The 43,073-nt window shown below is 30.1% G+C and carries 39 protein-coding genes, 1 tRNA gene and 1 other RNA gene; 35 read left to right on the top strand and 6 right to left on the bottom strand.

Features of this window, described 5'->3' with window-relative positions; genetic code table 11:
- Positions 1-427: 427 nt before the first annotated feature.
- Positions 428-4,246 carry a Rib/alpha-like domain-containing protein gene (locus O3884_RS06450; protein ID WP_371452522.1) on the top strand — a complete coding sequence of 1,273 codons (3,819 nt, stop codon included), beginning with the start codon at positions 428-430 and terminating at the stop codon, positions 4,244-4,246.
- Between the two features lie 48 nt (positions 4,247-4,294).
- Here the strand turns inward: O3884_RS06450 and O3884_RS06445 are convergent, their stop codons facing one another.
- From O3884_RS06445 to glyA, 4 genes are all read right to left on the bottom strand, one after another.
- Positions 4,295-4,765: an S-ribosylhomocysteine lyase gene (locus O3884_RS06445; RefSeq protein ID WP_048802077.1), complete on the bottom strand. Its 471-nt coding sequence runs from the start codon at positions 4,763-4,765 to the stop codon at positions 4,295-4,297.
- 114 nt (positions 4,766-4,879) lie between these two features.
- Positions 4,880-6,193 (bottom strand): uracil-xanthine permease family protein, encoded by a 1,314-nt coding sequence (locus tag O3884_RS06440; RefSeq protein ID WP_371452521.1) that lies wholly within the window; start codon positions 6,191-6,193, stop codon positions 4,880-4,882.
- Between the two features lie 33 nt (positions 6,194-6,226).
- Positions 6,227-7,588 (bottom strand): guanine deaminase, encoded by a 1,362-nt coding sequence (gene guaD, locus O3884_RS06435; protein WP_371452520.1) that lies wholly within the window; start codon positions 7,586-7,588, stop codon positions 6,227-6,229.
- Between the two features lie 186 nt (positions 7,589-7,774).
- On the bottom strand, positions 7,775-8,992 hold the full coding sequence (glyA, locus tag O3884_RS06430) for a serine hydroxymethyltransferase (RefSeq protein ID WP_371452519.1): 1,218 nt from the start codon (positions 8,990-8,992) through the stop codon (positions 7,775-7,777).
- A 508-nt stretch (positions 8,993-9,500) separates the two neighbouring features.
- On the opposite strand from glyA, the gene O3884_RS06425 reads away from it, so the two are divergent.
- The 6 genes from O3884_RS06425 (at position 9,501) to murB (ending at position 16,829) form a co-directional block, all read left to right on the top strand.
- A complete protein-coding gene (locus tag O3884_RS06425; RefSeq protein ID WP_304094048.1) occupies positions 9,501-10,451 on the top strand; it encodes a ribose-phosphate diphosphokinase in 951 nt (316 codons plus the stop codon).
- Between the two features lie 95 nt (positions 10,452-10,546).
- On the top strand, positions 10,547-11,104 hold the full coding sequence (pth, locus tag O3884_RS06420) for an aminoacyl-tRNA hydrolase (RefSeq protein WP_294682507.1): 558 nt from the start codon (positions 10,547-10,549) through the stop codon (positions 11,102-11,104).
- 67 nt (positions 11,105-11,171) lie between these two features.
- Complete coding sequence (mfd, locus tag O3884_RS06415; protein WP_371452518.1) at positions 11,172-14,723, top strand: transcription-repair coupling factor; 3,552 nt, start codon at positions 11,172-11,174, stop codon at positions 14,721-14,723.
- Positions 14,716-15,279: a DNA-3-methyladenine glycosylase I gene (locus tag O3884_RS06410; RefSeq protein ID WP_371452517.1), complete on the top strand. Its 564-nt coding sequence runs from the start codon at positions 14,716-14,718 to the stop codon at positions 15,277-15,279. Before mfd ends, O3884_RS06410 begins: the two co-directional genes overlap by 8 nt.
- Positions 15,280-15,412: 133 nt before the next feature.
- Positions 15,413-15,934, top strand: a complete 522-nt coding sequence (locus tag O3884_RS06405) for a GrpB family protein (protein WP_371452516.1) — start codon at positions 15,413-15,415, stop codon at positions 15,932-15,934.
- Positions 15,927-16,829 (top strand): UDP-N-acetylmuramate dehydrogenase, encoded by a 903-nt coding sequence (murB, locus tag O3884_RS06400; protein ID WP_371452515.1) that lies wholly within the window; start codon positions 15,927-15,929, stop codon positions 16,827-16,829. Before O3884_RS06405 ends, murB begins: the two co-directional genes overlap by 8 nt.
- Before the next feature lie 44 nt (positions 16,830-16,873).
- On the opposite strand, the gene O3884_RS06395 is transcribed toward murB, so the two are convergent.
- The gene (locus O3884_RS06395; RefSeq protein WP_371452514.1) at positions 16,874-18,121 is read right to left on the bottom strand and encodes a replication-associated recombination protein A; all 1,248 of its coding nucleotides are present in this window, start codon (positions 18,119-18,121) and stop codon (positions 16,874-16,876) included.
- 149 nt (positions 18,122-18,270) lie between these two features.
- On the opposite strand from O3884_RS06395, the gene ssrA reads away from it, so the two are divergent.
- From ssrA to O3884_RS06315, 16 genes are all read left to right on the top strand, one after another.
- Positions 18,271-18,627, top strand: a transfer-messenger RNA (tmRNA) gene (gene ssrA / locus O3884_RS06390).
- Positions 18,628-18,775: 148 nt separating this feature from the next.
- Positions 18,776-19,495: an MBL fold metallo-hydrolase gene (locus O3884_RS06385; protein ID WP_294681350.1), complete on the top strand. Its 720-nt coding sequence runs from the start codon at positions 18,776-18,778 to the stop codon at positions 19,493-19,495.
- 6 nt (positions 19,496-19,501) lie between these two features.
- Entirely contained in the window at positions 19,502-20,125 is a 624-nt protein-coding gene (locus tag O3884_RS06380) for an NfeD family protein (protein ID WP_483299436.1), read from the top strand.
- A 21-nt stretch (positions 20,126-20,146) separates the two neighbouring features.
- Entirely contained in the window at positions 20,147-21,136 is a 990-nt protein-coding gene (gene floA / locus O3884_RS06375; protein WP_003145096.1) for a flotillin-like protein FloA, read from the top strand.
- Positions 21,137-21,159: 23 nt separating this feature from the next.
- Positions 21,160-21,639 (top strand): crotonobetainyl-CoA--carnitine CoA-transferase, encoded by a 480-nt coding sequence (locus O3884_RS06370; RefSeq protein ID WP_371452512.1) that lies wholly within the window; start codon positions 21,160-21,162, stop codon positions 21,637-21,639.
- Positions 21,636-21,962 (top strand): hypothetical protein, encoded by a 327-nt coding sequence (locus tag O3884_RS06365; protein WP_371452511.1) that lies wholly within the window; start codon positions 21,636-21,638, stop codon positions 21,960-21,962. Before O3884_RS06370 ends, O3884_RS06365 begins: the two co-directional genes overlap by 4 nt.
- Before the next feature lie 17 nt (positions 21,963-21,979).
- Positions 21,980-22,528, top strand: coding sequence for a hypothetical protein (locus O3884_RS06360; RefSeq protein ID WP_371452510.1), 549 nt, complete (start codon positions 21,980-21,982; stop codon positions 22,526-22,528).
- Positions 22,529-22,579: 51 nt separating this feature from the next.
- On the top strand, positions 22,580-23,884 hold the full coding sequence (locus O3884_RS06355) for a thymidine phosphorylase (RefSeq protein WP_371452509.1): 1,305 nt from the start codon (positions 22,580-22,582) through the stop codon (positions 23,882-23,884).
- A 10-nt stretch (positions 23,885-23,894) separates the two neighbouring features.
- Positions 23,895-24,533 (top strand): deoxyribose-phosphate aldolase, encoded by a 639-nt coding sequence (gene deoC / locus O3884_RS06350; RefSeq protein WP_371452508.1) that lies wholly within the window; start codon positions 23,895-23,897, stop codon positions 24,531-24,533.
- Between the two features lie 265 nt (positions 24,534-24,798).
- Positions 24,799-26,130 (top strand): DEAD/DEAH box helicase, encoded by a 1,332-nt coding sequence (locus tag O3884_RS06345; protein WP_371452507.1) that lies wholly within the window; start codon positions 24,799-24,801, stop codon positions 26,128-26,130.
- On the top strand, positions 26,130-27,005 hold the full coding sequence (locus O3884_RS06340) for a deoxyribonuclease IV (protein ID WP_371452506.1): 876 nt from the start codon (positions 26,130-26,132) through the stop codon (positions 27,003-27,005). Before O3884_RS06345 ends, O3884_RS06340 begins: the two co-directional genes overlap by 1 nt.
- 19 nt (positions 27,006-27,024) lie before the next feature.
- The gene (locus O3884_RS06335) at positions 27,025-27,474 is read left to right on the top strand and encodes a Fur family transcriptional regulator (protein ID WP_294681327.1); all 450 of its coding nucleotides are present in this window, start codon (positions 27,025-27,027) and stop codon (positions 27,472-27,474) included.
- Positions 27,474-28,397 carry a tRNA pseudouridine(55) synthase TruB gene (truB, locus tag O3884_RS06330; RefSeq protein WP_371452504.1) on the top strand — a complete coding sequence of 308 codons (924 nt, stop codon included), beginning with the start codon at positions 27,474-27,476 and terminating at the stop codon, positions 28,395-28,397. Before O3884_RS06335 ends, truB begins: the two co-directional genes overlap by 1 nt.
- Positions 28,398-28,407: 10 nt before the next feature.
- Complete coding sequence (locus O3884_RS06325; protein ID WP_371452502.1) at positions 28,408-29,325, top strand: bifunctional riboflavin kinase/FAD synthetase; 918 nt, start codon at positions 28,408-28,410, stop codon at positions 29,323-29,325.
- A gap of 155 nt (positions 29,326-29,480) precedes the next feature.
- A complete protein-coding gene (gene rpsO, locus O3884_RS06320) occupies positions 29,481-29,753 on the top strand; it encodes a 30S ribosomal protein S15 (protein WP_003146386.1) in 273 nt (90 codons plus the stop codon).
- A gap of 231 nt (positions 29,754-29,984) precedes the next feature.
- Positions 29,985-30,058: transfer RNA gene (locus O3884_RS06315), tRNA-Arg, on the top strand.
- Positions 30,059-30,114: 56 nt separating this feature from the next.
- On the opposite strand, the gene O3884_RS06310 is transcribed toward O3884_RS06315, so the two are convergent.
- The gene (locus O3884_RS06310) at positions 30,115-30,369 is read right to left on the bottom strand and encodes a NifU family protein (protein WP_371452500.1); all 255 of its coding nucleotides are present in this window, start codon (positions 30,367-30,369) and stop codon (positions 30,115-30,117) included.
- Between the two features lie 461 nt (positions 30,370-30,830).
- Here O3884_RS06310 and O3884_RS06305 point away from each other — a divergent pair, with 461 nt between their 5' ends.
- The 12 genes from O3884_RS06305 (at position 30,831) to O3884_RS06250 (ending at position 43,024) form a co-directional block, all read left to right on the top strand.
- Entirely contained in the window at positions 30,831-31,193 is a 363-nt protein-coding gene (locus tag O3884_RS06305; protein WP_060913415.1) for a HesB/IscA family protein, read from the top strand.
- A gap of 36 nt (positions 31,194-31,229) precedes the next feature.
- Positions 31,230-32,420 carry an NAD(P)/FAD-dependent oxidoreductase gene (locus O3884_RS06300; protein ID WP_371452499.1) on the top strand — a complete coding sequence of 397 codons (1,191 nt, stop codon included), beginning with the start codon at positions 31,230-31,232 and terminating at the stop codon, positions 32,418-32,420.
- A gap of 207 nt (positions 32,421-32,627) precedes the next feature.
- Positions 32,628-34,202 carry an aminotransferase class V-fold PLP-dependent enzyme gene (locus tag O3884_RS06295; protein WP_371452497.1) on the top strand — a complete coding sequence of 525 codons (1,575 nt, stop codon included), beginning with the start codon at positions 32,628-32,630 and terminating at the stop codon, positions 34,200-34,202.
- Entirely contained in the window at positions 34,202-34,420 is a 219-nt protein-coding gene (locus tag O3884_RS06290; protein WP_003144942.1) for a DNA-dependent RNA polymerase subunit epsilon, read from the top strand. Before O3884_RS06295 ends, O3884_RS06290 begins: the two co-directional genes overlap by 1 nt.
- Positions 34,413-36,083 carry a ribonuclease J1 gene (gene rnjA / locus O3884_RS06285; protein WP_371452494.1) on the top strand — a complete coding sequence of 557 codons (1,671 nt, stop codon included), beginning with the start codon at positions 34,413-34,415 and terminating at the stop codon, positions 36,081-36,083. The genes O3884_RS06290 and rnjA overlap by 8 nt, the downstream gene beginning before the upstream one ends.
- A gap of 2 nt (positions 36,084-36,085) precedes the next feature.
- Positions 36,086-36,754: an L-serine ammonia-lyase, iron-sulfur-dependent subunit beta gene (sdaAB, locus tag O3884_RS06280; RefSeq protein WP_371452492.1), complete on the top strand. Its 669-nt coding sequence runs from the start codon at positions 36,086-36,088 to the stop codon at positions 36,752-36,754.
- A 10-nt stretch (positions 36,755-36,764) separates the two neighbouring features.
- On the top strand, positions 36,765-37,637 hold the full coding sequence (gene sdaAA, locus O3884_RS06275; protein WP_294683615.1) for an L-serine ammonia-lyase, iron-sulfur-dependent, subunit alpha: 873 nt from the start codon (positions 36,765-36,767) through the stop codon (positions 37,635-37,637).
- The gene (gene recG / locus O3884_RS06270; protein ID WP_371452489.1) at positions 37,630-39,639 is read left to right on the top strand and encodes an ATP-dependent DNA helicase RecG; all 2,010 of its coding nucleotides are present in this window, start codon (positions 37,630-37,632) and stop codon (positions 39,637-39,639) included. Before sdaAA ends, recG begins: the two co-directional genes overlap by 8 nt.
- 9 nt (positions 39,640-39,648) lie before the next feature.
- Positions 39,649-40,284 (top strand): class A sortase, encoded by a 636-nt coding sequence (locus O3884_RS06265; RefSeq protein WP_371452488.1) that lies wholly within the window; start codon positions 39,649-39,651, stop codon positions 40,282-40,284.
- Positions 40,277-41,269, top strand: coding sequence for a phosphate acyltransferase PlsX (gene plsX, locus O3884_RS06260; protein WP_371452487.1), 993 nt, complete (start codon positions 40,277-40,279; stop codon positions 41,267-41,269). Before O3884_RS06265 ends, plsX begins: the two co-directional genes overlap by 8 nt.
- Positions 41,269-41,499 (top strand): acyl carrier protein, encoded by a 231-nt coding sequence (locus O3884_RS06255; RefSeq protein ID WP_294683610.1) that lies wholly within the window; start codon positions 41,269-41,271, stop codon positions 41,497-41,499. Before plsX ends, O3884_RS06255 begins: the two co-directional genes overlap by 1 nt.
- Positions 41,500-41,713: 214 nt before the next feature.
- On the top strand, positions 41,714-43,024 hold the full coding sequence (locus tag O3884_RS06250) for an isochorismatase family protein (protein ID WP_371452484.1): 1,311 nt from the start codon (positions 41,714-41,716) through the stop codon (positions 43,022-43,024).
- The last annotated feature ends 49 nt before the right edge of the window (positions 43,025-43,073 follow it).

The following is a 43,073-nucleotide window of genomic DNA, read 5'->3' as shown; positions in this document are numbered from 1 at the left end:
TGAAAAACGCCCAAAATATCAATATTTACATCGATATTTTGGGCGTTTTGTCAACAATCTGAGCAGATTACAAAGGTAATCTGCTATTTTTTTTTGAAATTTTCAATAATTATTGAGAGTTAAATTAAGTACATAGTATAATAAAAATTTTGAGATATTATAAATATTTTAATTCAAGATTTATATATAGAATAAGGCTATTAAATTGATCAGAGATTATTTAGATAAATATTGTAATAAATTAATTAGATACGTTAGAAATGCATTTATTAAATACAATAGTTTGATGTGAAAATACTACTAAATTTAAGTTTGTTATATTGACTATTTTCGTGTATACTTAATGAGTGTAGAATTATTAGTTAACTAAAAATAATGTTAATTAAATTCTATATACATATATTTAAGTTAAATACTTGGAGGGAATATGTTTAAAGATATTATCAATAAAAAAATCGTAAAATATGGAATAAAAAAATTTAGTTTTGGTATAGCATCAGTTGCTATTGGTTCATTAATATTTTTTGGAGGAGCAGCTAGTGCGCATGAAGAAAATAGTGGAAATAATAATACTGTAATAGCAAGTGGTAATAATAGTAATGAAGAATTAAATATAACTAGACATGCTGATAATGTTGAAAGCACAAATAGTATCACAAGTGATAAAACACTAGACTCTTCTAATGGGAATAATAGTATAAATAAAGATTCTGTTGTAGCTTCGACGTCAACTAATTCATCAAATGTTAAATCTGAAAATGAAACTACTGTAATAAGTTCAGATTCTTTAAATAAAAATTTAAATGTTATCGACAAGAGAGTAGACGATAGTAGTGATATTGCAAGTCTACTAACGAAGGTAATTAACAGAAATTTAGAAGAAAATAAAGTAAAAACTGAAACGGTTGAAAATAAGGAAGAGCCTGTAGAAAAGGGGACAAAAATAATTTCTAGACTAACTAGTAAATATGCTGATGATATAGCAAAGGGATATATTGGTTTAGAAGGCGGAAAATATGATAGTCTAATTTATAAAAAAGCAGTTCTTAATCCTGATGGTGATGATGATGGGGATGGTATTGCAAATAAAGACGAATTATATATTTATAAGAAAGATGGACGTACCTATCTTGGATACGATATACATCCAAGATTAGCGGATACTGATGGAGATGGATTAAATGATAAAGTAGATAAGGATAAATTAATCTGGAACATATCAGCAAGAGACATGGCTATGTTTATCAATTTAGTTTATGAGAATGACAAAAAAATAGATGACATTCTTAGTAAAAAGGCTCCGATAGAAAAACTTTCAAATAATATTCAAAAGATGACTAACAATGAGCTTGGACCATATTGGAGAGTAAAAGAAACATATCACCAAGATAATGGACTTGATGCTGTACTATTTGAAACAGTTAATAATTTCCCATTTTTAAAAGGAGATAAGATTCAAGTTCTTGCATTTGCTGGTACAAATGTTAAACAAGCAGGAGATTTGAAAGCAGATTTAGCGTTGTTTTTTGGTAATGAATCGAATCAGAGTGAAGCAGCTATTCAATTAATGAAAAAAATAAAAAATGATAGCACTATTACGAATTTATACATTACTGGGCACTCGTTAGGTGGTTACTTATCTTTAAGAGCAACAGCAACAGCAGAAAAAGAAAAATTTGGTAAGTATAAACAAACTTATACGTTTAATGCTCCAAAAGTTAAGAGTGGTTGGTTCTGGGGAGTTCCGAAGGATGATGTAAAAATTTCTGAAGAACTTGCAAAATCTGGAAAGATAAAAAATTATTACACTGATAATGATAACATAATCCCAGGGAACCTTCAGCCTAGTAATAAAATAAGCATAGGTAAAAGTGCAGGAGCCCATTCGTCAACATCATACTTTGAAAGTAGAGTTAATTCAAATCCAGATTTTAATTTTGGAAAACGACAAGGAATGGATGGAGTTGGATATCGTGATGAGAATATAAATAAATTAAGTATAATTGATCCAGATAAGGGTACATTGAGTAAGACATTCTTACCGACTTTAGTTGATGATAAACCAGTTTCGATAATGATTGGAGAAAAACTTAAAGATAGAGATGTCCTTAATAAGATAAATCGTGACTTATTACCAGTAAATACGAAATTAGCTATAGTTTCAACAGATGAATTAACAACTTTAGGTTTAAAACATGCTAGGGTTCAAGTTTCTTATTTAGATGATAATACTAGCAATAATATTGATGTTCCAATTTCTGTAACTGAGGCTGATAAAAAAGAACTGATTTCTGTAGTAAATGCTGCTAAGAAATTAGTAGAGTCAGTTGTAGATTTATCTGATAAAACAATAAATTCAGTGGAAAATTATAATCGTGCAAAATATAATTTAACACAAAAATTAGAAGAAGCTGCTACTGCTGTTTCGAATTCACTTGCTCCACAGTCAGTCATTAATAATATAACTAAAGAAGTTGCAAATTTAGGTATGAATGTTATTAATACACGTGCTGCTTTAGAACTTACAGAAGCGGGTAAATATGAACCTAAGATTTTAAATGATGAAAAATTATTATTACGTCAGGGGAATAGTTTGAATGTAAATGATGTACTTAATAGAATTGTTAAAGAAAATCTCCCTAAAAATATAAACTATGAATTATTAAATTCTACAGATTTTGCAGAATTAGGAAATGTCAATGCAAGAATAAAAGTAACATATTCTGATGGATCATATGATATAGTTAATGTACCTATTAAAGTATATACTGACTCTAAAGTTGAGCCACTAGTACAAGAAGAGAATCCCGAACTAGTGATAAGCGAAAAAGGAGAACCGCTGGTACAAGAAGAGAATCCCGAGCTAGTAATAAGTGAAAAAGGAGAACCGCTAGTACAAGAAGAGAACCCCGAGCTAGTGATAAGTGAAAAAGGAGAAGCATTGGTGCAAGAGGAGAACCCAGAACTAGTGATAAGCGAAAAGGGAGAACCGCTAGTACAAGAGAAGAACCCGGAACTAGTGATAAGCGAAAAAGGTGAACCACTGGTGCAAGAAGAGAATCCTTCGTTAGTGATAAGCGAAAAAGGTGAACCACTGGTACAAGAAGAGAACCCTGCGTTAGTGATAAGTGAAAAAGGAGAATCATTGGTACAAGAAGAGAATACAGAGCTAGTAATAAGCGAAAAAGGCGAAGCATTAGTGCAAGAGGAGAACCCAGAACTAGTGATAAGTGAAAAAGGTGAAGCATTGGAGCAAGGGGAGAATCCCGAACTAGTAATAAGCGAAAAAGGCGAAGCATTGGTGCAAGAAGAGAATCCCGAACTAGTGATAAGCGAAAAAGGTGAACCATTGGTTCAAAAAGAGAACCCAGAACTAGCGATAAGCGAAAAAGGAGAATCACTAGTACAAGAAGAGACCCCAGAGCTAGTGATAAGTGAAAAAGGCGAAGCGTTGGTGCAAGAGGAGAATCCCGAACTAGTAATAAGTGGAAAAGGTGAAACTTTAATCCAAGAGGAGAAACCTAGAGCTGATCTTGAATCTTTAAAAACTAAAGGTCTAGGTGTAGAAGTAGAATTATTAAGTAATATTAAAAATATTTCCTTAAATGTTAAGGTTGTAAAAAATAGTAAGCAATTAACGAGTATTAGTAAGGCATTGTCTGTAGAGAAAAATAAAATAAGAGTGTTAGACTTGAAGTTAATAAAAAATGCTAGTGTGTTAAATCTTAATAATAAAAGAATAGTTCGAATCGCTTTACTAGAAAATGAAAGCAACAAGATTAATATCTATCATGTAGAAAAGAATGGAAAGTTAACATTAATACCATCGGAAGTAAAGAATAAGGTAGTTCAGTTTAACATAGATCATTTCAGTTTATTTGCAATTGTAGATTTTAGTAAAACTATTAAAAATAATGAAAAAAATGAACAAAAACAAATTATATTGGAAACTAAAAAACAACAAAAATCTTCAAATGATATAAAAGATAGAATAAATATTACTAATGAAATTCTAAAATCTAAAACAGTTGTGATAAGTAATTCAAATGAGAAAAATGAAGAATTTGATAATAACTTATTAAATAATACTAGAAGTATTAATAAAAATATTGTTGAATCAAATAATAATTTAAAACAGAATTCTATTCTTCCAAAAACTGGAGATAGTCTTTCAAGTGAACTTCCTATAGTAGCTGGAGTAGGATTTCTTATAGTAGCTTTAGGTATTAGAAAATATAATAGATAAAAAATAAAATCAAACTGGTAAGAAAATTTATCAGTTTGATTTTTTAAATTATTTACTAAAAACGTTTTTCCATTCAGAACGTTTTTCTAAGAATTTTTTAGCTTCCATTTGAGCACCTTCTAAAGAGTGAGATGCTGCCCATCCACATTGTACTTCATTACATGCTGGTACTTCAGTAGCAACAAGTACATCTTCTAATGTTTTTGCTAAAGCTTCTTCAACTTCTTCGTAACTATCATTGTTAATTACTGATAAGTAGAAACCTGTTTGGCATCCCATAGGTCCGAAGTCTAGTACATTATCAAGGTGATTTCTGATAAGTTCAGCGATTAAATGCTCTAAAGAGTGAAGGTTAGGCATTTCTAAGTGTTCTTTATTTGGTTGGCAAAATCTAATATCATATTTATAAATTTTATCGCCATTATCCCCAGAGTATACACCAACAAGTCTAATATATGGTGCAACAACTTTAGTGTGATCTAGGTTAAAACTTTCAACATTCATTTTCTTTTCTGTCATCAATATATCTCCATTTCTGTAATTTAATTAGCAGTTATAATTATACTATATTTTTGGAAAATATAAAATTAATAAGAATAAAACTGATGCTCATCTGAACATCAGTTTTAAATATTATTTTTCTAATGGAATAAGTTTATTCATTATTATTGCTACAATTGCACCAACAGCAATAGGAGAACCAATTAAGTATTGAAGTAATTGTGGAGCACTAGCTTTTAATTCTGCTGGAATAAATAATAATCCAATTGTAAACATTAAAGGTACACCGATAATGTATAATTCTCTTTCTGAGAAGTCAAGATTTTTAACAACTCTAAATCCATTTAGCAGGATGATAATACATACTACTGAGAATACTCCACCGATTACTGCAGAAGGAATTGAATTAATAACGGCAGAAAGTTTACCTAAGAATGATAATCCGATAAACCAGAATGAAGCCATAACGAATACTTTTCTACTAGCTACCCCAGTAATAGAGATAATCCCAGCATTTGTAGAGTAACCAGTAACAGGAGTTGCTCCGACTAGAGCGGCAGCTAAACATCCGATACCTTCCCCGATAACACCTTTGTTAACTTGAGTGTCGCTTAAAGGTTGGTCGATAACTGAGCTTACTGCATACCAAGTTCCTGTAGTTTCAGCTAAAAGTACCATGTAAATAATAATCATTGTAATAATAGCAGAGATTTCAAAATGTACACTATAATCTAAGAATAATAGTTTTGGCATTGAGAAAAAGCTAGCATCTTTAATTCCTTGAGTATTAAAACCACCCATTAAGTATGCAGAAAATGTTCCGATAGCTAGGGCGATTATTACTGAAGAAATTTGGAAAATTCTTTTGAACTTGTTAACGTAATTTCCTAAAGTAGAAAATAGAATTAAAGAAGCGGCTGTAATAAATGCTAATAATACATTTTGTTTCATTGTCAGACCATTTCCTTCGATGTAGATATTACTTACAAATGCAGAAGGAAGTAATGTTAATCCTACGATCATAATTATTGTTCCACTAACGATAGAAGGTATGTAATTTTTTACTATATATTTATAAATACCAGAATATCCAAGTAAAATTACTAAGATTGCTCCGACAATACTTGCTCCAAGAACAGTACCAAGATTTTTAGTTCCCATATATATACCGATTATAGCACCAAGAGGAATAAATGATGGACCTTGACAAACCGGTAATCTCAGGTAGAATAATACCTGAATTAATGATGCAATCCCAGCTCCTAAGAAAGTAGATTGAATTAAACCAGTGGCATCGCCAGGTGATAATGCAATAGCTGTTGCTAAGATAAAAGGTGGTACGTAGACATCCATTGCAAGGACGTGTTGTAAACCTAAGATTAGGGATTGTGAAAATGGAATATTTTCTTCAACACCTATAGTTAAATGTTTATTTTGTTTCGTCATAAATAACGTAATCTCCTTTTTATTTTTATGTTATTAATCTTTTTTTAGAATTTGTTTACCTTGAACCCAAACTTCACGTATATTTTCTGAAGTAGAAAGGTATAATATTTTTTGAAGAAGGTGGTTGTCTTCTTCGTTATCTAAATAATTTGGAAGTTTATTTGTCGGTGTATTGATATCGATGACTTGGAAATCACAAATATAACCCTCTTTGAAAAGTCCTAGTGGTAATTTCAAAGCTTCACCACCACCAGTAGTTGCAAGATAAAATGCTTCAAATACACTCACTTTTGAATCATGATTACCACGACAGTTAGCTTCCAGTCTATTGTCAACTCCGTCATTTAACATCCTACTGGCCATGACCGTATGTTTTATATTGTCATATAGGCTAGGGGAGAACCCTCCTGAGATATCAGTACCTAAGCAGATATTTAAACCTTGTTTTTTCAGTTTGTTAACAGGTAAAACTGCATTAGCAAAATATGAGTTAGAAATAGGACAGTGACAAACTGAAGATTTATTCTTTTTGAAAATATCAGCATCTTTAGAATTTATAAAATTGCCGTGAGCCATTATTGATTTATCAGTTAATAGACCAAATTGATCCAAAACCTCGGTATCTTTTTTTCCAAATCGTTCAAGAACGAAGTTATGTTCCCAATCACTTTCACTACAATGACTCTGTATATAGCAGTTGTATTTCTTTGCCAATTTTCCTAACTCTAAAAGAGCATCGTCTGTACAGCTTGGTACAAAACGTGGGGTAATAACTGGATATACACCTTGAGGAACATCTTTTGAAAGCTTCTGCACATCATTAATAAACCTCTCAGTATTTTCGATAGCTTCTTTTGTACTATTATCTCTGTAAAAATCAGGATTCATAGTTTCATCATCCATAACTACTTTTCCGACGAACCCTCTTTGTCCTAAATTAGCACAAATTTTTGCTAATTCGAGAGTAGCATCATTATGAATAGTTCCAAAGTACATTGCAGAAGTAGTACCATTAGCTAATAAGGTTTTTACTAAATCAGTATAAACTTCACGAGAGTAGTTGATATCTTTATATTTTGATTCTAAAGGAAAGGTGAAATTATTTAGCCAGTGGCTTAATTCATCATCCAAAGCAAGTCCTGCTTGTGGCCATTGTGGAGCATGGATGTGCAAATCGATAAAACCAGGTAAAAGAACTTTATCTTTAAAATCAATAAAGTTACTACCATGTGAGTATTGATTTAATATTTGTTGATAATTTCCATCTTCTTTTCTAATGATTTCAGAAATAATTCCATTATCAGAAACTAAAAGTATAGCCTGCTCTAAAAATTCAATTTCACCATACTTTGGACTATGAAAAAAAGATGCTTTAATAATTTTTTCGGTTTTCATATTTTCATTTCTCCTAAAGAATTTTTATAAATATAACATGAAAAACGAACGTTGTCAACATATAAATATAATATTAAAAAATATTTTTTCTAAAAACGAACATTGATGTTGTGAATTAAAGTTTATAGTTCGTAAAAAACGACGAAGAGTATTATCTTCGTCGTTTGAAATTTTATACTGATATTTTTATCTGAATTCTTTTCTTTCTTTTGCTACTAGAGTTGCTACTCTTTCTTGAGCTTTTTCTAGATAGTTTTCACCTTGTTTTAATAAATCGCAAATAATATTTGTAATTTCTACAAAGTCTTCTTCTACATAACCTTTAGAAGTCATAGCAGCAGCTCCTAAACGTAATCCACTAGTTTTCATTGGTGGTAATGTATCGAATGGAATACCATTTTTATTACATGTGATTTTAGCTTTACTTAATAGGTCACTAGCATCATGTCCAGTAACATTATAAGTAGAATATGTGTCGATAAGACATAGGTGGTTATCACTACCATTTGAAACTACAGGAATATTATTAGCTTTAAATGCTTCTACCATTGCTTGCATATTATTAACAACTTGTTGTTGGTATACTTTGAATTCAGGTTTAAGAGCTTCACCAAAACAAATTGCTTTTGCAGCAACAACATGTTCTAATGGTCCTCCTTGTGCACCTGGGAAAATCATTTTATTAATTTTAACTGCAATCTCTTCGTTGTTTGTAAGAATAATACCACCACGTGGACCTCTTAAAGTTTTATGTGTAGTAGATGTAACTACATCAGCATAAGGTACTGGATTTGGATGTAAGCCGGTAGCTACAAGGCCAGCGATGTGAGCCATATCAACTAATAAATAAGCACCTACTTCATCAGCAATTTCTCTAAATTTAGCAAAATCAATTACACGAGAGTATGCACTTGATCCAGCAATAATCATTTTTGGTTTATGTTCTTTAGCAATACGAAGGACTTCATCGTAGTCAATAAGATGAGTGTCTTTTGTCACTCCATATGAAACTGCATTGAATAATTTTCCTGAAAAGTTAACTTTGCTACCGTGAGTTAGGTGACCACCTGCATCCATACTCATACCTAAAACAGTATCACCGGGTGTTAATAGAGATAAGTAAACTGCAATGTTTGCACTTGATCCTGAGTGTGCTTGCACGTTTGCAAATTTTGCATCATAAAGTTCTTTTAATCTATCTATTGCAAGAGATTCTATCTCGTCAATTACTTCACATCCATCATAGTATCTTTTTCCAGGATAACCTTCAGCGTATTTATTTGTTAAAATACTTCCTGTTGCTTTTAGAATGTCTTTAGAAACAAAGTTTTCACTTGCAATAAGTTCAATGTTAGTGTCTTGTCTATGTTGTTCTTTTTCAATAAGTTCAAAAATTTTATCCATAATGGTACTCCTTTAATTGTATATATTTAGAATAGAGAAAAGTAAAGTTCTACAAAAGTATGAACTAATAGGTAAATTTAAAACTATGTTAACTATTAAGAAAAATATGAATTTTTTAATAGTTAAAACTTTATAAAATTTCTTTTATTCTATGTCTTATTATAATAGCATAGTATGAATAATAAATAAACTAAAAAATAATGGAAATATTCAAAATTATTAAAAAATATAGAAAACTAGTTATGAAAACCGAATATTAAAATCTATATTATTAAATATTAATCACAATAAGTTAACGAGATAGAATTTTTAATGTTAATGTGAAAAATATTAATATAATGCTAACTAAGAAGATTTAATAAAATATAAATACAAATAGTAAAAAAATTAATGGATTTTAATTGGTCTATACTTGAATTAGTAGAAATGTTTTAATATTTATGCTATAATAATTAACGGAATACATCTGTATTACTATCGAACCAAATTTTAAGGAGAAAAATTTAATATGCTTGTAGATAAACCATTAAAGCTGTTTTCATTAAATGCTAATATTCCATTAGCACAACAAGTAGCGAAGTCACTAGGAGTAGAGTTAAGTAAATGTAGTGTAAAAAAATTCAGTGACGGAGAGGTTTCAATTAATATAGAGGAAAGTGTACGTGGTAGCGAAGTATTCGTACTACAATCAACTAGTGGCCCTGTAAATGACAACTTAATGACTTTATTAATTATGATAGATGCACTTAAACGTGCTTCAGTGGACACTATTAACGTTGTAATTCCTTATTACGGATATGCACGTCAAGATAGAAAAGCAAGAAGTCGTGAACCAATTACTGCTAAACTAGTAGCTAACTTATTAGAAGTAGCAGGAGCAGATCGTATAATCGCATTAGATCTTCATGCTCTTCAAATTCAAGGATTCTTTGATATTCCAGTTGATCACCTTATGTGTGTACCAATTATTGCGAAATATTTCAAAGAAAAACTTCCAGATATGGAGGAAGTGGTTGTTGTATCACCAGACCACGGTGGTGTAACACGTGCTAGAAAACTAGCAGATGCATTAAATACACCAATCGCAATTATCGATAAGAGAAGACCAAAACCAAATGTTGCTGAAGTTATGAATATCGTAGGTAACATTGAAGGAAAAACATGTATCCTTATAGATGATATTATCGATACAGCAGGAACTATTACTTTAGGAGCACAAGCACTTAAAGATAGAGGAGCAAAAGAAGTTTATGCAAGTTGCTCACACGCTGTATTAAGTGGACAAGCATTAGATAGAATTGAAAATTCTCCAATTAAAGAATTAGTATATGCTAACACAATAGATATACCAGAAGAGAAAAAATTAGATAAAATGGTACCGTTATGTGTAGGTGATTTAATAGCTAAGGCTATTTACAAAATCCACAATAACGAACCTGTAAGTGTTCTTTTTGAATAATAATTAATTAAATCAAGCTTAGAGAAGGCAGCGGTGTCCGTTGCCTTCTTTAAGTCATATTTTCGATAGTAAATAAAATAAAGAGAGGATAATCTATGAAATTAATAGTTGGATTAGGAAATCCAGGAAAGCAATATGAAAATACAAGGCATAATATTGGTTTTATGGTTTTAGACGAACTAGCAAAATCTTGGAATGTAAGTTTTGATAAAACTAAATTCAATGCAGAATATGCTATGACGTATCACAATGGAATTAAATATTTATTAATTAAACCTACAACATATATGAATTTATCTGGTGAAGCAGTAGGGAAGTTTTATGATTATTTTGAAATTGATATAGAAGATATTTTGATAATCTATGATGACTTAGATACAAAAACTGCGAACTTTAAACTTAAAGCTAAAGGAAGTAGCGGTGGACATAATGGTATTAAGAGTATAATAAGTCACCTTGGAACAGAAAAATTTAATAGATTAAAAATTGGTATTGATAGACCAACTCCACCTATGAAGGTAGTTGATTATGTTTTAGGAAGATTTTCAAAAGATGAAATGATTGAAATTGAAAAAATTTATTCGAAGAGTATAAACTGTATTGAAGATTTTTCTAAAATGAATTTTGTAGATTTGATGAATAAATATAATTAAAAGAATAAATGCAGCATTAGAGAAAGATAGTTTCTTTTGCTGCTATTTATCGTGGAAAGGAGCGTACATGATAAAAGAAAGTCTGTTAGAAATAGTTGATTTACAATTTGAAAAAAAACATAAAAATATAGGGGTTTATGGACAAAATCTAACGACACGTGCTTTGGAGATATATAATGAGTATAAACAAAGTGATAAGAGTGTTGTGGTGTTATCACAAAGTAAAGCAGAGGCTGAAGAGTTATTTGCAATTTTAAGTGATTTCGAAGGAGAAACATATATTTATCCAGAAATCGATATATTAAAACGTCATACATCTAAAAGTAACGATCTAGTCCAAAATTCAATAAAAGTACTTGAAAACCTAGTTCATAATATACAAAGTATAATTATTATTCCAATAGAAGCTATATACAGAACGGTAAAAAATCCTAGTGATTTCAAAAATAATAGTTTTGAAATTAATGAGGACACTGTTATAAGTTTTGATGAATTACAAAGAAAACTTGTAAATATGGGGTATCGAAGAGTTGAAAGTGTTGATGTAGTTGGAGAGTTTTCAAAAAGAGGTAGTATTGTTGATATTTTTAGTCCTCTAAGTGAAAAGCCGATACGATTAGATTTCTTTGATGATGAGCTTGATAGTATGAGGATTTTTGATGAAATTACTCAAAGATCTCTAGATAGAATTGATAGTGCAGTTATTTATCCAACAAGTGATTTTTTCCTTACTTCTGAAGAAAAAGATATAGTTGTAGAAAAAATACTTGCTAAATTGGATGATAAAAAGATACAAGAAGACGAAAATTATCAAGAGATTAGCACTTATCTTAAAGAAAAAATAGAAATCTATAGAGCAACAGGAGATTTCAGTGACTTGGAGAGTTTCTCAAATCTAATTTATGAAAATTCATATAGTATTGCTGATTATCTAAATGCTGATACTATAGTCTTCTATGATAATTATCATAAAATTTTAGAAAAAATAGAAGGATTAAGAGAGTATTTTTTAACAAGTTTACAGGAGATGAATAGAAGTTATATTTATCAAGATGTGATAGATAATATAGCATTCGAAAAGATTCAAAATTTAGATACTAGAAAATATTACTTATCTACTTTAAAACTAAATGACAAGATTATAGAAAAAAACTATAACTTAGATATAATCGACTTAGCTTATTATTCTAGTGAAGAGTATTTAGCTAAAGAAATTAGAGAGAAGATTACAGATAATTATAAGGTAATTATTTCGTTAAATACACAAAAACAAAAAGATTATGTTGAGAAAGTGTTATTTGATAATTATTTTTATGATGACATTTATTATGGTGTTAAAGAAGGAAAAATTTTTATTGATGTTAATAAATATCACCTTAAGGGGTTAGAGGATAGAAAAAATAAAATATTCCTATTAACACCACGTGAACTATTTACTGAAGAAGAAAGAAAAAAACGACGTGTAAAATTCAAATATACTAATTCAGAAAAAATAAGAAACTATCAAGAACTAAATATTGGGGATTATATTGTTCATGTTAGTCATGGTATTGGCTTATATGAAGGTATTGAGAATGTAGAAGTAGGGGGAGTATTTAAAGACTTCTTAAAAATTGTTTATGATGGTGGAGATATTATTTATGTAGATATAAATAATATGAACTATATTCAAAAATATACCGCTTCTACAGATAATAGAAAACCTGCATTAAATAAACTTGGTACCAAAAATTGGCAGAAGACTAAGAGTAGAGTTCGTAAAGAAATTGAGGATATATCTGAAGATCTTATTAAGTTATATATTAAACGTGAATTGAGTTCAGGTTATGCGTATAGCATTGATGGTAGTATGCAAGCTGAATTTGAAGCAGATTTTGCATTTACTCCAACTGATGATCAGGTAAAAGCTACCGAAGAGATTAAAAGAGATATGGAAAAAGAACGTCCAATGGACAGACTGCTATGCGGAGATGTTGGATTCGGTAAGACAGAAGTAGCGATGAGGGTTGCATTTAAGGCTGTTACTGATAATAAGCAAGTAGCTGTTTTAGTACCAACAACACTACTTGCTGAACAACACTATGATAACTTTGTTAGTAGATTTGCGAATTTCCCTATTAATATAGAGGTAGTAAGTAGATTTAAATCTGCAAAAGATATTACAGAAATTTGTAAAAAACTTGAAGAAGGTAAGATTGATATTATTGTTGGAACTCATAAGTTATTAAATGATAAGTTTAAATACAGAGATCTAGGGTTATTAATAATAGATGAAGAGCAACGTTTTGGAGTTAAGCATAAGGAAAAAATTAAACATCTTAAAAATACTGTTGATGTATTAACTCTTAGTGCCACACCAATCCCAAGAACACTTCATATGAGTTTAATTGGGATTAGGGACTTATCTGTAATAGAGACACCACCAAGAGAACGTCAACCTATCCAGACATTCGTAACAGCTCAGAATAAAATGGTTATCAAAGAAGCGGTTATGAATGAGGTAAATCGTGGAGGACAGGTTTTCTATGTTTATAATAGAGTAGAGACAATCGATGAAAAGTATTTGGAGCTGAAAAGATTATTACCTGATATTAATATAGCGTATGCACATGGTCGCATGAGTCAAAGAGAACTTGAGAATATTATGACTGATGTTATAGATAGAAAATATGATATGTTAATTTCTACTACTATTATCGAGACTGGTATTGATATTTCAAATGTAAATACTCTAATAGTAGAGGATGCTGATCGTTTTGGATTAAGTCAGTTGTACCAACTTCGTGGACGAGTAGGTCGTAGTAGTAGAGAAGCATATGCTTACTTGATGTATGAACCGTTTAAATCGTTAACTGAAAACTCAGAGAAAAGATTATCAGCAATTAAGAACTTTACGTCTCTAGGAAGTGGATTTAAGATAGCTATGCAGGATTTATCGATTCGTGGAGCAGGGGATGTCTTAGGTGGAAGACAACATGGCTTCATCGATTCAGTAGGTTATACGTTATATTCTCAAATGTTAGAACAAGAAATTCAAGCTAAAAAAGGGATTTTAGAACCTTTATTAGAGCAAGATAGAACTCAAGATGTAAGTTACTATGAAAATATTATTAAAGAAGCGGCTCCTTCAATTAAAAAGGATATTTTTGAAGTTGAGACTGATGATCTTGAAATAAAACTTAATGTAGATGCCTTTATTCCAAAAGAATATATCTCCAGTGATGCAGATAAAATAGATTTCTATAAGAGATTGAACAATGTTATGAGTGATGAAGAAATAGAAAGCATTGTTGAAGATTTAATTGATAGATTCTCTGATTTTGGGGAAGAAGTAAATAATCTAATAGACATTTGTTATTTAAAAGTTATGGCGAAAAATACTATGGTTACTAGCATAAAAGAATTAGCGAATAAAGTAGTTATAACATTTGATAAAGAAATTATGAATAATTTAAAAGGAAAAGAATTGTTTACGGCATTAACCCCTCATAAAGATACTCGTATTATTGCAAAGGATGGATTTTTCTTAGAAATTGATAAAAAAGAAAGATATAGCATTAGACGAATTAGAGAAATGCTTGCTTTAGTAAATAGTAATTTGGAGGCTGAACATGAATAAACATAGATGTCCATGGGCAAGAGATCTCTTAGAAATTGAATATCACGATACTGAGTGGGGAAGAGAAACTCACGACGATCAATTGCTATTCGAGTACTTAGTATTAGAGGGTATGCAAGCTGGTTTAAGCTGGTCTTTAATATTAAAAAAACGCGAAAATTTTAAGCGAGCTTTTGATAATTTTGATTATAATATTTGTGCAGATTATACAGATGAATATTTAGAATCATTAAGGGAAGATGAGGGCATTATAAGAAATAAGTTGAAAATCTATTCAGTTAGAAAAAATGCTCTTGCATTTCTCAAAGTACAAAAAGAGTTTGGAAGTTTTGATAAGTATATCTGGAGTTTTACAAACTATAAAAAAATTAATAATAAATTAACAAGCTATAAAGATGCACCAAGTGAATCTGAGCTTTCTATAAAAATTAGTAAAGATTTGAAAAAAAGAGGATTCAGCTTTGTAGGTGGTACTATTATCTATAGCTATTTGCAAGCGATTGGAATGATAAATGATCATGAAAAAGGATGTTTTTGTTATGAAGAATGCTGTTAGTAAATAAACAATGTAGTTAATATCATAAGTTTATTTACTTAGCTGATAGATGAAATCCAGATATAGCTTTACTTTAAATAAAATAACGTCTATAATAGATTAGGATATTTAATTACAAGATTGGATTTTATAAATGGATAAGAGAATTGTTAAAATTGAAGAAATAAAAGACAATGAGGTCTTTGTTGACATATTTTTAGAAGAAATAAAAAAAATACAAGAAATCCCTAAAATGCCGAAATGTGAGTTTTTACATATTGGAGCAACTAGTACTACACAGGTATTGGGAGAAAAAATTGTAGATATTCTTGTTGTTGTTGAGAATTTACATGAAATAACAACATTTGATGAAAAAAGATTAAATAATATAGGTTATCATAGAATTGCTCATAATGGAATAAAAGGAGTAATTAAGTATGCACGAATAACGGATTACTTAACTATGAGTTATGATGTATTACTAAATGTTGTTCAACGTGATACAGAAGTACATAAAGATTTTATAAAAGCTAGAGCAGTTTTTGGTGATGATAAGCTAAAAGATGACTATAATTTATTCAAAAATATGAACAAAGAACTTTCATTTAAAGATTATTTAGTACAAAAATTAATATTTATAAATGAAATTTTAAAAAGGATTGAAAATAATGATTAAAATAAAAAATATTGAAGATATTCTTCAAAGCAGTGAAGTATTATATAACGAACCTTTAAGAAATTATAGTTTTACAAAAACAGGTGGTAATGCCGAGATTTTAGTGAAAATAAATAACGAAAAAGATTTACAAAATGTAATAGAATACAGCAATGAAAATAATATTACATTAACTATACTAGGTAATGGTTCGAATGTATTAATTTCTGATAATGGGATTCAAGGAATAGTAGCTTTAACTAGTGATATGAATGATATAGAATTACTAGAAGGTGATATTATTTCTTGTTATGCAGGATTAACATTAAAAGAACTTACTGATTTTTGTATCGAAAATAGCCTAACTAATCTTGAATTCTCATGTGGGATTCCAGGTAGTGTAGGTGGAGCAATCTTCATGAATGCTGGAGCATATGGTGGCGAAATGAAAGAAGTTGTTCAAAAGGTTGAAGTTTTCACTAAAAATGGTGAAAAGAAAACATATACTAATGAACAAATGGAATTTTCATATAGACATTCTATAATTCAAGAAACTAAGGAAATCATTTCTAAAGTTTATTTCCAAATGAAAAAAGGAAACAAAGAAGAAATTATCTCTAAAGTGGAAGAATTAAATAAAATGCGTTCAGATAAGCAGCCTTTAGAATACCCTTCATGTGGTTCTGTATTTAAACGACCAGAAGGATACTTCGCAGGAAAATTAATCCAAGATGCAGGACTACAAGGCTTGACAGTAGGAGGAGCTCAAGTGTCTAAAAAACATGCAGGATTTATGGTTAATATAAATTCTGCAACTTGTGAAGATTATAAAAACTTAATTAAAGAAGTTCAGAAAAAAGTACTAGAAGATTCAGGTGTTGAACTTGAGTGTGAAGTTAAAATATTAGGCGAATAAGGAGAAAAGAAGTAACTCAAGGTTATATTGAGCTACTTCTTTTTCTATTTCACATTATCTATAAATTTTTTATATTGTGCTAGATTTTGTTCATTTTTATTATTTGTTTTTGGTGTGTAGAAAGTTCTTCCTACTAAGTTATCTGGAAGATATTGCTGCTTAATATACCCTGTAGGATGACTGTGTGGATATTGATATCCGACTCCACGATTTAGTTTATCAGCTCCGAAATAATGTGCATCTCTCAAATGATCAGGGATTATGAATTTTGGATTTGTTTTAGTTTCGTGTAGTGCATTGTCGATTGCCATATATGCACTATTAGATTTTAAAGAAAGCGCTAGTTGAATGACAGCATTGGCTAATGGAATTCTTGCTTCGGGTAATCCAAGCATCTTCGCACTCTCAATCGCAGCATGAACAAAAGGTCCAATGTTTGGATTAGCAAGTCCTATGTCTTCATAAGCAATAACACTCATTCTACGATAAATAGTGTCTAAATCACCACTGTCGATTAAAAGAGCTAGGTAGTATAACGATGCATCTACATCACTTCCACGTATAGACTTTTGAAAAGCACTAATAATATCATAAAAAGCATCACCATCTTTGTCGAATGCTTTGAATTTTCCTAGAGATAAATTTAATAGCTTATCATTTGTGACAGTTTCACCTTCATTTGATAAATTATATAAAATCTCAAAAGTGTTAAGCGAGAATCTTAAATCGCCAGAAGAGTTTAGAGCGATTGTTTTAAAAACATCATCTTCGATTATTAAATCTTTCGGGAATATTTCTTTATTGTTTGATATTTTTTTCAGATATTCATAAATATCATCATTAGAAACTTGTTGTAATTCGAAAATAATTAATCGTGATCTAATTGCAGGGTTAACAGTATGATAAGGATTATTCGTCGTGCATCCAATAACGTAAATATTGTCAAACTCGATTTCAGGAAGTAGGATATCCTGCATAGGTTTAGTTAGTCTATGAAATTCATCAAGCAGAAGAATAACTTTTTTAAATCTTTTAGATTCTTCAATTACAGTTTGTAAGTCCTTTTTTGTACAATTTACAGCATTTAGTATTTTAAATTTATAGTCTAGTTCATTAGCTAATGCATTTGCAATTGAAGTTTTTCCAGTTCCAGGGGGACCATATAGAATAAACGAGAACATTTTTTTGCTTTCTACTATTTTAGTAAGAACTTTTCCATCACCAATTAAATGATGTTGACCGATAATATCATCGATTTTACTTGGACGTAATTTATTAATAAGTGTTTCCATGGTTCCTCCTTTAATTTTTTATATACAATTTATTATATCATAAGTATGATTAATAATGGTAAGAGTTTAATTTAAATCATAGAATACACTAGAGATGATAAAATTTTACATATTTTGAAATTTATGATAAAATATAATAATCACAATTAGGGGATGTTTAGGATTCGACAGGGATGCTAGTCTTCTTGGTGGCATGTAGGAGGGTTGTCTCCTTTAACAACACATCAGTTAAATATAACTGGCGAAAAAACAAATTACGCTTTAGCAGCTTAATAAGCTAAAGGCTGATTACTTTGTTTGACTGTGACAAAGCTAATCGGTTCATTCTTAGCAGTCTACGATTTTTTTCTTCCGTTTGTAGAAAAAAATAAGAGATTAATCAAACTCGTTTTTCATTGCCTGTTTATCGGCTTAAGTGGAGAATTAAATTTAATAGGTAAACTAAACATGTAGAAGCTAAGGGGAGGCATTTTTGGACGCGGGTTCAAATCCCGCCATCTCCATTTAAAATTTAAAGAAAGTAAACCTTTTTGGTATTGCTTTCTTTCTTTTTATATTAAAGATAATTACACATATAAATGTTCAAATATATTTAATATACTTTACATTTTCAGTGTGGTATAATGTAACTATAATCAAAAGGAAGTAAAAAGGATGCTAATTAAATTTTCAGATAGATTTTATTATACAAAACAACGATATATGTATTTAGAGCCAACGCTTGGTTATGTAAGAGGTGAATACTTCTCAGTAATGTTAGATTCAGGAAATGGACCTGCACAAGTAGAAACATTTCTAAAAGAATTAAAAGAAAATGACTTACCAATGCCGAGTTATGTGATATTAACACATCATCACTGGGATCATAGTTTTGGAGCGGCGTATTTAGATATTCCAGTAATCGCTACTGATAGAGCTAGAGATTCTTTAATAGAATTATCTCAACTAGAATGGGATGATGAGAGTCTATACCAAAGAGTCAAGGATGGAACGGAGATAAAATACAGTGCCGATGTTATAAAGAGAGTTTATGAAAATCATGAGATAAAAATTAGAATTCCAGATATGCCTAAAATGGCTGATTTCAATTTAAATCTTGGAGGAGTTAAAATTAATTGTATATATAATGATAACTCACATTCTAATGATGCATTTTTAATTTATATTCCAGAGGAGAAAGTATTGTTTTTAGGTGATAGTCACGCTAAAAACTATTATACAAAACCGATGGCATATAATAAACAAAAGCTTCGTGATTATATAGATAGAATATCAATTCTTGACTTTGAACATGCTGTTCCCGGCCATGGGAATATTTTCACGAGGGAGGAATTATTAGACTATCTAGAAAAAGAATATGCAAAAATGAGGTGATTACATATGAATTTAATGATGTCTCTCGATTGGATTCTTTTAATTGCGATGTCCTTAACTTTTTGTCAACAATTGTTTTCAAAAAAACTTAATTTTTTGGGAATTTTGTCAGTACTCAGTTTAGCGACATACATAGCTCTACATTCATATTCTACAGGTATAAGTATTTTTGTTCTATTGTTATTTATTGGAGGTCTATCTCTAATAGGACTAGAGATGTTTATTCCTGGTGGAATTGTTGGAACAGTAGGGATCATTACCGTGATTTATGCAATAATCTATATTAATAAGTCAACATATTATATTGCATTTATTTTAGTTATTTCTTTAATACTTGCAGCTATTCAATTTTATGTTAATAGAAATGTTTTCCATAAAAGGTTAACGTTATTAAATAGACTTGTTCTTAACGACTCTATTTCAACAGAAGATGGATATGTGGCTAGTGAAAGTAGATTAGAATTAATAGGAAAAAAACTTCAAGCATATACAGATTTACGTCCAGCAGGAGTTGCTGTCTTAGGAAATGAAAAGTTGGATGTAGTAACTGATGGAGATTTTATAGAAAAGGGTAATGAAATAGAGATTATACGTGTTGAAGGAATGCGTATAGTAGTTAAAAAAATATAAATATAATAAGGAGGTAGTATTATGCCAGAATTAATATTCTCAGGTATTATCGTGGTAGTTGTATTGATTGTGCTATCGATATTCTTTACTTTCTTCCCACTTGGTCTTTGGATTAGTGCCATTGCCGCTGGAGTTAAGGTAAGTATCTTTACACTTGTTGGTATGCGACTAAGACGTGTTATTCCAAGTAGAGTAATTAATCCGATGATTAAAGCACACAAAGCTGGTTTAGCTGTTACTATTAATCAATTGGAAAGTCACTATTTAGCAGGGGGTAATGTCGATAGAGTAATTAATGCTCTTATCGCAGCTCACAGAGCTAACATAGTAAGTTTAACATTTGAACGTTGTGCTGCTATTGATTTAGCAGGACGTGATGTACTTCAAGCAGTTCAAATGAGTGTTAACCCAAAAGTTATTGAAACACCATATATTGCAGGGGTTGCAATTAACGGTATTGAGGTAAAAGCAAAAGCAAGAATTACCGTTCGTGCAAACATTGAACGACTTGTAGGGGGAGCTGGAGAAGAAACTGTTATTGCCCGTGTAGGTGAAGGTATTGTTTCTACAATCGGTTCTTCTGAATCACACACAGTTGTTTTAGAAAATCCAGATAGAATTTCTAAAACAATTTTAGATAAGGGATTAGATGCAGGTACTGCATTTGAAATCTTATCGATTGATATTCTAGATGTAGACATCGGTCAAAACATTGGTGCCAACTTACAAACAGAGCAAGCTATCGCAGATAAAAATATCGCTCAAGCAAAAGCTGAACAACGTCGTGCTATGGCGGTTGCTGCTGAACAAGAGATGAAAGCTAGAATCCAAGAAATGCGTGCGAAAGTTGTAGAAGCTGAAGCTGAATTACCATTAGCTATGGCGAAAGCTTTCCAACAAGGTAATCTAGGTATTATGGATTATATGAATTATAAGAATTTAGAAGCTGATACAGGTATGAGAGATTCAATTAAACGTATGTCACAACCTGAAACAGGAGCAGGTAAATAATTAGATAAAAAGGAGGATGTGAAATGTCATTTTTAATTTTCGCAGCACCAATAACATTTATCATAATTTTTGCTATTTTCGCAATAGTTTTTGCTTCTGACAGTAAAAGATACAGAAAAAATTTAGATAATTCAAAACAAATGGAGCTAGACAATGCTCGAGCTCAAGCGCTGAAGGCAGTTGAAGAGATGAAAAGAATCAAAGAAACTGCAAATAAGGATTCTAATGAATTTAGAAATAGACAAAGTTCTTTATCTAATCAACAAGTTTATGAAGAAGATATATATGAACAACAAGTTGATAACTCTACTATGAACAAATATCAACAGTATTATAGTGAAAATTACAATAAAGGTCGTAATAAGTTTTCGATGCAAAGAAATTTTGACCAGCCAAGTAATTTTAAAAGCAATACTAAAAAATTAGAATTTTCTCAAGAAAATCTTGTTCGAGGATTGATTGCAAATGAGTATCTTAACAGAAACTCTAGGAGGGGAAGATGAGTAGTTTAGCGATTCCTATAATTTTCCTAATAGTTTCACTTATTATTGATAAAGCCAAGAACAATAAAAAAAATAATAAAGAAACTGTTAAGAAAATTAAGCAGAAGAAAATACCTAAACAAGTTTATAAAGAGTATAATCAAAGGGATAATCGTATTCCAAAATATGAATCTTCTCAGCAACAATTTTTTGAAAGAAAACCACGTGTTATATTAGATAAAGAAAAAGAAATATTTTCAAACTCTTTAACTTTTGATAAAGAAAAAATTGTGAATGATATAATTTTTTCGGAGATTTTGTCTAAACCAAAAAGTAAAAGATAATAAATAGGAGGTATGAGATGAAAAAATCATTTAACTATATTAGTTATTGTATTTATTCATTTATGCCTCTTTATTTTGTTTTACTTATTTATACTTTTGTAAAGCAAGATTTAGATGCACTCTTATTAACTACAATACTAACAATAATATCTATTTTTTCTTTAATAATTCACAATGGGAGTAAACCTTCAAATATATTTGTTTGTAGTAAAAAAGAAATTTCTAGACAAAGCGGTATTGATTATTATTACTTAATTTTGATGATAATTATTACATTTTTGATTATAAATCAAAAACTTCAATTTTTATGGAAAATAGTTATACTATTAGTTTTATTCTATATGTTATTTATGATTTTATTTAAATATAAAAACTATATGTTAATATTATTAGGCTACAAAATGTACATAATTCGTGATAAAATAGTATATAGTAAAAAAAGTCAAGAAGAGTTATATAAAATATTAAAAGATAAGAAGAGTTTGCAGATATTAGAAGTATCTAATAATATTTATATAGAGAATGAAAAGTATAGTATGACGAATTTTTATTGTAAAGATTTTTAAGAAGATATATTTGTTTATCTTTCAATGAAAAATATTTAAGGAGATTAACCTATGAGAGTTGTTGATATCATAGATAAAAAGAAAAAAAATAAAGAACTTACAAAGGCTGAAATTGAATTTTTACTAGGGGGCTACCTTAAAGGAACGGTACCTGATTATCAAATGAGCTCATTTTTAATGTCTGTATATTTTAATAATATGACAAAAGATGAACTTACTAACTTCACTTTAACTATGAGGGATTCTGGAGACACAATCTACTTTGACGATTTAGATCATTATCTTGTTGATAAACATTCTACGGGTGGTGTAGGTGATAAGGTTACTGTAGTTTTAGGACCTATCTTATCAGCTGTAGGAATGGCTACAACAAAGTTATCTGGTAAAGGTTTAGGCCATACTGGAGGAACGATTGATAAATTTGAAGCAATTAGAAACTTTAAATTTAGTACTACAAAAGAAGAACTAGTAGAAGTAGCTAGTAAAACTGGAGTGGGGCTAATGGGTTACAGTGACAATATTGTACCATTAGATAAAAAAATATATGCATTACGTGATGTGACTGCAACAGTAGACAGTATTCCTTTAATAGCAAGTAGTATTATGAGTAAGAAACTGGCTATTCAATCTGATTTAATTATTTTAGATGTAAAAGTCGGTGACGGTGCTTTCATGAAAACTATTGAAGATGCGAGAGAATTGTCACGAAGAATGGTTGAAATTGGAAATAGTGTAGGTAGAAAAACCATTGCAGTACTGACTAATATGGAAGAGCCATTAGGGTATAATATTGGTAATGCTAATGAAATTATCGAAGGAATTGAAGCATTAAAAGGTAACTGGTCTGATGATCTTAAGGAAGTAGTTTATGAAATTGTCTATTTAGCTTTAAAACACAAAGGTGAAGTTAAGACATACGAAGAAGCTGCTAAAAAAATAGATGAAGTTATTGATAATGGTCATGCTTTAGAATTATTAAAACAGTTCATTGAATTAAGTGGAGGAGACGGCGAAGTAGTAAACAATTATGAACTGTTACCAACACCTAAATCAGTATTAGAGGTGTTCTCAGAAGAAGACGGTTATGTAACAAAAATCAAAGCGGAAGAAATAGGAAAAGCAGCGATGGTTATTGGTGCTGGGCGTGCTACTAAAGAAGATGAGGTTGATCATGCTGTAGGAATCGAGCTTAAGAAAAAAGTCGGAGATAAAGTGGAAAAAGGTGAAGTTATTGCTGAAATTTACTTTAACGATGAAAAAAATGTTCAATCTAGTAAAGCCATGGTCTTAGATGCCTATGTAATTGGACAAGACAAAATAGAAAATATTAAAAATATATTAGAAGTTATAGAATAGAGGTAAAAAAATGGGATTAAATAAATATATTGATCATACAATTTTAAAGGCAACAGCAAGTAGTTCTGATGTTCAAAAACTATGTGAAGAAGCAATAGAACATGAATTTTATAGTGTTTGTGTTAATGGTTGTTATGTTGCAGATGCTAAACAACTTTTACAAGGAACTGATGTTAAAGTTGCGGCTGTTGTAGGATTTCCATTAGGTGCAATGACTACTGCTGCAAAAGTATTCGAGGCTAAAGAGGCAGTAGAAAATGGAGCAAGCGAAATAGATATGGTCATCAATGTTGCAAAATTAAAAGATGGTGAATTTGATTATGTAGAAAATGAAATTCGTCTTATTAAAGAAGCGATTGGTGATAATGTTCTGAAAGTTATTATCGAAACTTGTTATTTAACTGATGAAGAAAAAGTTAAAGCGTGTGAGTTATCACTAGTAGCTAAAGCAGATTTTGTCAAAACTTCTACTGGTTTTGGAACTGGCGGAGCAACTTATGAAGATGTCAAACTAATGAAATCAGTTGTTGGTGACAATGCAAAAGTTAAAGCAAGTGGTGGAGTTAGAGATAAGGAAACAGCACAAAAATATGTTGATCTTGGAGCAGAAAGATTAGGAACAAGTTCTGGGATTGACATTATAAAATAATAATTAAAAGTAATTTAGAAGATTGTAAAAATATTTTCTGAATTACTTTTTTTTATTTAACTATAAAATAATAGTCATAAAAAACGTATAATAGATAAGAAAACATTGTTTTTTATAGCTAATTCTACCTATTTATAGTATAATAAAGGATGGTTTATTATGGCGTGAAACAAGAATCGTTATTATAAATTAATTCACGCAGGATATTGTGGACTGATAAAAAGTCTATGTAATAAGATTAGAGAAATCGTAAAGGAGATTTTAAATGTTACCAAAGTCATTTGAACAATATAAATTTAATGAATTTGTAAATAAGGCAGTAATAGATTTAGGATTTGATAATCCAACAAAAATACAAGAGAGAGTATTCTCACCAGTATTAAAAGGGAAAAATATTGTAGCAAAATCACAAACAGGAAGTGGGAAAAGTCATTCTTTCTTACTACCAATTTTTAGTAAATTAGATGTAACTAAGAAAAAAACACAAAGTATAATTTTAGCACCAACAAGAGAATTATCTAGACAATTATACGATATGGCGTTACATATAGCTAGTTTTAGCGAAGAAGATATTAAAATTACACTATGTATCGGTGGACAAGATTTAAATAGAGATATTGAAAGAGTATCTAATGCTCCACATATTATTATTGGTACACCAACTCGTGTATTAGAATTAGATAAATCAAGTGCCTTAGCTATTAAAGAAGTTGAGAGTCTTGTTATAGATGAATGTGATATGATGATCGACTTAGGATTCATGGAAGATGTTGATAAAATTTCTAAAAGAGCAGCGGAAAATTGCCAATTTTTAGTATTCTCAGCGACTATACCAACACAAATGAATCACTTCTTAAAAAAATATCTAAAAAATGCACAGTATATCGAAGTTGATAATGCAAAATTTGGAAAAATTGAATATATTTTAATTCCAGAGAAAAGTTCATCTCGTTTAGAAAAATTACACGAAATTACTACAGTTATTAATCCATATTTAGCACTTATCTTTGCTAATAAGAAAACTGAAGTTGAAGAAGTGAGTAGCTATCTTATTTCTAAAGGATTAAATATAGGTGTTCTACACGGTGATTTAACGCCACGTGAGCGTAAACAAATGCAAAGAAGAATTAATAACTTAGATTTCACTTATGTTGTAGCAAGTGATTTAATGAGTCGTGGAATTGACATTGAAGGAGTGAGTCATGTAATTAACTTCAATATTCCTAATGATTTAGATTTCTTTATTCATAGAGCAGGACGTACTGGACGTGCAGGATTAAGCGGAGACTGTATTACAATTTACAACAATAAAGATGAAGAAAAATTACAAGATTTAGAAAAACGTGGAATTGAATTTAATCACCAAGATATTAGAAATGGTGAATTCGTTGAAGCTAAAGATAGAAATAAACGTCAAAGTAGAAAGAAAGTCGTAGCTGATCATAACTTAACTGAAAAATTAAAATCAAAAGTAAAAGTTTCTAAAAAAGTTAAACCAGGTTATAAGAAAAAATATAAATATAAAATGGATAAACTTAAACAAAAAGAAAGAAGAAAATTTGCTAAACGTAGCAATAAGGCAAATAGAGGTAAATAATGAAGAACTTGAAAATTGGATCACATGTGTCAATGTCTGGAAAAGAAATGATGCTTGGTTCTGTAAAAGAAGCGGCTAGTTACAATAGTGATACATTCATGATTTATACTGGAGCTCCTCAAAATACTAGAAGAAAACCAATAGAAGAACTACGTATTGAAGAAGCTCATAAGCTAATGGAAGAAAAAAATATAAGTGATATTGTAGTACATGCTCCTTATATTATTAATTTAGCAAACACTATTAAACCTGATATTTACCAACTTGCAGTTGATTTTCTAAGGCTAGAAATTGAAAGAACTGAAAAAATTGGCGCTAAAAATATCGTTCTACACCCAGGATCACACGTTAAGGCGGGAGCTGATGTAGGTATAGCAAGTATTGTTAAAGGATTAAATGAAGTCCTAACAAAAGATATGAAACCTAATATCGCTCTAGAAGTAATGGCTGGAAAAGGTAGTGAATGTGGAAGGACATTTGATGAAATTGCTCAAATTATTGATGGAGTTACATTAAATGAGAAGTTAACTGTTACCTTTGATACTTGTCACGTTTTTGAAGGTGGATATGATATCGTTAATGATTTAGATGGGGTGCTTACTGAGTTTGATAAGATAGTAGGATTAGATAGAATTCAAGTTCTACATATTAATGACAGTAAAAATACATTAGGTGCACATAAAGATCGTCATGAAAATATCGGATATGGTGGTATTGGATTTGATGCAATTAATAGGATTGTACACTTAGATGAGTTTGCCAATATTCCTAAAATTTTAGAAACACCTTGGTATGGTGAAAAGAAAGATGTTGCACCATATAAAGATGAGATCGCGATGCTAAGAAGTAAGACGTTTGTAGACTTTAAAAAATAGTTAGTACAGGAGGTTACCTATGAAAATATCAGAAGAAAAAGTTGATAAGATAATGAAACTTTTAAAAGAAAAAGGATATAAATATACTGAGAAGAGAAAAGCTATGGTTGAGCTATTAGTAAATGAGGATAGATATATAAATGCAAAATATGTCTCTGAGACTCTTGGTAAGATGTATCCCGGACTAAGTTTTGATACAATCTATAGAAATCTAAGTACTTATGAAGAATTAGGGATTTTAGAAACAACTGAAATAAAAGGTGAAAAATATTTTAAAATAGGATGTTTAGAAACTGATCACCATCATCACCACCATATATGTTTAAGTTGTGGTAAAGCTAAAATAATTCATGTCCATGTATGTGATAATTTAGAAATAGAAGAATTGAAAGGTTATCAAATTGATGGTCATAAATTTGAGGTTTATGGTTTGTGTCCAGATTGTTTGAAAAAAGAGGATAAAAAATAATGTTTGAAGGCATTTTACCAATTTACAAAGAACGTGGAATTACAAGTCACGATGTTGTTTTTAAAGCAAGAAAAATTCTTCAAATGAAAAAAATTGGTCATTCGGGCACACTAGATCCTGAAGTTGATGGAGTATTATTACTCTTACTTGGTGGAGCTACAAAAGTAAGTGATTATGCTATGGATTTAGGGAAAAGCTATAGAGCGGAAGTTTGCTTAGGTCTTAAGACTACTACTGAAGATCTTACTGGTGAAGTAATAGAAGAATGTAAAGTAAGTGATATTAACATTAATGAGATAAAGGAGATTTTATCTTCAATGATTGGTGAAATAGAACAAACTCCACCGATATATTCTGCAATTAAAGTTAATGGTAGAAAACTTTATGAGTATGCTAGAAGAGGTCAATTTGATGTAGAAATTCCAACGAGAAAAGTTAACATTTATGATATTTCATTTATAGAAGACAGTGAGTATTATAAAGATGATAAGTTTTATTTTTCAATTGATATTAGCTGTGGTAAAGGAACGTATGTTCGAACTATAGCTACAAGTATTGGTGAAAAATTAAATTTACCTAGTACGATGAGTAAGTTAACAAGAACTAGAAGCGGTGAGATAACTTTGGAAAAGTGTTTGAAGTTATCAGAAGTTGAACAAAAAGTCCAAGAAGGAAACTTGGAGCACAGCCTTTTAAGAAAAGAATATGCTCTTGAGGAGTTTCAATTTGTTGAAATACCGAAATTTAGAGCGAAGCAAGTAATGAATGGATTAAGATTTAGAAAAAATCAATTTCCAGATTACGATTTTACAGATGGAATAGTTTTTACATATGAGAATGAGGCAATTGCAATTTATCATCTAAAAGATAAAGAAGACGAATTATTATCAGTAAAAACGACATTTCCAAAAATAATAGAGTAGGTAGATGAAGATGGAAATATTTTATATTTCAGATATAAGTGAGATTAAGGAACAAAATAAAAAAAGAATTGCAGCATTAGGTTTTTTTGATGGTATTCACAAAGCTCATCAAAAAATAATAGGGAGTGCTGTAGAGGCTGCAGAAAAAGGATTTATATCTGCAGTAATTACTTTAGATAAGAGTCCGAAAGAATATTTTGGAAAAACTAGTGAGGAATCTCTTACACCAACTAATAAGAAAAACGAACTGTTAGAAAGTCTTGGTGTAAATGAGGTGTACTATCTAGAATTTAATGAAAAATTACAAAATTTATCGCCTGAAGAATTTATAAATAATATTCTGAAAAAATTAAATGTAGACAAGGTTTTTTGTGGATTTGATTATAGATTCGGTTTTAAAGGATTAGGAACACCAAATTTGATAAAAGATAGTGGAATAGAAGTAAAGGTTCTAGAAAAAGAGAAAATAGATGAGGAAAAAATATCTACGACCGTACTAAAAGAATTCGTCAGAAAAAGTGAATTTTCAAAATATAATGAATATACAGGAAGATTCTATTCTATTTCTGGTTTAGTAGTTAAAGGTAGGCAACTAGGAAGAACAATTAATTTCCCAACTGCTAATCTTGAATTAGACGGTAAATATCTATTACCCGAGACGAATGGTGTATATATAACTAAGATTAAAGTTAATAATAAAATTTATAAATCAGTTACAAATATTGGTTATAATCCGACTGTTTCAGATGAAAAAAATAAAAAATTTATAGAAACACATATTTTAGATTTCGATGAGGATATATATGGAGAAAAAATCGAAATTTACTTCTATGAATTTTTACGAAAAGAACAAAAATTTGAGAGTTTCGATCACTTAAAAGAACAACTTAAGCTAGATAAAAAAACTTGCGAAGAGAAAGATTACTAAAATCTTCGTTATTGTACAGATTTTAAATGTTATCTCTTGAATTATATTAAAAAATGTTGTACAATAACTTATGTTCCTTATTCGTGGTATAGAAACCCTCCAGGTTCTACACTAGGATTAAGGTCGCAAAATAAAATTATATGGAGGAAATTGCAATGGCAGCAATTAGTCAAGAAAGAAAACAAGAAATTATCGCTAAATTCCGTACTCACGAATCAGATACTGGTTCTCCAGAAGTACAAATCGCAGTATTAACTGCAGAAATCGATGCTTTAACTGAGCACTTAAACACTCACAAAAAAGATCACGCAGGTCGTCGTGGATTACTTAAAAAAGTTTTCCGTCGTCGTCACTTACTAGACTACTTAATTAAAAAAGATATCCAAAGATACCGTGAATTAATTAAAGCTCTAGGATTAAGAAGATAATTTTTAATAACAATAAAGGGAAGCAACTTGAGAAATCAATGCTTTCCTTTTTTATTTTTGTATAAAATCATGATGATATTTTAACACTGGAAAACTATTTTATATAAGTTAATTATAGTAATAACTGCTTTCCTAAAAAATATTTATAATTCTCTAAAAAAAAGTATTGACATAATATAAAATAATTGATATACTATTAAAGTACTTCAGAGAGAGGTTCTTATTAAATATGTCTCAGTAGCTCAGCAGGATAGAGCAACGGCCTTCTAAGCCGTCGGTCAGGGGTTCGAATCCCTTCTGGGACGTCATCGAGAGTAGACTTTTGTCTACTCTTTTTTTATAAATATAATAAAAAAAGCGTCTAGACGACGCTCATTTTCACCTGTAATACTTTTTTCACTTCGGGTATTTTTTCTTTTAATGTTTTCTCTATTGCATATTTTAATGTAATATGGGATAGTTCGCAATTAGCACATTCTCCAAGGAATCTAACTTTTAGTATGCCATCTTTGAAATTTATATATTCAATATTACCGCCATCCATAATAAGCTTGGGGCGTATTTTTTCTAATTCAAATTTTATTCTATCTACTGTTTCATAATACTCTTTATTCAAAATACAACCACCTTTCTATATGTTATTATACTTGTGGCTATAAAAAAAGTCAATAAACTGAGTAAGCGTTATAGGATTTAATGAATACATAGGACGAAATCTGTATTAAGAATTAAAATATTTAAGTTAGAAGTTATAAACGTGAAGTGTTAATATAGTATTGAATTTGGGATTTTATTTATTTTAAATAGAAAAATAGTATATAAATTCATTAATATTTATCGACTACATTTGTAACTATTAAAATATTATTAGATTGATTATTAGAACTTAAAATTTAGGATTTTATTGAACTTATATAAGTATACTGATAGAATACTGTTTCATGAAATTTTATTATTTTAAAAAATTCATAAAATTTTCACAAATAATTTTATAAAAAGTAAGCAAGATACTATTATTTTATTAAAAAAACGGTTATAATAATAAATAGAAAATAAAAATAAAGAGGGAAACATTTTATGGCTAATACAGAGAATCAATTAATCTTGATAACAGATGTAGCAGTTGGAAAATTCCAAGAGATGTTATTTGATGCTGATAAAAGAGATAGTTATTTAAAAATTTCTATAGAGTTACAAGGTACTCAAATGCAATATGCAATTGATATCAAGGATGAATTAGAAGCAGGAGATAAAGTACTTAACTTCGGCGATTTAAAAGTTATTGTTAATGAAGAAGACGAACTTCTGTTAAAAGGTCTTGAAATTGATTATGTTCAAGATGAATTTGGAAGTGAATTTACATTACACAATCCAAATATGATTGAAATTTATGATGATGAAGACGGTGGCTGCTGTGGAAACGGCTGCTGCTGCGGATAAAATACAAAATAACAGTTAAAAGGAGAAATCAATACTATGAAAAACGTAGTAATTTTAGGTGCTGGATATGCAGGACTAACGACTTTAAAAGGATTAAAAAAAGCTGCTAAAGCTGGAGAGGTAAAAGTTACTCTAGTAAACAAAAACTCTTATCACTATGATACAGTAAACTTACACGAAGTATCAGCAGGTAATATTGCATCAAGAGATATTTGTATTGATATTAAAGATCTTGTAACTCCAGGTGTTGAATTTATTCAAGATGAAGTAATTAAAATTGATACTGAGAAAAAATTAGTATTAACTAAAAAACACGAACTTGATTACGATGTACTTGTAGTTGGATTAGGTTTCCAACCAGAAACATTCGGAATTGAAGGTATGGCTGAAAATGCAATGCCAATCGCTGACATTAATGCTGCAGAAAAAATCTCTGCTACATTAGAAGATAACTTCAGAAAATATGCTACAAGTGAAGAAAAAGATATTAAAGATATCTCAGTAATCGTTGGTGGTACAGGTCTTGCTGGTATGGAATTCTTAGGTGAATTAGTTCACCGTAAAAAAGAATTATGTTCTAAATACGGAATTGATGAAAAATTAGTTAAAATTTACGGATTAGATGCAGCCCCAACATTATTACCAATGTTCACTAAAGAGTATAGTGATTATGCAAGAAAATACTTAGAAGATAATGGTATTGAAATTATTTTAGGAGCTGGAATTAAAGGTGCTACTAAAGATAGCTTCACTATTGAAGTTGATGGAGAAAGAAAAGAACTATTTGCATCTACATTAGTATGGACTGCAGGTGTTCGTGGAAACAAACTTATGGACGAAGCATTCCCAGAACTTTCTAAACGTGGACGTCTAGTAACTACACAACAATTAACAGTACCTGGACACGACGAGATTTATATCGTTGGTGACTGTGCAGCATTCATCGAAACTGGTCAAGAAAGACCATATCCAACAACAGCTCAAATCGCTAACCAAATGGGTGCATACGTTGGAGCTAGAATCAGTGGAAAACAAGTTGGTGACTTTAAATACATTAACCGTGGTGTAGTATGTTCATTAGGTCATAAAGACGGTATTGCTGATGTTATGGGTGGTAAAAAAGCTAAAGGTTTTGCAGCAGCGAAACTTAAAAAAATCATCGAAGCTAAAGCAATTTATGAATTAACTGACTTCGTAACTGCACTTAAAAACCAACGTATTCTTTAAGAATAGTATTAAGTAAATTTATAAAGAAGACTCTATGAATATGAGTCTTCTTTATTTTTTGAAATGTATTTTGAATAGATGTTAAACATAATGCAATAAATTTGTTATTTATTGAGTTTTCAACCATGTTAGTTTGAAAAAAAGTTATAATTATGGTAAGATATAGTGTAGAGAAAATTTAACCAAATAAAGTTATGGGGAAAAATTATGATTTATAAAATAGCAAATACAGCGGAAGAATATGAACAAATTTTCAAATTAAATTATGAAACATTTGTTGAAGAAATTCCTCAACATGAAAAAAATGAAACAAAAAAATTAAAAGATAAATTTCATGATAAAAATATATATATTATAGCGAAAAAGAAAAATGATGTAATTGGGATGATTTCATTATCTGATCAAAGACCGTTTTCGTTAGATCTAAAATTAAATGATATTGATAAATTCTATAAAGGTAGTTACAAAAAACCTGTAGAAATTAGATTGCTTTCAATCAAGGAGCAATATAGAAAAACTAAAGTTTTTACAGAATTATTACAAAGAACGTTTAATTATATAATTCAAAATGCATACGACATTGTTTTTATTTCAGGTACAACACGCCAGGAAAAATTATATAATCACATAGGATTTGTAAAATTCCATGAAAATGTAGGGACAAAAGAAGCAGAGTATATGCCTATGTATCTTAAACTGGATAATGGTAATAAAGTTATTGAAAGATTGGCTAGAGCACAAAGAATAAACTTCTTACCAGGTCCAGTTGATTTATCTGAAGATGTAACAGCAAAATTATCTAAGCAATTATACTCACACAGAAGTAGTGAATTTGTTGCGTTGACTAAGGATACATTAGCGAAGATTGAAGGTATTTTGAATGTCAAACAAGCAACGATATTACATGGATCAGCTACACTAGCTAACGAAGCTATTATGGCTCAATTAAAAGGAAGAAATCTTATAAATGGGCTAGTTTTAGCTAATGGCGAATTTGGTAATAGGCTAGTTCGTGAAACAAAGAGACATGGGCTTGATATAGAGACTTATTCTGTAGGATTTGGAGAAAGCTTTGATCTTGATGTACTATCGGATAAACTTAAATCTGGAAACTATGATTTTGTTTATGTAGTTCACAACGAGACTAGTGTTGGAATATTAAATGATTTAGATGAAATTACTAGAATAGTTAAAGAAAATAACTTAGTCTTAGCAGTGGATGCAGTTTCAGCAGTAGGAGCTATTAAATATAGCTATAAAGATGTTGATTATGTAGCTTGTTCATCTGGAAAGGCATTTTGTTCTGTAGCAGGTTTAGCAATAGTTGGTTCTAACTGTGAGTTAGTTCCTTTAGAAAACACACCATTATATCTAGATTTACACTATGCAAACAAACTTACATCTATACCTTTCACTCAACCATCGATTTTAATGGAAGCTTTAAACACAGCATTAGATGCTTTTAAAACTGATGAAAGATACGAAAAGGTACAAGAAAAATATACATATATGAAGGAAGGATTAAAGCAATTAAATCTTCCAATTATGAAATTTAAAGAAAAAGAAGTATCTCCAGTAATAATTACTGTAGAACTTCCTGAAAGTATAAGTTCACTTAATGTAGGTTCTTCACTTGCGATAAATAATATTTTTATTCATTACAAGAGTTCATACTTACAAGAAAGAAACATTATACAGTTTTCATTTATAAATATTAACACAACAAAAAATGAAATAGATTACACATTAAATATATTAAAACAAATGATAGGAGATTATTAATGGCAGTATTTAAAGTATTTTACCAAGAAAATTCAAAAGAGATTCCAGTAAGGGAGAACACTCAAGTATTATATGTTGAAGCTGATGGAGTACCAGCAGTAAGAAAGTATTTAGATGACAGAAACTACAATGTTGAACTTGTTCAAGAATTAAGCGAAGCATACTTAGAGTTTGAAAAACAATCTGAAGACTTTAAAGTGGAGAAAGTTAATGGATAAGATCATTAAAAAAAATGAAGTAGGTGTAGCTGCCATTGGTGGTCTAGGGGAAATTGGGAAAAACACCTATGCAATCCAATATCGAGATGAAATAGTTATTATCGATGCTGGAGTTAAATTTCCTGGAGATAATATTCTAGGAATTGACTATGTAATCCCAGATTACTCATATATTGAGAAAAATGTGGACAAAATTAAAGCACTAATAATTACTCACGGTCACGAAGATCATATCGGTGGATTACCATTTTTACTTAGAAAAGTAAACTTACCAATCTATGGTGGACCCTTAGCTATTGGTCTTATAAGATCAAAACTAGAGGAACACAATTTATTGGCCAAAGCTGAGTTAAACGTGATAGATGAAGATACAGTGTTGAGCTTTAAATATCTTAAAGTTTCATTCCATAACACTACTCACTCAATTCCTGATTCATTTGGAGTAATTGTTAATACTCCACAAGGAAATATTGTTCATACAGGAGACTTTAAATTTGATTTTACTCCTGTTGGTCAAGGAACTAACTTACATAAAATGGCAGCGATTGGTGAACAAGGTGTATTATGTTTACTTTCTGACTCAACAAACTCAGAAAGAACAGAGTTTACCCAAAGTGAAAAAGAAGTAGGGAAAACAATCTCTAATATACTTCGTAAGGAAAAACATAGAGTTATATTCGCTACGTTTGCATCGAACGTATATCGTGTAAAACAAGTAGTAGAAGCATGTATTGAACATGGTAGAAAGATTGTGGTATTTGGTCGCTCTATGGAAAAAGCTATTAAAATAGGAACGGAGTTAGGTTATATTAAAGCACCTAAAGAAACGTTTGTTAATAGTAAATATCTAAGCCAAGTAGATCCTAATAAATTACTTATTTTATGTACAGGTACTCAAGGTGAGGAACTTGCAGCATTAAGTAGAATAGCTAATGGAACGCATAAGAAAATCACAATAATGCCGACTGATACTGTAATTTTTGCAAGCTCAGCTATTCCAGGAAATACATTGTCTATTAATAAGAATATTGATTTATTATCAAAGCTTGGTGCCAATGTTATTACATCAAGTGTAAATAATGTTCATACATCAGGACACGGTTCAAAAGAAGAACAAAAATTAATGTTTAGACTTATTAAACCTAAGTATTTCATGCCAATTCACGGTGAGTATAGAATGCAGGTTATTCATGCTCAAACAGCGGCAGAGTGTGATATTCCATTAGAAAATTCATTTATTATGGAAAATGGTGAAGTGCTAGCCTTAACTAGTGATAGTGCTAGAATTGCTGGTAAGTTTGATGCATCTGATGTATATGTTGATGGATTAGGAATTGGTGATATCGGTAGTGTTGTAATTAAAGATAGAAAAGAACTTTCTGAAGAAGGTGTTATCGTAGTTTCAATTGCAATTGATTTTAAAAATAAAAAACTAATGAATAATCCAGATGTAATTAGCCGTGGATTTGTAAATGTAAATGAATCTACTGAATTATTTGCACAATCTAAAGTAATAATTAAAGATGCTGTATTAGCAGCATTAGAAAATGAAGAATGTGGTGTTTACCAAATAAGACTACAAATTTTAGAAGCTTTAGGAGAATTTTTAGAAAGTGAAATAGGAAGAAAACCTGTTATATTACCTACAATATTGGAGGTGTAAATATGAAATACAGAAGTGTATTTGATATTATAGGACCTGTAATGGTAGGTCCATCAAGTTCACATACAGCTGGTGCAGTGCGTATTGGTCTATTTACAAGATATATTTTTGGTGAACAACCAGAAAATGTAAAAATAACATTATATGGTTCGTTTAAAGAAACGTATAAAGGGCATGGAACTGACATTGCATTAATAGGTGGTTTATTAGGTTATAACACATCTGATAAACGCATAAGAACGAGTATGGAAGATGCAAAATTAGCAGGGATGGAGTTTGAGTTTATAGAAAGTGGAATTGAACACATTCATCCAAATACAGCGAAAATAGAAGTTGAAGCAGGAAGACATAGTCTAGATCTTATTGGAAAGTCAATAGGTGGAGGAAAAATGGTAATCTTTGAGCTCTTAGGTTTCGATGTGAACTTATCAGGAGATTTTCCTAGCTATTTCATATTTTATAAATTTAAAGACGATATTAAAAAAGATCTTTCAGTACAAATTGAAGAAATATTCGGTGGTTTAAAAGTAAGTGAGATGTATTCAAGTTCTATTCTAGAGGGAATAAACTTATTAGTAGTAGAATCACAAAAAGAATTAACTGAAGATAAAATTAAGAAATTAACTGAACTAGATTATATTAATGAAGTAAAATTTGCAGATAGATTGTAGAGGAACCCGAATGTTTACTAGTTTAGCAGAAATAGTTGAAAAATCAAAATTAGAAAATAAACCAGTTTCTGAATTAATGATAGAACAAGAAATTGAAGTGAATGGCGTTACACGATCTGCAGTCGAAAAATTAATGAGAAGAAATTTAAATGTAATGATGCAAGCTGTCGAAGAAGGTTTGGCGGGAGTGAGTTCAAAAACAGGACTTACTGGAGGAGATGCCAAGAAGCTTCAAGAATATATAGATAGCGGCAAGTCAATTACAGGGAGTGACTTTTTAAACGGAGTTGCAGCAGCAATTGCAACTAATGAGGTAAATGCCTCATTAGGTTTAATTTGTGCAACTCCAACTGCTGGATCGGCTGGAGTTCTTCCAGGTTGTATTCATGCACTTAAACAAAAATTCGATATTGATGAAGAAACACAATTAAAAATGTTATTTACAGCCGGTGCTTTCGGTTTTGTAGTAGCGAATAATGCTTCTTGTTCTGGTGCAGAAGGTGGTTGTCAGGCGGAAATAGGTTCAGCAAGTGCAATGGCTGCAGCAGCTATTGTCGAAGCAATGGGCGGAGATGCTGAGATGAGTGCTCATGCATTTGCCATAGCATTAAAAAATATGCTTGGTCTTGTATGTGATCCTGTAGCGGGATTAGTAGAAGTACCCTGTGTAAAAAGAAATGCAGCTGGAGCTTCAACGGCACTTATGGCTGCTGACTTAGCATTGGCAGGTATAAAGAGTAGAATTCCTGCTGATGAAGTACTAGAAGCGATGTATAAAATAGGATTAGAAATGTCCACGACATTGAAAGAGACTGCAAGAGGTGGTCTTGCAATCACAAAAACTGGAGAAAAATATAGGAGTTTATTATTCGGTAATGATTAATATTTTAGAAAAATCAGTAGGAACTATAAAAGGTGTAGGAAAGAAGTATTTACAAACTTTGAACGAACTAGAAATTTATACTATTCGTGATATTTTGTATAATATTCCTTATAGAGTATCTAGTTCTACTGATTTTTCTTCTTCTGTAAAAGATAATGAAAAAGTTATAACAACTGGAAAGGTAGAAACTAGGGTTAGTACCCAGTTCTATGGAAATAGAAGAAGTAGGTCATTTTTTACATTATCAACTTCTTCTGGTAGCATAAAGATAGTATTTTTCAATCAACATTACTTGAAAAAAAATCTAATTGAAGGTAAGGATGTAGTTGTAAAAGGGACGTATAATGCTGCAAATAATACGATAACAGCTTCGAGCGTAAGTTTCAATGTTGTTGATGAGAAGCCTAAAGGTGATACTATTGAAGTTTTTTATCATCTTAAACAAGGGATAACGCAGAAAAAATTTACCAAGCTTGTTGAAGAGTCGTTTAATATGATAGATGGTGAAAATATTATCTTAGATCTAGTTCCTGAAAATTTTAAAGGAATTTGGAAATTAGATAAGATTTTATATACGTTACACTATCCAAAAAATTCTGAGGAATTTGACAAAGCTAAGAAGATGTTTGCTTTTCATGAGTTGTTTAACTACCAGTTAAAATTACAGCTTCAAAATATAAATAGTAGGATAGAGGACACTAGATATTGTGTTGGAGTAAACAATAAAGATATCAATGACTTTAAAAATAGTTTACCTTTTACGCTAACAGGCGCTCAAAGTCGTGTTATTGACGAAATAGTAGATGATTTAAATAATCCTTATAAAATGGACAGATTATTGCAAGGTGATGTTGGTAGTGGTAAAACTGCAGTAGCGGCAGCAACTTTGTATGCAACGATAAAAGCAGGTTATCAAACAGCAATTATGGCGCCAACTGAGATACTAGCAAATCAGCACTTTGAAACATTTTTCGAATTCTTCAAAGATTTGAATATCTCGGTAGCGTTATTGACTAGTAGCACGCCTAAGAAAGAAAGAAATACTATTTTAAGTTTACTTGAGGTTGGTGAGATAGAATTATTAATTGGAACTCACTCTTTAATTCAAGAAGATGTGAAATTCAATAATTTAAAATATGTAATTACCGATGAACAACATCGATTCGGTGTAAAACAACGTCAATTATTAAGTAACAAAGGAGAAGCTGTTAATTCATTAATGATGACAGCAACCCCAATACCGAGAAGTTTGGCAATCACATTGATTACTGATATTAAAGTATCTACAATTGATGAGCTACCGGCTGGTAGAAAAAAAGTTCAGACCTATAAAGCAACGAATAAGAGTTTTTATAAAGTTCTAGATAATATTCGTATGGAACTCGATAATGGAAGACAAGGTTATGTTGTTTGTCCATTGATTGAAGAATCTGAGAAGATGGATTTGCAAAATGTAGAGGAAACATATGAGAATATTAAAAACTATCTACCAGATGACTATAAAATTGCAATTCTACATGGTAAAATGAATAATAAAGAAAAAGATGCAATTGTAGAGAAATTTCTAAATAAAGAAATACATATACTTATTTCTACTACTGTAATTGAGGTTGGAGTAAATGTTCCAAATGCTACATTCATGATTATCGTAGATGCTCATCGTTTTGGTCTGGCTACATTACACCAGCTAAGAGGACGTGTAGGAAGAAGTAAGTTTCAGTCTTATTGTATATTAGTAACTGATTCAAAAAGTGAACGTATAGATATAATGTGTTTAGAAAATGATGGTTTTAAAATTGCAGAATTTGACTTAAAACAGCGTGGACCAGGTGATTTTTTTGGAACGAAACAAAGTGGTGTACCAAGTTTTAAAGTTGCTGATTTAATTAATGATGTTGATTTAATGTATTTAGCGAAAAAATTAGCGATAAAAATTATTGAAGTAACTGATAATAAAGAAAGATTATTACAGTATGTTGGATTAAAAGAAACTATAATATAGGAGGATGCAATGAATAAGAAGTTTAAAAATGCTTTTTTGAATGTTCTTATCGTGGTACTGTTATGTACATCGGTAGTATTGATATTCAAAAATCAAATTAGAGAATATTTAACAGGTGATGCTAATGATAAGATTATTACAGCTTATAAAAATAATAAAGGTGAAGTAGACATACCGTGGTGGCAAAAAATGTTTACAGATAATGAGTCAAAAATTAAATTAACAGACTCAATGTTAGGAATTTTAAAAATTGATAGTGTAGATATAGAAGAACCAATCTTCCAAGATGTTACTGAAATCAATTTAATTAATGGAGTAGCAACATCACAAGAACCATCAACTTTAGATGCTCAAAACGTTGTTATAGCAGGACATAGTGTTCAAGGTGTTGGAATAAGATTCAATAACTTAAACAAAATAAAAACTGGCGCTAAAATTCAAATTATTTCGAAAGATAAATTACGTACATATGAAGTAAACAAACTTTATGATGTAGTACCAACGCAAGTTGAAATTTTGGAACAACATGAGAACGAACCAAAAATATTAAAATTATTTACTTGTGATAATTTTAATCCACAAACTGGTGAATGGGAAAGCAGATTTGTAGTAGAAGCAAAATTAATAGGAGAAGAAAGTGCATAATATTATGAAAATAGGTATTGATATACTAGGAGTAGATGAGCCTAGTAGAATTATTAACTTTGTAAATAGTTATAAAGACGATGAAGTAGAACTTTATGTCTATGGACTTGAAGAAAACTTAAATCAAATAACTAAAACAGAAAATATTATTAAGAATGTTTGTACTGAAGAGGTGCTAATGTCTGATGATGCAGCACGTGTTCATAGAAAGAAAAAAGATGCTTCTATGATAAGAATGTTATCTGATTTAAATAATGATGTTATTGATGTAGCAATTTCAGGTGGAAGCACTGGTGCTTTTATGGCTAGTTCGCTATTTATGCTAGGGCGCATTGAGGGTATCTCTAAACCAGGATTAGCATCATTATTACCAACAAGATCTGAACATAAATTTTTACTTACAGATTTAGGTGCAAATGTAGAAGCAAAACCTGATGATTTGCTAAACTATGCTAAACTTGGTCAATTATATATGAAATATATCTATAACATTGAAACACCTTCGGTAGCATTACTTAATGTTGGTGTTGAAGAATCAAAAGGTAATAAAGTATATAAAGAAGCTCATAAGTTACTTAAAGAATATATTGCTAACTTTAAAGGAAATATAGAAGCAAGAGAAATTCTTGAGCATAAATATGATATAGTTATTGCTGACGGATTTGCTGGGAATATTTTATTGAAATCTATTGAAGGTGTAGCAAGTTCATTAGGGAAAATGATTAAAGGTATCTTCTTAGAAAACTTGATAACAAAAATCTCTGCATTACTAGTAAAAAGCGGAATTTCAAAATTCAAAAAGAAATTTGATTACAGTGAATATGGTGGAGCTTTCTTATTAGGGATAAAAAAACCAAGTATAAAAATTCATGGTTCAGCTGATGAAAATGCACTATATTATGCAGTTCAACAAGCAAAACAAATACACAAAACAAAACTTTATGGTATAATGATAGAAACGATGGAAAAAGGAGAAACAAATTAATGGCAATTTTCGAAGAAGTAAAAGAGATTATTACTAAGTATATTAAAATAGATGCGGATAAAATTACTTTAGAATCAAGATTAAATGAAGATCTTGATGCTGATTCAATTGACGTTGCTGATGTAGTAATGGATATTGAAGAAAAATACGGATTTGAATTTTCTGATGAAGATGCAGAAAACATCGTTCAAATCAAAGACTTAGTAAAAGTTATCGAAGAAAGAAAATAGAAATTAATAAGTTACTAGAGTTTTACGTGATGTAAAGCTCTAGTTTTAATTTTCTATAAATAGAAAATTATTTTAACTAGCTATAAGTTAAGTATGATAAGATAATTTTCAATATTATTTATATCATATTTAATTTATTAATTTAGCTTTTAAGTGTGTATGAAATATGATATAATTTATTAGTAAATAAATAAAAAAGGAGAATAGTTTATATATGGAAATGTTATTTAAACTATTAACTGAACATGTATATATAATATTATTTGTTTCGCTTATCTTGGAATTTGCAGCGTTACCTCTACCAGGTGAGACGATGATGGTAGTAGCTGGAATAATGGCATATAATAATCATGGAAGTTATATAGGGATGATTGTTGCAAGTGCATTAGGAACTGTTATAGGGATGCAATTTTCTTATGAAGTTGGTAGAAGGTTGGGAACTAAAGCTGTTGATAAATATGGTTCATATATTGGACTTACACCATATAGAATGACAAAAGCGGCTGAATTTTTTAATAAATTTGGAAATATTGTAATAGTTATAGCATATTTCTTACCAGGAGTAAGACATATACTTGGATATTTTTCTGGGATTTCACGTATAGATGCTAAAAGATTCCATATATATTCAACAATCGGTGGAGTATTCTGGGTAGTTGTGTTTATTACTCTAGGTTATGTATTGGGACCAAGTGCTCCCCATGCATTTAAATTACTACATAAGTATGGAACAATGTTGTTCATTTTAGCAATAGCAGCATTATTTATCTACTTAATTTATAAAAAATTAGGCGCAAAAGATTTTGCTGTATATTTTAGAAAAAGAATGAAATATCTACTAGTTCTGTTATTGATAGATGCTGCTGTTTTAGTTAAGTTTGTAGTGTTAGATGAAAGAACAAATCCGAAATTTAAATCAGATATTATTTTTTGTTGCTTAGGATTTTTAGCATTTGTGGCATTTTTATTATATCTAAGGGTATTGTTAAAACATGATACGACTGAAAAATTACTTGTAGTAGTCGATTATCAAAAGGACTTTGTAGATGGTGCTTTAGGGTTTGAAACAGCAGAACAACTTGATCAAGTAATAGCTAACAAAATTGAAGAGTATTTAAAAGCTGGTCAAGATGTAATCTTCACAAAAGACACTCACTATACTAATTATCTTACAACTAGAGAAGGTAAACATTTACCTATTGAACACTGTATAATTGATAGCGAAGGTCATAATTTATACGGAAAAGTAGCTGGATATGAAAAACAAGCTAAGAAAGTCTTTAATAAGACCTCTTTCGGAAGTATAGATCTAGCAAAATTCATTTCACGAAGTGACTATAAAGAAGTAGAGTTTTGCGGTTTAGTCTCTAATATTTGTGTATTAAGTAATATAATTATGACACAAACGTATAATGAAAAAGTAGAAATAATAGTGGATTTAAATGCTACTAAAGGATTGAGTGAAGAGGTCAACTCATCATTTAAAACATATTTACAGAACTTGACTGTAAATGTAAAAGAATAAAATACAATATGAATCATTTTCCGAACATTAAGAAGATGATTCATATTTT

This window comes from Gemella sp. 20925_1_85 (assembly GCF_041433735.1).
Taxonomy (GTDB): Bacteria; Bacillota; Bacilli; order Staphylococcales; family Gemellaceae; genus Gemella.
This window is presented reverse-complemented; position numbering and strand designations above follow the sequence as displayed.

Excerpts from the sequence above, each read along its gene's own strand:
- O3884_RS06450 (WP_371452522.1), top strand. The coding sequence starts at position 428 with ATGTTTAAAGATATTATCAATAAAAAAATCGTAAAATATGGAATAAAA.
- O3884_RS06445 (WP_048802077.1), bottom strand. The coding sequence starts at position 4,765 with ATGACAGAAAAGAAAATGAATGTTGAAAGTTTTAACCTAGATCACACT.
- O3884_RS06440 (WP_371452521.1), bottom strand. The coding sequence starts at position 6,193 with ATGACGAAACAAAATAAACATTTAACTATAGGTGTTGAAGAAAATATT.
- guaD (WP_371452520.1), bottom strand. The coding sequence starts at position 7,588 with ATGAAAACCGAAAAAATTATTAAAGCATCTTTTTTTCATAGTCCAAAG.
- glyA (WP_371452519.1), bottom strand. The coding sequence starts at position 8,992 with ATGGATAAAATTTTTGAACTTATTGAAAAAGAACAACATAGACAAGAC.
- O3884_RS06425 (WP_304094048.1), top strand. The coding sequence starts at position 9,501 with ATGCTTGTAGATAAACCATTAAAGCTGTTTTCATTAAATGCTAATATT.
- pth (WP_294682507.1), top strand. The coding sequence starts at position 10,547 with ATGAAATTAATAGTTGGATTAGGAAATCCAGGAAAGCAATATGAAAAT.
- mfd (WP_371452518.1), top strand. The coding sequence starts at position 11,172 with ATGATAAAAGAAAGTCTGTTAGAAATAGTTGATTTACAATTTGAAAAA.
- O3884_RS06410 (WP_371452517.1), top strand. The coding sequence starts at position 14,716 with ATGAATAAACATAGATGTCCATGGGCAAGAGATCTCTTAGAAATTGAA.
- O3884_RS06405 (WP_371452516.1), top strand. The coding sequence starts at position 15,413 with ATGGATAAGAGAATTGTTAAAATTGAAGAAATAAAAGACAATGAGGTC.
- murB (WP_371452515.1), top strand. The coding sequence starts at position 15,927 with ATGATTAAAATAAAAAATATTGAAGATATTCTTCAAAGCAGTGAAGTA.
- O3884_RS06395 (WP_371452514.1), bottom strand. The coding sequence starts at position 18,121 with ATGGAAACACTTATTAATAAATTACGTCCAAGTAAAATCGATGATATT.
- O3884_RS06385 (WP_294681350.1), top strand. The coding sequence starts at position 18,776 with ATGCTAATTAAATTTTCAGATAGATTTTATTATACAAAACAACGATAT.
- O3884_RS06380 (WP_483299436.1), top strand. The coding sequence starts at position 19,502 with ATGAATTTAATGATGTCTCTCGATTGGATTCTTTTAATTGCGATGTCC.
- floA (WP_003145096.1), top strand. The coding sequence starts at position 20,147 with ATGCCAGAATTAATATTCTCAGGTATTATCGTGGTAGTTGTATTGATT.
- O3884_RS06370 (WP_371452512.1), top strand. The coding sequence starts at position 21,160 with ATGTCATTTTTAATTTTCGCAGCACCAATAACATTTATCATAATTTTT.
- O3884_RS06365 (WP_371452511.1), top strand. The coding sequence starts at position 21,636 with ATGAGTAGTTTAGCGATTCCTATAATTTTCCTAATAGTTTCACTTATT.
- O3884_RS06360 (WP_371452510.1), top strand. The coding sequence starts at position 21,980 with ATGAAAAAATCATTTAACTATATTAGTTATTGTATTTATTCATTTATG.
- O3884_RS06355 (WP_371452509.1), top strand. The coding sequence starts at position 22,580 with ATGAGAGTTGTTGATATCATAGATAAAAAGAAAAAAAATAAAGAACTT.
- deoC (WP_371452508.1), top strand. The coding sequence starts at position 23,895 with ATGGGATTAAATAAATATATTGATCATACAATTTTAAAGGCAACAGCA.
- O3884_RS06345 (WP_371452507.1), top strand. The coding sequence starts at position 24,799 with ATGTTACCAAAGTCATTTGAACAATATAAATTTAATGAATTTGTAAAT.
- O3884_RS06340 (WP_371452506.1), top strand. The coding sequence starts at position 26,130 with ATGAAGAACTTGAAAATTGGATCACATGTGTCAATGTCTGGAAAAGAA.
- O3884_RS06335 (WP_294681327.1), top strand. The coding sequence starts at position 27,025 with ATGAAAATATCAGAAGAAAAAGTTGATAAGATAATGAAACTTTTAAAA.
- truB (WP_371452504.1), top strand. The coding sequence starts at position 27,474 with ATGTTTGAAGGCATTTTACCAATTTACAAAGAACGTGGAATTACAAGT.
- O3884_RS06325 (WP_371452502.1), top strand. The coding sequence starts at position 28,408 with ATGGAAATATTTTATATTTCAGATATAAGTGAGATTAAGGAACAAAAT.
- rpsO (WP_003146386.1), top strand. The coding sequence starts at position 29,481 with ATGGCAGCAATTAGTCAAGAAAGAAAACAAGAAATTATCGCTAAATTC.
- O3884_RS06305 (WP_060913415.1), top strand. The coding sequence starts at position 30,831 with ATGGCTAATACAGAGAATCAATTAATCTTGATAACAGATGTAGCAGTT.
- O3884_RS06300 (WP_371452499.1), top strand. The coding sequence starts at position 31,230 with ATGAAAAACGTAGTAATTTTAGGTGCTGGATATGCAGGACTAACGACT.
- O3884_RS06295 (WP_371452497.1), top strand. The coding sequence starts at position 32,628 with ATGATTTATAAAATAGCAAATACAGCGGAAGAATATGAACAAATTTTC.
- O3884_RS06290 (WP_003144942.1), top strand. The coding sequence starts at position 34,202 with ATGGCAGTATTTAAAGTATTTTACCAAGAAAATTCAAAAGAGATTCCA.
- rnjA (WP_371452494.1), top strand. The coding sequence starts at position 34,413 with ATGGATAAGATCATTAAAAAAAATGAAGTAGGTGTAGCTGCCATTGGT.
- sdaAB (WP_371452492.1), top strand. The coding sequence starts at position 36,086 with ATGAAATACAGAAGTGTATTTGATATTATAGGACCTGTAATGGTAGGT.
- sdaAA (WP_294683615.1), top strand. The coding sequence starts at position 36,765 with ATGTTTACTAGTTTAGCAGAAATAGTTGAAAAATCAAAATTAGAAAAT.
- recG (WP_371452489.1), top strand. The coding sequence starts at position 37,630 with ATGATTAATATTTTAGAAAAATCAGTAGGAACTATAAAAGGTGTAGGA.
- O3884_RS06265 (WP_371452488.1), top strand. The coding sequence starts at position 39,649 with ATGAATAAGAAGTTTAAAAATGCTTTTTTGAATGTTCTTATCGTGGTA.
- O3884_RS06255 (WP_294683610.1), top strand. The coding sequence starts at position 41,269 with ATGGCAATTTTCGAAGAAGTAAAAGAGATTATTACTAAGTATATTAAA.
- O3884_RS06250 (WP_371452484.1), top strand. The coding sequence starts at position 41,714 with ATGGAAATGTTATTTAAACTATTAACTGAACATGTATATATAATATTA.